At 62.1% G+C, this 55,500-nt stretch carries 54 protein-coding genes (1 of these 54 only partly in view); 26 read left to right on the top strand and 28 right to left on the bottom strand.

Going from position 1 to position 55,500, the window contains the following annotated elements:
• The 3 genes from ACK4FZ_RS10330 to ACK4FZ_RS10320 form a co-directional block, all read left to right on the top strand.
• Positions 1-585, top strand: partial view of an ABC transporter permease subunit gene (locus tag ACK4FZ_RS10330; RefSeq protein WP_409820544.1) — the 3' portion only. It extends 81 nt beyond the left edge of the window; 585 of the gene's 666 nt are visible here — the last part of the coding sequence; its start codon lies off the left edge, out of view; the stop codon is at positions 583-585.
• Positions 586-587: 2 nt separating this feature from the next.
• On the top strand, positions 588-1,322 hold the full coding sequence (locus ACK4FZ_RS10325) for an amino acid ABC transporter ATP-binding protein (RefSeq protein WP_409820843.1): 735 nt from the start codon (positions 588-590) through the stop codon (positions 1,320-1,322).
• A gap of 328 nt (positions 1,323-1,650) precedes the next feature.
• A complete protein-coding gene (locus tag ACK4FZ_RS10320; RefSeq protein ID WP_409820542.1) occupies positions 1,651-2,862 on the top strand; it encodes an EAL and HDOD domain-containing protein in 1,212 nt (403 codons plus the stop codon).
• Positions 2,863-2,936: 74 nt separating this feature from the next.
• Here the strand turns inward: ACK4FZ_RS10320 and ACK4FZ_RS10315 are convergent, their stop codons facing one another.
• Both ACK4FZ_RS10315 and ACK4FZ_RS10310 read right to left on the bottom strand, forming a co-directional pair.
• Entirely contained in the window at positions 2,937-4,073 is a 1,137-nt protein-coding gene (locus tag ACK4FZ_RS10315; protein WP_409820540.1) for a PilT/PilU family type 4a pilus ATPase, read from the bottom strand.
• Between the two features lie 12 nt (positions 4,074-4,085).
• Entirely contained in the window at positions 4,086-5,123 is a 1,038-nt protein-coding gene (locus ACK4FZ_RS10310) for a type IV pilus twitching motility protein PilT (protein WP_409820537.1), read from the bottom strand.
• A gap of 118 nt (positions 5,124-5,241) precedes the next feature.
• Between ACK4FZ_RS10310 and ACK4FZ_RS10305 the strand changes: the two genes are divergently transcribed.
• From ACK4FZ_RS10305 to aroG, 6 genes are all read left to right on the top strand, one after another.
• Entirely contained in the window at positions 5,242-5,934 is a 693-nt protein-coding gene (locus ACK4FZ_RS10305; RefSeq protein ID WP_409820533.1) for a YggS family pyridoxal phosphate-dependent enzyme, read from the top strand.
• 51 nt (positions 5,935-5,985) lie between these two features.
• Positions 5,986-6,786, top strand: a complete 801-nt coding sequence (gene proC, locus ACK4FZ_RS10300; RefSeq protein WP_409820530.1) for a pyrroline-5-carboxylate reductase — start codon at positions 5,986-5,988, stop codon at positions 6,784-6,786.
• Position 6,787: 1 nt separating this feature from the next.
• Positions 6,788-7,369, top strand: a complete 582-nt coding sequence (locus tag ACK4FZ_RS10295) for a YggT family protein (protein ID WP_409820527.1) — start codon at positions 6,788-6,790, stop codon at positions 7,367-7,369.
• Between the two features lie 68 nt (positions 7,370-7,437).
• On the top strand, positions 7,438-7,743 hold the full coding sequence (locus tag ACK4FZ_RS10290) for a c-type cytochrome (protein WP_409820841.1): 306 nt from the start codon (positions 7,438-7,440) through the stop codon (positions 7,741-7,743).
• Positions 7,744-7,956: 213 nt separating this feature from the next.
• The gene (gene dksA / locus ACK4FZ_RS10285; protein ID WP_409820524.1) at positions 7,957-8,367 is read left to right on the top strand and encodes an RNA polymerase-binding protein DksA; all 411 of its coding nucleotides are present in this window, start codon (positions 7,957-7,959) and stop codon (positions 8,365-8,367) included.
• 133 nt (positions 8,368-8,500) lie between these two features.
• Positions 8,501-9,574, top strand: a complete 1,074-nt coding sequence (gene aroG, locus ACK4FZ_RS10280) for a 3-deoxy-7-phosphoheptulonate synthase AroG (protein ID WP_409820521.1) — start codon at positions 8,501-8,503, stop codon at positions 9,572-9,574.
• A 90-nt stretch (positions 9,575-9,664) separates the two neighbouring features.
• On the opposite strand, the gene ACK4FZ_RS10275 is transcribed toward aroG, so the two are convergent.
• The 9 genes from ACK4FZ_RS10275 to tkt form a co-directional block, all read right to left on the bottom strand.
• Entirely contained in the window at positions 9,665-10,459 is a 795-nt protein-coding gene (locus tag ACK4FZ_RS10275; RefSeq protein ID WP_409820518.1) for a TIGR00266 family protein, read from the bottom strand.
• 72 nt (positions 10,460-10,531) lie between these two features.
• Positions 10,532-10,681, bottom strand: a complete 150-nt coding sequence (locus tag ACK4FZ_RS10270; protein ID WP_409820516.1) for a hypothetical protein — start codon at positions 10,679-10,681, stop codon at positions 10,532-10,534.
• 87 nt (positions 10,682-10,768) lie between these two features.
• A complete protein-coding gene (gene fba / locus ACK4FZ_RS10265) occupies positions 10,769-11,833 on the bottom strand; it encodes a class II fructose-bisphosphate aldolase (protein ID WP_409820513.1) in 1,065 nt (354 codons plus the stop codon).
• A gap of 77 nt (positions 11,834-11,910) precedes the next feature.
• Positions 11,911-12,543, bottom strand: a complete 633-nt coding sequence (locus ACK4FZ_RS10260) for a LysE family translocator (protein WP_409820510.1) — start codon at positions 12,541-12,543, stop codon at positions 11,911-11,913.
• A 101-nt stretch (positions 12,544-12,644) separates the two neighbouring features.
• Positions 12,645-13,250, bottom strand: a complete 606-nt coding sequence (locus tag ACK4FZ_RS10255) for a hypothetical protein (RefSeq protein WP_409820508.1) — start codon at positions 13,248-13,250, stop codon at positions 12,645-12,647.
• 233 nt (positions 13,251-13,483) lie between these two features.
• A complete protein-coding gene (locus ACK4FZ_RS10250) occupies positions 13,484-14,365 on the bottom strand; it encodes a hypothetical protein (RefSeq protein ID WP_409820505.1) in 882 nt (293 codons plus the stop codon).
• Positions 14,366-14,496: 131 nt separating this feature from the next.
• Positions 14,497-15,669 (bottom strand): phosphoglycerate kinase, encoded by a 1,173-nt coding sequence (locus ACK4FZ_RS10245; RefSeq protein ID WP_409820503.1) that lies wholly within the window; start codon positions 15,667-15,669, stop codon positions 14,497-14,499.
• Between the two features lie 228 nt (positions 15,670-15,897).
• Positions 15,898-16,911: a type I glyceraldehyde-3-phosphate dehydrogenase gene (gap, locus tag ACK4FZ_RS10240; RefSeq protein ID WP_409820501.1), complete on the bottom strand. Its 1,014-nt coding sequence runs from the start codon at positions 16,909-16,911 to the stop codon at positions 15,898-15,900.
• A 214-nt stretch (positions 16,912-17,125) separates the two neighbouring features.
• Complete coding sequence (gene tkt / locus ACK4FZ_RS10235; RefSeq protein ID WP_409820499.1) at positions 17,126-19,117, bottom strand: transketolase; 1,992 nt, start codon at positions 19,115-19,117, stop codon at positions 17,126-17,128.
• 201 nt (positions 19,118-19,318) lie between these two features.
• Between tkt and ACK4FZ_RS10230 the strand changes: the two genes are divergently transcribed.
• Positions 19,319-20,053, top strand: a complete 735-nt coding sequence (locus ACK4FZ_RS10230) for a BPSS1780 family membrane protein (RefSeq protein WP_409820839.1) — start codon at positions 19,319-19,321, stop codon at positions 20,051-20,053.
• Between the two features lie 82 nt (positions 20,054-20,135).
• Here the strand turns inward: ACK4FZ_RS10230 and ACK4FZ_RS10225 are convergent, their stop codons facing one another.
• Positions 20,136-20,597 carry a GNAT family N-acetyltransferase gene (locus tag ACK4FZ_RS10225; protein ID WP_409820497.1) on the bottom strand — a complete coding sequence of 154 codons (462 nt, stop codon included), beginning with the start codon at positions 20,595-20,597 and terminating at the stop codon, positions 20,136-20,138.
• 83 nt (positions 20,598-20,680) lie between these two features.
• Here ACK4FZ_RS10225 and parC point away from each other — a divergent pair, with 83 nt between their 5' ends.
• The 3 genes from parC to ACK4FZ_RS10210 are packed head-to-tail and all read left to right on the top strand — an operon-like array spanning position 20,681 to position 25,888.
• On the top strand, positions 20,681-23,026 hold the full coding sequence (gene parC, locus ACK4FZ_RS10220; RefSeq protein WP_409820494.1) for a DNA topoisomerase IV subunit A: 2,346 nt from the start codon (positions 20,681-20,683) through the stop codon (positions 23,024-23,026).
• Positions 23,027-23,030: 4 nt separating this feature from the next.
• The gene (locus tag ACK4FZ_RS10215; RefSeq protein ID WP_409820492.1) at positions 23,031-24,560 is read left to right on the top strand and encodes an ATP-binding protein; all 1,530 of its coding nucleotides are present in this window, start codon (positions 23,031-23,033) and stop codon (positions 24,558-24,560) included.
• Complete coding sequence (locus tag ACK4FZ_RS10210; RefSeq protein WP_409820490.1) at positions 24,557-25,888, top strand: sigma-54-dependent transcriptional regulator; 1,332 nt, start codon at positions 24,557-24,559, stop codon at positions 25,886-25,888. The genes ACK4FZ_RS10215 and ACK4FZ_RS10210 overlap by 4 nt, the downstream gene beginning before the upstream one ends.
• A 66-nt stretch (positions 25,889-25,954) precedes the next feature.
• Here the strand turns inward: ACK4FZ_RS10210 and ACK4FZ_RS10205 are convergent, their stop codons facing one another.
• Both ACK4FZ_RS10205 and ACK4FZ_RS10200 read right to left on the bottom strand, forming a co-directional pair.
• Positions 25,955-27,991 (bottom strand): methyl-accepting chemotaxis protein, encoded by a 2,037-nt coding sequence (locus ACK4FZ_RS10205; protein ID WP_409820488.1) that lies wholly within the window; start codon positions 27,989-27,991, stop codon positions 25,955-25,957.
• A 202-nt stretch (positions 27,992-28,193) separates the two neighbouring features.
• The gene (locus ACK4FZ_RS10200; protein ID WP_409820485.1) at positions 28,194-29,048 is read right to left on the bottom strand and encodes a LysR family transcriptional regulator; all 855 of its coding nucleotides are present in this window, start codon (positions 29,046-29,048) and stop codon (positions 28,194-28,196) included.
• 99 nt (positions 29,049-29,147) lie between these two features.
• Here ACK4FZ_RS10200 and ACK4FZ_RS10195 point away from each other — a divergent pair, with 99 nt between their 5' ends.
• Positions 29,148-30,062 (top strand): DMT family transporter, encoded by a 915-nt coding sequence (locus ACK4FZ_RS10195; RefSeq protein WP_409820483.1) that lies wholly within the window; start codon positions 29,148-29,150, stop codon positions 30,060-30,062.
• Positions 30,063-30,083: 21 nt separating this feature from the next.
• Entirely contained in the window at positions 30,084-30,287 is a 204-nt protein-coding gene (locus ACK4FZ_RS10190; RefSeq protein ID WP_409820481.1) for a 2-hydroxymuconate tautomerase family protein, read from the top strand.
• 103 nt (positions 30,288-30,390) lie between these two features.
• On the opposite strand, the gene ACK4FZ_RS10185 is transcribed toward ACK4FZ_RS10190, so the two are convergent.
• The 4 genes from ACK4FZ_RS10185 to ACK4FZ_RS10170 form a co-directional block, all read right to left on the bottom strand.
• Positions 30,391-30,651: a hypothetical protein gene (locus ACK4FZ_RS10185; RefSeq protein WP_017507822.1), complete on the bottom strand. Its 261-nt coding sequence runs from the start codon at positions 30,649-30,651 to the stop codon at positions 30,391-30,393.
• 163 nt (positions 30,652-30,814) lie between these two features.
• Positions 30,815-32,197, bottom strand: coding sequence for an argininosuccinate lyase (gene argH, locus ACK4FZ_RS10180; protein ID WP_144370734.1), 1,383 nt, complete (start codon positions 32,195-32,197; stop codon positions 30,815-30,817).
• Between the two features lie 115 nt (positions 32,198-32,312).
• Positions 32,313-32,864, bottom strand: coding sequence for a YaeQ family protein (locus tag ACK4FZ_RS10175; protein ID WP_409820478.1), 552 nt, complete (start codon positions 32,862-32,864; stop codon positions 32,313-32,315).
• Between the two features lie 52 nt (positions 32,865-32,916).
• Complete coding sequence (locus ACK4FZ_RS10170) at positions 32,917-33,537, bottom strand: FMN-binding negative transcriptional regulator (protein ID WP_409820476.1); 621 nt, start codon at positions 33,535-33,537, stop codon at positions 32,917-32,919.
• Between the two features lie 226 nt (positions 33,538-33,763).
• Here ACK4FZ_RS10170 and ACK4FZ_RS10165 point away from each other — a divergent pair, with 226 nt between their 5' ends.
• The gene (locus ACK4FZ_RS10165; RefSeq protein ID WP_409820474.1) at positions 33,764-34,546 is read left to right on the top strand and encodes a substrate-binding periplasmic protein; all 783 of its coding nucleotides are present in this window, start codon (positions 33,764-33,766) and stop codon (positions 34,544-34,546) included.
• Between the two features lie 54 nt (positions 34,547-34,600).
• Positions 34,601-35,926, top strand: coding sequence for a PLP-dependent aminotransferase family protein (locus ACK4FZ_RS10160; protein WP_409820472.1), 1,326 nt, complete (start codon positions 34,601-34,603; stop codon positions 35,924-35,926).
• Positions 35,927-35,951: 25 nt separating this feature from the next.
• Here ACK4FZ_RS10160 and ccoG read toward each other — a convergent pair whose 3' ends face one another.
• The 5 genes from ccoG to ACK4FZ_RS10135 form a co-directional block, all read right to left on the bottom strand.
• On the bottom strand, positions 35,952-37,307 hold the full coding sequence (gene ccoG / locus ACK4FZ_RS10155; RefSeq protein ID WP_409820469.1) for a cytochrome c oxidase accessory protein CcoG: 1,356 nt from the start codon (positions 37,305-37,307) through the stop codon (positions 35,952-35,954).
• Positions 37,308-37,425: 118 nt separating this feature from the next.
• Complete coding sequence (locus ACK4FZ_RS10150) at positions 37,426-39,261, bottom strand: diguanylate cyclase (RefSeq protein WP_409820466.1); 1,836 nt, start codon at positions 39,259-39,261, stop codon at positions 37,426-37,428.
• A gap of 162 nt (positions 39,262-39,423) precedes the next feature.
• Entirely contained in the window at positions 39,424-40,056 is a 633-nt protein-coding gene (locus tag ACK4FZ_RS10145) for a LysE family translocator (RefSeq protein ID WP_409820464.1), read from the bottom strand.
• Between the two features lie 53 nt (positions 40,057-40,109).
• Positions 40,110-40,607: an N-acetyltransferase family protein gene (locus tag ACK4FZ_RS10140; protein WP_409820461.1), complete on the bottom strand. Its 498-nt coding sequence runs from the start codon at positions 40,605-40,607 to the stop codon at positions 40,110-40,112.
• 484 nt (positions 40,608-41,091) lie between these two features.
• Complete coding sequence (locus ACK4FZ_RS10135; protein WP_409820458.1) at positions 41,092-42,699, bottom strand: response regulator; 1,608 nt, start codon at positions 42,697-42,699, stop codon at positions 41,092-41,094.
• 216 nt (positions 42,700-42,915) lie between these two features.
• Here ACK4FZ_RS10135 and ACK4FZ_RS10130 point away from each other — a divergent pair, with 216 nt between their 5' ends.
• Complete coding sequence (locus ACK4FZ_RS10130; RefSeq protein WP_409820456.1) at positions 42,916-43,194, top strand: hypothetical protein; 279 nt, start codon at positions 42,916-42,918, stop codon at positions 43,192-43,194.
• A 43-nt stretch (positions 43,195-43,237) separates the two neighbouring features.
• Here ACK4FZ_RS10130 and ACK4FZ_RS10125 read toward each other — a convergent pair whose 3' ends face one another.
• Entirely contained in the window at positions 43,238-43,594 is a 357-nt protein-coding gene (locus ACK4FZ_RS10125) for a hypothetical protein (RefSeq protein ID WP_409820454.1), read from the bottom strand.
• Between the two features lie 283 nt (positions 43,595-43,877).
• Complete coding sequence (locus ACK4FZ_RS10120; RefSeq protein ID WP_409820452.1) at positions 43,878-44,564, bottom strand: hypothetical protein; 687 nt, start codon at positions 44,562-44,564, stop codon at positions 43,878-43,880.
• A 210-nt stretch (positions 44,565-44,774) separates the two neighbouring features.
• Here ACK4FZ_RS10120 and ACK4FZ_RS10115 point away from each other — a divergent pair, with 210 nt between their 5' ends.
• Both ACK4FZ_RS10115 and ACK4FZ_RS10110 read left to right on the top strand, forming a co-directional pair.
• Positions 44,775-45,506 carry a response regulator gene (locus tag ACK4FZ_RS10115; protein WP_409820450.1) on the top strand — a complete coding sequence of 244 codons (732 nt, stop codon included), beginning with the start codon at positions 44,775-44,777 and terminating at the stop codon, positions 45,504-45,506.
• Positions 45,503-46,837 (top strand): ATP-binding protein, encoded by a 1,335-nt coding sequence (locus ACK4FZ_RS10110; protein ID WP_409820448.1) that lies wholly within the window; start codon positions 45,503-45,505, stop codon positions 46,835-46,837. Before ACK4FZ_RS10115 ends, ACK4FZ_RS10110 begins: the two co-directional genes overlap by 4 nt.
• Here the strand turns inward: ACK4FZ_RS10110 and ACK4FZ_RS10105 are convergent.
• Both ACK4FZ_RS10105 and yihA read right to left on the bottom strand, forming a co-directional pair.
• Entirely contained in the window at positions 46,813-47,676 is an 864-nt protein-coding gene (locus tag ACK4FZ_RS10105) for a methylated-DNA--[protein]-cysteine S-methyltransferase (RefSeq protein WP_409820446.1), read from the bottom strand. The genes ACK4FZ_RS10110 and ACK4FZ_RS10105 overlap by 25 nt on opposite strands.
• A gap of 187 nt (positions 47,677-47,863) precedes the next feature.
• On the bottom strand, positions 47,864-48,505 hold the full coding sequence (yihA, locus tag ACK4FZ_RS10100; RefSeq protein WP_144370749.1) for a ribosome biogenesis GTP-binding protein YihA/YsxC: 642 nt from the start codon (positions 48,503-48,505) through the stop codon (positions 47,864-47,866).
• A 91-nt stretch (positions 48,506-48,596) separates the two neighbouring features.
• Between yihA and ACK4FZ_RS10095 the strand changes: the two genes are divergently transcribed.
• From ACK4FZ_RS10095 to ACK4FZ_RS10075, 5 genes are all read left to right on the top strand, one after another.
• Positions 48,597-49,217 (top strand): c-type cytochrome, encoded by a 621-nt coding sequence (locus tag ACK4FZ_RS10095; RefSeq protein ID WP_409820444.1) that lies wholly within the window; start codon positions 48,597-48,599, stop codon positions 49,215-49,217.
• A 71-nt stretch (positions 49,218-49,288) separates the two neighbouring features.
• Positions 49,289-51,310 carry a cytochrome c biogenesis protein ResB gene (locus ACK4FZ_RS10090; protein WP_409820443.1) on the top strand — a complete coding sequence of 674 codons (2,022 nt, stop codon included), beginning with the start codon at positions 49,289-49,291 and terminating at the stop codon, positions 51,308-51,310.
• Positions 51,307-52,443 (top strand): c-type cytochrome biogenesis protein CcsB, encoded by a 1,137-nt coding sequence (gene ccsB / locus ACK4FZ_RS10085; RefSeq protein ID WP_409820441.1) that lies wholly within the window; start codon positions 51,307-51,309, stop codon positions 52,441-52,443. Before ACK4FZ_RS10090 ends, ccsB begins: the two co-directional genes overlap by 4 nt.
• Positions 52,444-52,540: 97 nt before the next feature.
• Complete coding sequence (locus ACK4FZ_RS10080) at positions 52,541-52,963, top strand: hypothetical protein (RefSeq protein ID WP_409820439.1); 423 nt, start codon at positions 52,541-52,543, stop codon at positions 52,961-52,963.
• A gap of 126 nt (positions 52,964-53,089) precedes the next feature.
• Positions 53,090-53,308, top strand: coding sequence for a YdcH family protein (locus ACK4FZ_RS10075; protein WP_409820437.1), 219 nt, complete (start codon positions 53,090-53,092; stop codon positions 53,306-53,308).
• Between the two features lie 51 nt (positions 53,309-53,359).
• Here the strand turns inward: ACK4FZ_RS10075 and ACK4FZ_RS10070 are convergent, their stop codons facing one another.
• Positions 53,360-54,511 carry a GGDEF domain-containing protein gene (locus tag ACK4FZ_RS10070; RefSeq protein WP_409820434.1) on the bottom strand — a complete coding sequence of 384 codons (1,152 nt, stop codon included), beginning with the start codon at positions 54,509-54,511 and terminating at the stop codon, positions 53,360-53,362.
• A gap of 146 nt (positions 54,512-54,657) precedes the next feature.
• Between ACK4FZ_RS10070 and ACK4FZ_RS10065 the strand changes: the two genes are divergently transcribed.
• A complete protein-coding gene (locus tag ACK4FZ_RS10065; protein WP_409820432.1) occupies positions 54,658-55,362 on the top strand; it encodes a pseudouridine synthase in 705 nt (234 codons plus the stop codon).
• Positions 55,363-55,500: the final 138 nt, after the last annotated feature.

Genomic DNA, 55,500 nt, shown 5'->3' with positions numbered 1-55,500 from the left:
GTAGTAGGGGGTGTGGCGCTAGGTACCGTGCTGGCGCTGATGCGTCTGTCCAGCAACCCGTTGCTGTCCGGTTTTGCCAAGGCCTACGTCAACTACTTCCGTTCCATTCCGTTGCTGCTGGTCGTCACCTGGTTCTACCTGGCGGTGCCAATGCTGCTGAACTGGATTACCGGCAGTTTTGTCTCGGTGGGGGCATTCACCTCCTGCCTGGTGGCCTTCATGATGTTCGAGGCGGCTTACTATTGCGAGATCGTGCGTGCCGGTATCCAGTCCATCTCCAAGGGCCAGGAAAACGCCGCCTACGCACTGGGCATGAACTACGGCCAGGCCATGCGTCTGATCATCCTGCCACAGGCTTTCCGCAAGATGATGCCGCTGCTGCTGCAGCAGTCCATCATCCTGTTCCAGGATACCTCGCTGGTGTATGCCGTAGGCCTGATGGACTTCCTCAATACCGCCCGCTCCAAGGGTGATATCGTTGGTCTGCCGCACGAGTTCCTGGTGTTTGCCGGTGCGGTGTACTTTGTAATCAGTTTTGGCGCTTCCACCCTGGTGAAGCGTTTGCAAAAGAGGTTGGCAGTATGAGCATGATTTCCATCAAGAACGTCAGTAAATGGTACGGCGACTTCCAGGTGCTTACCGACTGCACGACCGACGTGAAAAAAGGCGAAGTGGTGGTGGTGTGCGGCCCGTCCGGTTCCGGCAAATCCACGCTTATCAAAACCGTCAACGCGCTGGAACCGTTCCAGAAGGGCGAGATCATCGTGGACGGCACCTCGGTTGGCGACGCCAAGACCGACTTGCCCAAACTGCGTAGCCGCGTGGGCATGGTGTTCCAGCACTTCGAGCTGTTCCCGCACCTGTCCATTACCGAAAACCTGACCATCGCGCAGGAGCGCGTGCTGGGCCGCAGCAAGGACGAGGCGCTGCAGAAAGGCCTGCATTATCTGGACCGCGTTGGCCTGAAGGAGCATGCCCATAAATTCCCGGGGCAATTGTCCGGTGGCCAGCAGCAGCGTGTGGCCATTGCCCGTGCGCTGTCGATGGACCCGATCGCCATGCTGTTCGACGAACCGACCTCGGCGCTGGACCCGGAAATGGTGAACGAAGTACTGGACGTGATGGTAGAGCTGGCTCAGGAAGGTATGACCATGATGTGCGTGACCCATGAGATGGGTTTTGCGCGCAAGGTGGCCAACCGTGTCATCTTCATGGACCGCGGCAGTATTGTGGAAGACTGCAGCAAGGAAGAGTTCTTCGGCAATATCGAGGCCCGTTCCGAACGTGCCCGTCAGTTCCTGTCCAAAATCCTGCAGCACTAACCCAACCGTGCTGGCGGTCATTCTGTGGCTGCCAGCATCGTGTTTCATGTGAAACTGTGGGTTCTGCCCTGCTCGCCCCTTCCTTGTCGAAGGGGCTTTTTGCGTTTTGTGCTCGCTGCCACGTTGCCTGCTCTGCCTGTGGTTAATGGCAGATTGGCATTAGCGAGACGCAGGCTGGTCGCGGCGCCGTGGCATATTTATTGAATGCCAACGCCCACCGTAAGACCTGCTGTTTTATCGAGATTTTGCTGTAACAAAGTCCTTACACGGGGTTCTGTTCGCCCGCTGCTTGGGCTACCATCCTTGCGTTCATCCCAGAATTCCAGCCATGTATTCCACGATTTATCTCGGGCGGCAGCCCATCGTCGACGCTCAGCAACAGCGTGTTGCTTACGAGTTGCTGTTTCGCTCGGGCCCGGAAAACCGTGCGTTGTTCCAGGACGATGTCAATGCGACGGCATCGGTGATTCGACACGCCTTTATTGACTTGGGTTTGTCGCGGGTGCTGGAAGGCTGCCCTGGCTTTATCAATGTTAGCGAGAAGCTGCTGTTCAGCCCGGTGTTGGACTTGCTACCGCCGGACATCATCATTCTGGAAATCCTCGAAACTGTCAGCCTGACCCCGTCTGTATACGAGCGTTGCATGCAGCTCAAAGCGCGTGGCTTCCAGCTGGCGCTGGACGATGTATGCGACATCAGCCCGGAAATGGCCCCCCTGCTACCGTTGGTGGATTATCTGAAGTTCGATCTGCAGCAAATCGACGCGGCACAGCTGCCGCCATTGCTGGCCAGGCTGCAAGGTTTCAAGGGCGAGTTGCTGGCTGAAAAGGTCGATACCTTCGAGCAGTTCGAGGCCTGTCGCAAGCTGGGGGTCCGCCTGTTTCAGGGTTATTTCTTTGCCCGCCCTACGGTGATGAGTCATAACCGCGCCCATCCGCATCGGGCCCTGCTGTTGCGCCTGCTAGGGTTGGTGATGAAAGACGCCGATGTGACCGAGCTGGAAACCGTGTTCAAGGCCGCACCAGACATGGTGGTGGGCCTGCTCAAGCTGGTCAATGCCGCCGAAGCCTATCGCAAGCCGGTAGGTTCTATCCGAGAGGCCATCATTACTCTGGGCTCGTCTCGTCTCAAGCGCTGGGCGCTGATTATCTTGTTTGCCGCTGACTGCCGCCCGTCACAAGGGCCCAGCCCATTGCTGGAGATGGCAGTGGTGCGTGGCCGGATGATGGAACTGTTGGCCGAAGATCTCGATATCGATGCCGACGAAGCCTTCATGACCGGTGTGCTGTCGCTGGCCGATAGCCTGCTGGCCACACCAATGGCCGAGCTGGTCGCCGGCCTGGCGCTAAGCCAGCAAGTGCAGCAGGCCCTGCTGGCTCATGACGGTACGCTGGGCGAACTGCTGTCGCAGGTCAAGCTGGGGGAGTGCCAGGAGCAAAGCTCGCCATTGCCGGATATGGATGCCGAGCGGTTCAACCAGCTGCAGTTGGCCGCGCTAGCCTGGGTACGCGAGACCTGGAGCCACGATTTCCTGAGCTAGGGTTGGCCGCAGAGTAGGATAGGCAAAAGCCGGCAATTGCCGGCTTTTGCATGCAACGGGTACCCGGATGAGGTCTAGACGATATCAAGGTGATCCAGCCCGTCCAGCGGATTGTGTTGCTTGGCTTTCTCGCTGTACAGCTTGATCTGCAGGCGCAGGTCGTTGATGGAGTCGGCGTTGCGCAGCGCATCTTCGTAGCTGACACGGCCAGACTCGAACAGCTCGAACAGTGCCTGGTCGAAGGTCTGCATGCCCGTCTCTTTGGAGCGACCCATGACTTCCTTGATGCCGCTGATCTCACCCTTGAAGATCATGTCGGAGATCAGCGGGCTGTTGAGCAGGATTTCCACCGCCGCAGTGCGCCCTTTGCTGCCTTTCAGCGGTACCAGCCGCTGCGAGATGATGGCGCGCATGTTCAGCGACAAGTCCATCAAGACCTGCTGGTGGCGTTCTTCCGGGAAGAAGTTGAGGATGCGGTCCAGCGCCTGGTTGGCGTTGTTGGCGTGCAGTGTGGCCAGGCACAGGTGGCCGGTTTCGGCGAACTGCAGGCCGTACATCATCGACTCGCGGTCGCGGATCTCGCCCATCAGGATCACGTCCGGTGCCTGGCGCAGCGTGTTTTTCAGCGCGATCTCCCAGCTTTCGGTATCCACGCCGATCTCGCGCTGGGTAATGATGCTCTTCTTGTGGTTGTGTACGTACTCGATCGGGTCTTCGATGGTGATGATGTGGTCGGCCGTGGTGCTGTTACGCCAGTCCACCAGCGCCGCCAGCGAGGTGGATTTACCGGAGCCGGTACCGCCGACGAAGATCACCAGGCCGCGTTTGATCAGCGCGATATCTTTCAGCACGTCGGGCAGGCCCAGCCCGTCCAGGGTGGGGATCTCGGTATTGATCTTGCGCAGTACCATGCCGGCGCTGCCCTGCTGCACGTAAGCGCTGACGCGGAAGCGGCCAATGCCGGGCGGGCTGATGGCAAAGTTGGCCTCACGGGTGGCTTCGAACTCTTCGGTCTGGCGGTCGTTCATGACCGAGCGCACCAGCTCCTTGGTGTGTTGGGCGCTCAGCGGCTGCGGCGCAACCGGGGTGATCTTGCCGTCGATCTTCATCGCCGGCGGAAAGTCGGCGCTGATGAAGATATCGGACGCGTTCTTGCTGATGGCGTGCTTCAGCAAGTCGTGGATGAATCTCGATGCCTGGTCTTTTTCCATTGCCTACTCCGCTCAGAATGCGTCCTTGTTGCTGGCCTTGGTGCGCGCCTCCTGCACCGATACATGGCCGTGGCGCACCAGCTCTTGCAGGCACTGGTCCAGCGTCTGCATGCCGTGTTGCTGGCCGGTCTGGATCATGGAATTGATCTGCGCGATCTTGTTTTCGCGGATCAGGTTGCGGATGGCCGGGGTGCCGATCATGATCTCGTGCGCCGCAATACGGCCGTTCTCGTCCTTGGTCTTCAGCAGGCTTTGCGAAATCACAGCGCGCAGGCTTTCCGACAGCATGGAGCGCACCATTTCCTTTTCGCCGGCGGGGAATACGTCGACGATACGGTCGATGGTCTTGGCCGCGCTGCTGGTGTGCAGGGTGCCGAATACCAGGTGGCCGGTTTCTGCCGCCGACAGTGCCAGGCGGATGGTTTCCAGGTCTCGCATCTCGCCGACCAGGATCACGTCCGGATCTTCACGCAGCGCACTGCGCAGTGCCGCCGAAAAGCTGCGCGTCTGCGAGCCCAGCTCACGCTGGTTCACCAGCGATTTCTTGCTTTCGTGCACAAACTCGATCGGGTCTTCTACGGTCAGGATGTGCGAGTAGTGGTTGGTATTGATGTAGTCGATCATCGCCGCAAGCGTGGTGGATTTACCCGAGCCAGTGGGGCCGGTCACCAGCACGATGCCGCGTGGGTAGTCAGAAATATCCTTGAAGATGCGCGGTGCACCCAGATCTTCCAGCGACAGCACGCGCGACGGAATGACACGAAACACCGCGCCGATACCACGGTTCTGTACAAACACGTTCACCCGGAAGCGTGCCACACCCGGCACCTCGAACGAGAAGTCGGCCTCGAAGGTGTCTTCGAAGATCTTGCGCTGGTAGTCGTTCATGATGTCATACACCATGTCGTGCACATCATGATGCGCCAGCGGCGGCAGGTTGATGCGGCGGATATCGCCGTGCACGCGTATCATCGGCGGCAAACCGGCCGACAGGTGTAAGTCAGAAGCTTTGTTCTTGACCGTAAAGGCCAGAAGGTCAGATATTTCCATATATTTCTCCGGGTGGTGTGCCGCGTCCGTGTGCTATGCCGGGCGGATTGTACTCTCACCCATTGCTGCTGCCCACGGCGTCAGGCCGCAGGGTGGCGATGCCGGATACACGCAAATCATGTCCCAACTGACTCTAGCCCTGCACCGGGTACAGATGCAACTGGCCGAGGCCGCTCACGCCGCCGGCCGCGATGCCGCTACCGTCCAGCTTCTGGCGGTGAGCAAGACCTTTCCGGCCGAGGTCGTGCGCGAGGTGTACGCTGCCGGCCAGCGCGCCTTCGGTGAAAACTACGTGCAGGAGCTGCAAGCCAAGGCGGCCGAGCTGGCCGACCTGGCGATTGAATGGCACTTCATCGGGCCGCTGCAATCCAACAAGACCCGCATCGTGGCAGAAACCGCACACTGGGTGCACGCCATCGACCGGCTGAAGATTGCCGAGCGGCTGTCGGCGCAGCGCCCCGCCCATTTGCCGCCGTTGCAGGTGTGCGTGCAGGTGAATGTGTCGGGCGAAGACAGCAAGAGCGGTTGCAGCCCGGCCGATGCGCCGGCCCTGTTGCAGGCGGTGGCGGCCCTGCCCGGCTTGCAGCTGCGCGGCCTGATGTGCATTCCCGAGCCGACGCAGGACGCGGCCACGCTGGCCGCCCGCTTTGGTGTCTTGCGCCAGCTGCAACAGCAGATGGCGGCGCAGGGGCTGGTATTGGATACCCTGTCGATGGGCATGTCGGCCGATATGGCGCAGGCCATTGCCGCCGGCAGCACCCTGGTGCGGGTGGGTACGGCCATCTTCGGTGCCCGCCACTATCCGGCTTGAGCTAACATCGTTCTGCAGCGTGTGCTGTATACAATCTACAAAGAGAGAAGCATGAACATTACCTTCATCGGTGGCGGCAATATGGCCACGGCCATCATCGGCGGGTTGGCCGGCGACGAGCACCACATCCAGGTGGTGGAGCCGGGGGCGGAAAAGCGCCAGCAACTGGTCGCCGACTTCAATGTGACGGCGCTGGCGGCCCTGCCGGCGGCATTCACGGCTGACGACATTATTGTGCTGGCGGTCAAGCCGCAGGTATTGCGCGAGGTATGTCAGAGTCTGGCGCCGGTACTGGGGGGCGCGCTGGTAATCTCCATCGCCGCCGGCATCGGCATAGCGGCCATGACGCGCTGGCTGGGCAGCGACCGTATCATCCGCGTGATGCCGAATACCCCGGCCATGGTCGGCAAGGGTGTCTCCGGTCTGTACGCGGCGGCCAACGTGGCGGCAAGCGACCGCGAGCACGCTACCGCCATCATGGCCGCTGTGGGGGCCACCACCTGGTTGGCCGCAGAAAGCGGTATCGACGACATTACCAGCGTTTCCGGCAGTGGCCCGGCCTACGTGTTCTACTTCATCGAGAGCATGATCGAGGGTGCGGTGAAAGCCGGCTTCGGCGAGGAAGAAGCCCGCCGTCTGGTGCTGGCAACCTTTGACGGCGCCGTAGAACTGGCCCGCCAGAGCCCGCTGCCGGTGGCTACCTTGCGCCAGAACGTGATGAGCAAGGGCGGCACCACCGAGCGTGCCATCTTCCGTTTTGAAGCCGACGGCGTGAAGCCGGCTATTGTGGCCGGCATGCAAGACTGCCGCGACCGCTCGGTGGAACTGGGTGTAGAACTTTCCAAGGACTGACATGCTGCTCGAGACCCTGCAATTTCTGCTGCAAACCGTTGGCGGGCTGTTGTCGCTGGTGTTGCTGATGCGCTTTTACCTGCAATTGGCCAGGGCACCGCACAAGCATCCGCTCACGCAGTTCGTGATGGCTGTCACCAACTTTGCCGTGCTGCGCCTGCGTCGCGTGGTGCCGGCCTGGCACGGTTACGATAGCGCGTCGCTGCTGGCGGCTTTCTTGGTGACCTTGCTGGTGACCTCGTTGTCGGTAGCCATCAGCGTGATGCCCTACGACTTTGCCCACCCGCAGACCTGGCTGGGTCTGGTGCTGCTGTCGCTGCTGGAGCTGTTCCGCCAGTCGTTGAACCTGCTGTCCGGCGCCATCATCGTACAGGCCATCCTCAGCTGGGTGAGCCCCTACAACGCCATTAGCCCGATCCTGGATGCGCTCACCCGCCCCTACCTGAAGCCGTTTCGTGCGGCCAACGTGGGCGGCGTGGACCTGTCGCCGTTGATTGTGCTGCTGATCATCCAGGTGCTGCAGATGCTGCCGCTGCGGGCGCTGGAACAGCTGTTCTTGATGCAACTCAAGATGGCGGTGTGAAAGAGCCAGTATTTAACTATCCTGTTGGCCGCCGCTTGTGCGGCGTCATTTCCCTGGAGAAACCCGCAATGAAGAAAATGCTGTTTGCCGCCCTGGCCTGTGGTGTGCTCGCCACGCCCGCGTTTGCTAATCTGCAGCTGGCACAGAAAAACAACTGTACCGCCTGTCACGCTGTAGACAAGAAGCTGGTCGGCCCATCTTACAAAGAAGTTGCCAAGAAGTACGCTGGTGACAAAGGCGCTGAAGCCAAACTGATCGCCAAGGTAAAAGCCGGTGGCGCAGGCGTGTGGGGTCCGGTGCCGATGCCGCCAAATCCGCAGGTCAGCGATGCCGATCTGAAGACGCTGGTAAAGTGGGTGCTGTCGCAGAAGTAAGCGATCCGCATCTACAGGCGGCCTGCGGGCCGCTTTTTTGTTTTTACATCGAATCCCGGGCAAACTCCGCTGTTGCAGCTTGTGATCTGTGTCGATGCGCACTATATACAAACATAAATCCTGCTTTGTTCCTGTACGGCTGTTGCACTTTCCTTATGCCGTCGGTAATCTCTCTCGCCTGTCTGCCACACTACCTTGTTGGAACACATCACCATGGCCAAGCTGACTGAACAAGACATCATCAACTGGTCCGGCGACGATTACATGAACGCCGACCACCTTGAGTTCTTCAAGGAGCGCTTGTTGCAGATGCAGCAGGAGCTGCTGAGCAACGCCAACGCTACTGCCAGCCACCTGCAGGAGCAGGAAGCCACCCCCGATCCTGCCGACCGCGCTACGCTGGAAGAAGAGTACGCACTGGAGCTGCGTACCCGCGACCGCGAGCGCAAGTTGCTGCAAAAGATCCAGTCCACTCTGCGTCTGATCGAAGAAGGCAGTTACGGTTACTGTGAAGATACCGGCGAGCCGATCGGCCTGAAACGCCTGCTGGCGCGTCCGACTGCGTCGCTGTCGGTAGAGGCACAGGAACGCCGCGAGCGCATGAAACGCCAGTACGCTGACTGAGTACCCGCCACCAAGGCGAGCACGAGGCACCCTGCGGGGTGCCTTTTGTTTTGCACGCAAGGCTTGGCAGCGCGCAGTGACTCGGGTTAATGTTGCTGTGCAAACAAACAGATAAAGCCCCAAGGACAAAGCAATGCATCGCCAGACCGACGACGTCAGAATCCGTGGCATCAAGGAACTGCTTCCCCCGATCGCCCACCTGTACGAGCTGCCGATCAATGAACCGGCCGCCGAACTCATTTACCACACCCGCCGTGACATCGGCCGCCTGCTGCGTGCCGAAGACGACCGCCTGCTGGTGGTAATCGGCCCCTGTTCCATTCACGACCCTGCTGCCGCCGAAGAATACGCCCGCCGCCTGTTGCCGTTGCGTGAAAAGTACGCCGGCGAACTGCTGGTAGTGATGCGCGTGTACTTCGAAAAGCCGCGCACCACCGTAGGCTGGAAGGGTCTGATCAACGACCCGCACCTGAACGAGACCTTCGACATCAACACTGGTCTGCGTTTGGGCCGTCGCCTGCTGCTGAACCTGAACAGCATGGGCATGCCGGCTGCCACCGAATTCCTGGACATGATCACGCCGCAATACCTGGCCGACCTGATCAGCTGGGGTGCCATCGGCGCGCGTACTACCGAATCGCAGGTGCACCGCGAGCTGGCGTCCGGCCTGTCCTGCCCGGTGGGCTTCAAGAACGGTACCGACGGCAACCTGAAGATCGCGGTTGATGCCATCCGTTCGGCCAGCGTGTCGCACCATTTCCTGTCGGTGACCAAAACCGGCCATTCCGCCATCGTGGAAACCGGTGGTAACCCGGACTGCCACGTGATCCTGCGTGGTGGCAAGGAACCCAACTACGAAGCCCGTTTCGTACAGGCCGCTGCCGCCGAGCTGGCCGCCGTTGGCCTGGCGCAAAAGCTGATGGTGGATTTCAGCCACGCCAATAGCCGCAAGGATTACCGTCGCCAGATGGAAGTGTGTGAGGATGTGGCGCAGCAACTGGCCGCCGGCGACACCCACATTTTTGGCGTGATGGTGGAAAGCCACCTGGTGGAAGGCCGTCAGGACCTGAAACCGGGCTGCGAGCTGACCTACGGCCAGAGCATTACCGACGCCTGCATCGGCTGGGACGATACCGAGAAGCTGCTGGCCACGCTGGCCGATGCGGTGAGCGCCCGTCGTCTGAAGCAAGGCAGTGCTGGCAAGTAAGCTGGCCCGACTGCATGCAAAACCCCCGCCGGATAGCGGGGGTTTTTGTTTGCCTGCGGCCAACGCAGGCCGCAGGGCGATTGCAAGGCTTTAGCGTTTGCCATCCAGGATATTGCCGATACCCCCCAGCAATGATCCCTGCTCGCTGCTGCTACCACCTGTGCGCGGACTGGCGGCTGTGATGCGGTCTGCCAGCCGCGACAGCGGTAGCGACTGCAGCCATACCTTGCCTGGCCCGGTCAGGCGGGCAAAGAACACGCCCTCGCCGCCAAATAGCGCGCTCTTGAGCTTGCCGACGTATTCGATATCAAAATCCACGCTCGGTTGGAACGCCACCACGCAGCCGGTATCGACGCGCAGCACTTCGCCCGGGTGCAACTGGCGGCAGGTCAGCGTACCACCGGCGTGCAGGAAGACATAGCCGTCGCCTTCCAGCTTTTGCATGATGAAGCCTTCGCCGCCAAACAGGCCGGTGCCGATCTTCTTCTGCAACGCCAGCCCCAGGCTCACGCCCTTGGCGCCGGCGAGAAAGCTGTCTTTTTGCGCGTGCAGCACGCCGCCCAGCTCCTTCAGGTGCACCGGCACGATCTTGCCGGGGTAGCTGGCCGCAAAGGCTACCTTGCGTTTGCTATTGCCCTGGTTCTGGTACACGGTAGTAAACAGCGATTCACCGGTCACCAGCCGTTTGCCGGCGCCCAGCAGTTTGCCGAACAAGCCGCTTTCGCTGGCAGAGCCGTCACCGAACACGGTATCCATGCTGATACCGTCTTCCATGTAGTACAGCGCACCTGCCTCGCCTACGGCGGCTTCACCCGGGTCCAGCTCCACCTCGACGTACTGCATGTCGTCGCCAAACACTTCGTAATCGATTACATCCATGCTCATCGCGCTACTCCTTGGCTTGAAGGGATGGCCCATGCTAACTGCTTGTTTGGCAGCCGGCAAAGGCGATACTGCTTAGGACTGGCGGTCGGTCTGTTCGGTTTCCTCCTTGGCGGGGCGCAGCAGCATGATCCATAGATGCAGCACGATGCCGGCCAGCGGTACCAGCCCCAGGATGATGACGAAAACCCACTCCAGCGGGCTGAACAGGTCGCTCAGAGCCATGGTTGCTCCTTGTGGTGTCGGATACGAAAAAGGCCGCCCGCAGGCAGCCCGGTGCAGTAGGCATCCGCTAGCGGCTGCCGTGCAGGTTTACTTCACGATCTGGGCCAGCTGGCCTTGCAGATACAGGTTGGCCATCTTGTCCAAGCTGATCGGCTTGATCTTGCTGGCCATGCCGGCAGCGCCGAAGGCTTCGTAGCGCGCAATCACGATGTCGCGCATGGCCACGGTGCTGGCGGCCAAGTATTTGCGCGGGTCAAACTCTTTCGGGTGCTGTGCCATGAAGCGGCGGATGGCACCGGTAGAGGCCAGACGCAGGTCGGTGTCGATGTTCACCTTGCGTACGCCGTGTTTGATGCCTTCCACAATCTCTTCCACCGGCACACCGTAGGTTTCACCCAGGTCGCCGCCGAATTCGTTGATGATGGCCAGCCACTCTTGCGGCACGCTGGACGAACCGTGCATCACCAGGTGGGTGTTGGGGATACGAGCGTGGATTTCCTTGATGCGGTCGATGCGCAGCACGTCACCAGTGGGCTTCTTGGTGAACTTGTACGCGCCGTGGCTGGTGCCGATGGCGATGGCCAGCGCGTCCACGCCGGTGTCTTTCACGAACTGGGCGGCTTCTTCCGGGTCGGTCAGCAGCTGGCTGTGGTCCAGCACGCCTTCGGCGCCCACGCCGTCCTCTTCGCCGGCCATGCCGGTTTCCAGGCTACCCAGGCAGCCGATTTCGCCTTCTACCGATACGCCGCAGGCGTGGGCAAAGTTCACCACGGTGCGGGTGACGTCCACGTTGTAGGCGTAGTCGGCCGGTGTCTTGCCGTCGGATTTCAGCGAGCCGTCCATCATCACCGAGCTGAAGCCCAGCTGGATGGAGCGCTGGCACACATCCGGGCTGGTGCCGTGGTCTTGGTGCATTACCACCGGGATATGCGGAAACTCTTCTACCGCCGCCAGGATCAGGTGACGCAGGAACGGCGCGCCAGCGTATTTGCGGGCACCGGCCGATGCTTGCACGATCACCGGGGCGTCAACCTTGTCAGCGGCTTCCATGATGGCGCGCATCTGCTCCAGGTTGTTCACGTTGAAGGCCGGTAGGCCGTAGCTGAATTCTGCTGCGTGGTCCAGCAGTTGACGCATCGAAACGAGTGCCATGGTTGATATCTCCAGTATTGTGGGATGGCCTGCTTGTGGCAGGCCATAAAAAATCGTGCCCCGGCCAGGCCGGGGGGTTACGCGCGGCTGACCGTGCTTAATGCCGCCCCTGCCGCCATGAACGAACCGCCGGCAAAGCGGTTCATCAGGCGCAGCCGACGCGGGCTGGTCAGCCAGTGTTTCAGGCGCGCCCCGCCGAAGGCGTAAACCAGCTGCCAGCTCACTTCGATCACGAAGAAAGTGGCAGACAGCGCCACCAGTTGCGGCAACTGCGGTACGTCGGCGCGCATGAACTGCGGAAACAACGCGGTAAAAAACACAAAAGCCTTCGGGTTACTCATCGCCACCAGAAAGCCGGTACGAAAACGCTGGCCGCGGCTGCTCTCTCCAGCCACCACGGCGTCGTCGTTACTGCCCTGCTCTGCCACCGGCGCGCGCCAGGCCTGGTAGCCCAGCCACACCAGGTACGCCGCACCGGCATACTTGACGATGGAGAACAGCAGCTCGGAGGTGGCCAGTACGGCGCCCAGCCCGGCGACGGAGCCGGCCATGATCAGCGCCAGCGCCACCAGCAGCCCGGCCAGCGTGGGTAGCGCCCCCGCCAGGCCAAAGCGGATGCCGTGGCTCATCGCCAGCAGCATATTGGGGCCCGGCGTAGCGGACACGAAAAACACCGTTACCACGAACAACAGCCAAGTTTGCATTGCCATGTGGGGGCTCCTCCAAGTCACGCTATTGTACTGGCCACCCTGAATAAATAACAGCCGCCTGCAGTAGCCTGCAGGCGGCTGTTCGGTCTGGATTCATGGACTTACATAATCAGCACACCTTGTCCCAGCAGTTTTATCTGCACCTTGCGCACAAAACTCGCCCGGTTGTTGCTGGCGTCCATGGCCGAGAAGGTGAGCTCGTATTCGGCTAGGGGGGTGCGCTGCAGGGTGATGACGTCGCCGTCACGTACCGGTGTCGGGCTGGCCTGTACTACCTGGCCTGGCAACACGCGGCGGGTCATGGTGATGCGCTCCAGCTGAACCTGTGGGTTGGGGTCGAGGTTGTCTTTTACTTCCACGCGCACGCGCAATGTGGCACGGTCACGCCAACGCAGCTGCGGGTCGTTGTCTGACAGGTAGATGTGCAAGCTGGGTGGTGTCTTGTCTACGACATTGACGGCTACCTTGTTGCCGTTGACCCAAGCGTAGCCGCGACTGAAGTACGGTTTGGCTTGCGGAGCGGTAAAGCTGAAGGTGGCTTGCTGGCCGGGGCGCAAACAATCACGAACGTCTTTTTCCATGCTGGCGTACCAGCTAACGCCGTAGTACGGCGTATCTTCCAGGCCCTCTGCTTCGAAAACCCACTGGTTGCTACTGCTGCCTGAGAGCGACAGCCACTCCTCAGGCCATGGAGGTGGTGCAGTCACCAGAACCGGTTTAAGTAGAGTGGATTCGTCCGCGTCATCATTAAGACTGAAACTGCAGATATCTTCTGCATTGATATTTTTCACAGTGTACTGATACTGTGCGTATAGCTTTCCACTTGCCATGCTGTGTTTGGCCTGTTCACTCACTTCAAATAGCGAACCAGCTACTGCTAGTTGCACCAAGAAAAACAATAGAATCCCTATGATTTTCATGCTTATTTATCCTTGATAATTTATTTTGCAATGAAGTGCATGCGGTCAGTTGTTGGCCACGGTCTGAATAGATTGCATTTCCCTGCCAGTTGATCTATCGCAATGGTAGATGACCAATTGGCATCAAATGCTTCACCTATACTGTGTTTGGAAGTTTTTCCAACTAAGCCATTTAACCCATGATGTGTATATTCAGCTAAGACAGCCTTTTTTATGGCACTACATCCCGGATTCGTGTTTTTTCTTAATGCTTTGAACTTGGTTTTTATTTCATAGAAATGATCTTGATAGGCTGGTGGTCGCCATGCCGAATTTACTGTCAATATCCCTTTTGCGGCGGCAACCTCTTTGCGTAGGCAGGCCAGTTTGGTCTTCATACTATCCGTGAGTTTTTCTTCGATGACAGGATTTTCACCTCTTTCAAACTGCTGTGCGATGGGGTCAGTTATCGGGGTGAGTGGTGCAACCGGGCAGGTACGACTGCAACTGCGCTTATCCGGTGACAGCGTCCAGGAGGTGTCGGGGCAGGTATAATCGGCAGGGCAAAAGATGCTGACGACGGGTACTGCGATTGTGCCATTCTGACACTTCACTGCAGGCTGCAACCAAATAGTATTCATAAAGGCATTGATACAGCGTCCTTGGCTAGCATCCCATGCAGCACCATAACCAGAATTATCCCGGTATTGTGCACAGGCCTCTGGCTGGTTGTCTGCTCCAGGGAATGATGTGCCATTGATGATGTACCAGTCTGAGATGGCTCTGCCGGGTTTTTCTATGGAAGGAATCGTTTCTCCCTGTGCCAGGCCGGCGATCAGTAAAATGCATAGCCATAAAAATCGCATGTCGCACTCCAAAGAATTTCTGGATGCGATATGAATGCGCCTGATGATCGGGTTCAAGCAATAGCCTAATTATTGCCATTCTATCGACATTTTTTTCGATAGGGCTTGTAAACTACATAGGCATTTTTTGGCAATAAAAAACGGGACAGCTTGGCTGTCCCGTTGTGCATTTAGCTTGCGCTACGCTATCAGGCGCGTTCGCCCAGGATGGCGACCGCCGGCAGGGTTTTGCCTTCCAGGAATTCCAGGAACGCGCCGCCGCCGGTGGAGATGTAGCTGATCTTGTCGGTCAGCTCGTACTTGGCGATGGCGGCCAGGGTGTCGCCGCCGCCGGCGATGGAAAAGCCTTCGGCGTCAGCGATGGCTTGGCCCAATACGCGGGTGCCTTCGGCAAACTGGGCAAACTCGAACACGCCTACCGGGCCGTTCCACACCACGGTGCCGGCCTTGGCCACGATGGCGGCCAGTGCCTGGGCGGAGTCCGGGCCGATGTCCAGGATCATGTCGTCGGCACCGACGTCAGCGACCGCTTTCAGGGTAGCGGTGGCGCTTTCGGCAAATTCGGTAGCGCATACCACGTCGCTCGGCAGCGGCACGTCGCCGCCACGGGCGCGGATTTTGGCGATCACGCGTTTGGCGTCGTCTACCAGGTCGGCTTCGGCCAGCGATTTGCCGATGGCGTGGCCTTCCGCCAGCAGGAAGGTGTTGGCGATGCCGCCGCCCACGATCAGCTGGTCTACCTTGTCGGCCAGGCTTTCCAGAATAGTGAGCTTGGTGGAGACCTTGGAGCCGGCCACGATGGCCACCAGCGGGCGGGCCGGGGCCAGCAGCGCTTTGCCCAGCGCGTCCAGCTCGGCAGCCAGCAGGATGCCGGCGCAGGCTACCGGCGCGTATTGTGCCACGGCGTGGGTAGAGGCTTCGGCGCGGTGGGCGGTACCGAACGCGTCGTTGACGAACACGTCGCACAGGCTGGCGTAAGCCTGGCCCAGCTCGGCGTTGTTCTTTTTCTCGCCCTTGTTCAGGCGTACGTTTTCCAGCATCACCACATCACCTGCGGCCAGGCTGAGGCCGGCTTGCCAAGTGTCGGTGACGGTCACGGTTTTGCCCAGCAGTTCGGACAGGCGGGCAGCTACCGGCGCCAGGCTGTCTTCCGGCTTCGGCTCGCCTTCGGTGGGGCGGCCCAGATGGGTCATCAGGATCACGCTGGCACCGGCTTCCAGGCAGTGCAGGATGGACGGCAGGCTGGCGCGGATGCGGGTGTCGTCACCGATGACGCCATTTTTTACCGGCACGTTCATGTCCACGCGGATCAGCACGCGTTTACCGGACAGCGCGAGGTCGGTCAGTTTCTTGAATTGCATGGTTGTGGCCTTTTGGAAAACAAGTAATGAAACAGGCTGCTTGCTTGTGTGCAGGGCCGCCCGGTCGCCGTGTGGCGCCAGGCTGTGTTGTGTTGCCAGGCCCGGTGGAGCGGGCCTGCACGCCGTGGGCATTGCCGCCATTATGCCACTCGCCTGTGCTGCGGTGGCCAGTGGCGCTGCCCGGCAAGCAGCGTGCGGCCAACCTTGCTGGTGGGCCGCGGGGCTTGCTTACTTGGCGGCGAACATCGCGCGAGCGGTTTTCAGCATCTGCTGGCAGAAGCCCCACTCGTTGTCGTACCAGGCCAGCACTTTCACCATATTGCCGCCGGTGACCTTGGTGAGGGTGGCGTCGAAGAAGGAGCCTTCGGTGGTGTGGTTGAAGTCGCTGGAAACCAGCGGCAGGGTGTTGTAACCCAGGGTGCCCTTCATGCTGCCTTCGGACGCCTTTTTGACGATCTCGTTGACTTCGTCCTTGGTGGTGTCGCGGCTAGCGGTGAAGGTGAGGTCCACCAGCGAAACGTTGATGGTCGGCACGCGTACCGCAAAGCCGTCCAGCTTGCCTTTCAGTTCCGGCAGCACCAGGCCCACCGCTTTGGCAGCGCCGGTCTTGGTGGGGATCATGTTGTCGGTGGCGGAGCGGGCGCGGCGCAGGTCTTTGTGACGCACGTCGGTCAGCACCTGGTCGTTGGTGAAGGCGTGGATGGTGGTCATCAGGCCTTTCTTGATGCCGATGGCGTCGTGCAGGGCCTTGGCTACCGGGGCCAGACAGTTGGTGGTGCAGGACGCGTTGGATACGACGGTCATGTCGGCAGTCAGGATGTCGTGGTTCACGCCGTACACGATGGTGGCGTCTACGTCGTCACCGCCCGGAGCGGAAATCAGCACTTTCTTGGCGCCGGCGTTCAGGTGCAGCTGGCACTTTTCCTTGGTGGTGAACGAGCCGGTGCATTCCAGTACCAGGTCTACGTTCAGCGCCGCCCACGGCAGTTCGGCCGGGTTGCGGGTGCTGAAGAACGGGATGCGGTCGCCGTTAACGATCAGGGCTTCTTCATCGTGGCTGACATCGGCAGCAAAACGGCCGTGCACGGTATCGAACTTGGTCAGGTGCGCGTTGGTGGCCAGGTCGCCGGAGGCGTTGACGGCAACGATCTCGAAATCGCCACGCAGGTTGTATTCGTAGATGGAACGCAAAGCCTGACGGCCGATACGGCCGTAACCGTTGATTGCGATGCGGATGGACATGGTTTTCTCTCCCAGAAATAAAAGCCCGTGAACCGGTGCAGGCCCTGCTGCGGCCAACGCTGGCATGGTCGGGCTGTGGAACCCGACCCGGCTTGGCACCCTGCCGTACTTTTGTACTGTTCTGGGTGTTGGGGCGCGCGGTCGCTTGGGGGGCTGTCCGTGTCCGGGGCACGAATAAAAAGCCGCCCCTCGTTGTCACGGGGGCGGCTTGTTGTTATGCGCGGATCACGCTCTTGGTCTTGGCAACCACGTTATCCACGGTAAAACCAAACTCCTTGAACAGCACGCCGGCCGGGGCGGATTCGCCGAAGTGGTCGATGCCGACCACGTCGCCTTCCAGGCCCACGTACTTGCGCCAGCCGTCGGTGACGCCGGCTTCGATCGCCACGCGCGGCAGGCCTGCCGGCAGCACGCTGGCGATGTAGGCCTTGTCCTGCTTGTCGAAGGCGTTGGTGCACGGCATGGACACCACGCGTACGGCGATGCCTTCGGCGGCCAGTGCTTCCTGCGCTTTCAGCGCCAGTTCCACTTCGGAACCGGTGGCCAGCAGCACGGCCTTGGCGTCGGCAGCGTCACGCAGCACGTAGCCGCCCTTCTTGATGCCGTCGATCTGCGCGGCGTCACGGGTGACGAACGGCAGGTTCTGGCGGCTGAAGATCAGGCAGGACGGGTGATCCTTGGCGGACAGCGCCTCGGCCCAGGCCACCAGCGACTCGACGGTGTCGCACGGGCGCCAAACGGCCATGTTCGGGATCAGGCGCAGGGTGGCGATTTGCTCTACCGGCTGGTGGGTCGGGCCGTCTTCGCCCAGACCGATGGAGTCGTGGGTGAATACGAAGATCGGGTTGATCTTCATCAGCGCGGCCATGCGCAGCGCGTTGCGGGCGTATTCGCTGAACATCAGGAAGGTGGCGCCAAACGGCTTCACGCCGCCGTGCAGGGCCAGGCCGTTCATGATGGCGGCCATGCCGAATTCGCGCACGCCGTAGTGCACGTAGTTGCCGCCGGTTTCACGTGAAACGGCCACATTGCCCGGCCAGTTGGTGAGGTTGGACGGCGTCAGGTCGGCCGAGCCGCCCACCAGCTCCGGCAGCACTTCGGCCAGCGCGGCGATGGCGTTTTGCGAGGCCTTGCGGGTGGCGATGGTTTCGCCTTTTTCGTTGACGGCAGCGATCTTGGCGGCAACGTGGGCGTCCCAGCCTGCCGGCAGTTCGCCAGCCATGCGGCGGGTGTATTCGGCAGCCAGCTCCGGGTAGGCCGCGGCGTAGCCAGCGAACAGTTTGTCCCAGGCGGCTTCGGCTGCGGCGCCTTTGGCTTTGGCGTCCCAGGCGTCGTAGATCGGCTGCGGAATCACGAACGGCTCGTAGCCCCATTGCAGGTGGGCGCGGGCGGCGGCGATTTCGGCGGCACCCAGCGGCGCGCCGTGGACATCGTGGCCGCCTTGCTTGTTGGGCGCGCCTTTACCGATAACGGTCTTGCAGCAGATCAGCGTCGGGCGGGTGGTTTCTTTCTTGGCGGTGTCGATGGCGATTTGCAACTCTTCGGCGTCGTGGCCGTCTACGTTGCGGATCACCTGCCAGCCGTAGGCTTCAAAGCGGGCCGGGGTGTCGTCGGTGAACCAGCCTTCCACGTCGCCGTCGATGGAGATGCCGTTATCGTCGTAGAACGCGATCAGCTTAGACAGGCCCCAGGTGCCGGCCAGGCTGCAGGCTTCGTGGCTGATGCCTTCCATCAGGCAGCCATCGCCCAGGAACACGTAGGTGTGATGGTCAACCACCGGGAAACCGTCGCGGTTGAATTCGGCGGCCAGGATCTTTTCGGCCAGTGCCATGCCTACCGCGTTGGTGATGCCCTGGCCCAGCGGGCCGGTAGTGGTTTCCACGCCCGGTGCGTAGCCGTACTCCGGGTGACCCGGGGTCTTGCTGTGCAGCTGGCGGAAGTTTTTCAGGTCTTCGATCGAAAGGTCGTAGCCGGTGAGGTGCAGCAGGCTGTACAACAGCATGGAGCCGTGACCGTTGGACAATACGAAGCGGTCGCGGTTGGACCAGTCCGGATTGGCGGGGTTATGCTGCAGATGATCGCGCCACAGGACTTCGGCGATGTCTGCCATGCCCATCGGGGCGCCGGGGTGACCGGATTTAGCCTTCTCCACGGCATCCATGGACAGGAAACGCACGGCGTTGGCGAGCTCGGTTCGGGTGACCATTCGGGGAAAACCTCAACTTGTAGGGAACCGGAACAACGGCTGGGCCAGCGCTTTTGCCGACGGCCTAACCGTTGCGAAATCATGAAATTATCGCCGATTTTGCGGCACCGCGGCAACCGCACCGCAAAGCCAGGCCTTTGTTTTTACGCGTAATAAAACTACGCTCGTGCTAGTACCTTGATACCGGAGAGTTTTATCGTGATGCAGACCCCACCCGCCCATGCCCTGCCCCCGCGCAAGGTGCCGGCGTCGCACGGCTGGCAATGGCTGCGCCAGGCGTTTTTTCTGGTGCGTGAACAACCGCTGACCTGGGTACTGTTTGCCGTGTGCTACCTGCTGCTGCAATCGCTGCTGGGCAGCCTGGGCAGTATCGGCCCCCTGCTTAACCTGTTGACGGTACCCGTTTTTGCCGGTGGCTTCGTGTTGGCGGCGGCGCGTGCCGACCGTGGCGAGACCTTGCGGCCGCAAGACGTATTCGACGCCTGCCGCAGCCACGTACGGCAATTGCTGGGTCTGGGGCTGGCTTACTGCGGCTTGCTGGTGGCGGCGATGTTGCTGATGGCCATGGCGCTGCTGGCGCTGGCTGGCGGCAATCTGGAAGGTGACGCGTTGACTGCCATGCCACTGGGTAAGCAGATCGTCGGGTTGGCCCTGTTGGGTGGCGGTGTCTTCATGACATCGCTGCTGTACTGGTTTGCTCCGGCGGCAGTGGTGCTGGGCAGTTTCGACCCACTGCGCGCGATGCGGCGCAGCCTGGCGGGTGGTTGGATCAATCTTTCTGCTGTGTTGTTGTGCGGTGTGATACTGGCGATACTGCTGTTTTTGGCCATGCTGCCGTTTGGACTTGGGCTGTTGTTATGGCTGCCAGTCATGTTCGTGTCGGTCTACGTGGCGTGGCAGGACGTGTTTGGCAGTGGCTTGCCGCAGCGCGGCTGATGGTGTGCGGCCAACATGACAAGGCCCGCCGCGATTGCGGCGGGCCTTGTGCTTTTTCACGCGGGCCGGCATGGCCCCGGGCTCAGGCGTCGCGGCGCATGTCCACGTGCAGGATGCCGCCGTCGTCGTAAGGCTCGGACACGGTGCGGAAGCCGAACTGCTGGTAAAAGCCCAGCTTGTCCTGCTGCGCCGACAGCATGATGGCGCGGCCCGGAAACAAGCGCTCGCTGTGTGCCACGGCCTGCTGCATCAGCGGTTTGGCCAGGCCGCTGCCGCGGGCGTGCGGCGGAATCACCACGCGGCCGATGGCGACGGCATCCGGGTACTTCACGCCGGGGGCGATCAGGCGGGCGTAGGCCAGCAGACGCTCGTGCGCGTCGCGGCCGGACAGGTGCCAGCAGTCGGTGTCGATGCCGTCGATATCGCCATAGAGGGACTGCTGTTCCACCACGAACACCTGGTCGCGCAGTTGCAGTACCTGGTACAACGCTAGCGGGGTAAAGTCATGAAAACCGTGGCATTGCCACCGTACGGGGTTGGGCATAGTACAATCCTTGCTTATATGTCACTTTCTCGTGATCCGAACATAACACGCTGCGCGCTCTGCGCAACGTTTGCTACCCCACTATGAGCCAGAACGAATTGTTTGCTGACCACGGCAATGCCGCCCAGCCCCCCGCTCCGCCTGCGGCCAACCCGGTTGCGCTGGACGACGGCAGCCTGGCGCTGGACCTGTACGCCGAGCGCGCCTACCTCGAATACGCGATGAGCGTGGTAAAGGGCCGCGCCCTGCCGGAAGTGGCCGACGGCCAGAAGCCGGTACAGCGCCGCATCCTGTACGCCATGCGCGACATGGGCCTGACCCACGGCGCCAAGCCGGTGAAATCCGCCCGCGTGGTAGGTGAAATCCTGGGTAAATACCACCCGCACGGCGACAGCTCGGCCTACGAGGCGCTGGTACGCATGGCGCAGGACTTCACGCTGCGCTACCCGCTGATCGACGGCCAGGGCAACTTCGGTAGCCGCGACGGCGACGGTGCCGCCGCCATGCGTTACACCGAAGCGCGCCTGACGCCGATTGCCGAACTGCTGCTGGCCGAAATCGACATGGGCACCGTGGACTTCGTGCCCAACTACGACGGCGCCTTCGACGAGCCGGCGCTGCTGCCGGCGCGCCTGCCGATGGTGCTGCTCAACGGCGCCTCCGGCATTGCCGTCGGCATGGCCACCGAGATTCCGCCGCATAACCTGTCCGAGGTGGCGGCTGCGTCGCTGGCGCTGCTAGCCAACCCCAATCTGACCACCGCCGAGCTGATGCAGCACGTGCCGGGCCCGGACTTCCCCGGCGGCGGCCAGATCATCACCCCGTACGAAGACATCCTGGCCGCCTACGAGGTTGGCCGCGGTAGCGTGCGCGTGCGCGCCAAGTGGGAAGTGGAAAAGCTGGCCCGTGGCCAGTGGCGCGTTATCGTGTCCGAGTTGCCGCCCGGCTCCAGCGCGCAGAAAGTGCTGGCCGAGATCGAAGAAGCCACCAACCCCAAGGTGAAATCCGGCAAGAAGGCGCTGACGCAAGACCAGCAAAACCTGAAGAGCCTGATGCTGTCGCTGCTGGACCGCGTGCGCGACGAGTCCGACGGCGAGCACCCGGTACGGCTGGTGTTCGAACCCAAGTCCAGCCGCCAGGACCCGGACGAGTTCATGAACATCCTGCTGGCGCAAACCAGCCTGGAAGGCAACGCCTCGCTCAACCTGGTGATGATCGGCATGGACGGCCGCCCGGCGCAGAAAGGCCTGAAAGCCATCCTGGCCGAGTGGCTGCAATTCCGCCAGCACACCATCACCCGCCGCCTCAACCATCGCCTGGGCCAGGTGGACAAGCGCATCCATATCCTGGAAGGGCGCATGATCGCCTTCATCCATATCGATGAAGTCATCCGCGTCATCCGCGAGTCCGACGAGCCCAAGCCGGAGCTGATCAAGGCCTTTGGCCTGTCCGAAGCGCAAGCCGAAGACATCCTGGAAATCCGCCTGCGACAGCTGGCGCGGCTGGAAGGCTTCAAGCTGGAAAAAGAGCTGGGCGAATTGCGCAAGGAACGCGACAACCTGCGCCACCTGCTGTCCAGCGAAGCCGCGCTGCGCGGCAAGATGGCCGAAGAAATCCGCGAGGACGCCACCAAGTACGGCGACGCCCGTCGCAGCGAGATCAAGGTGGCCGAACGCGCGGTGCTGACGCAAACCGTGGCCGACGAGCCGGTCACCATCATCCTGTCGCAAAAAGGCTGGGTGCGCGCCCGCGTGGGCCACAACGTCGATCTGTCGGCGCTGGCGTTCAAGGACGGCGACGCGCTGCATACGGTGGTGGAAACCCGCACTGTGTGGCCGCTGATCGTGCTCGATAGCCGTGGCCGCGCCTACACCATCGACCCGGCTGACGTGCCGACCGGCCGTGGTGACGGCGTGCCGGTGGCCAGCCTGGTCGAGCTGCAAGATGGCGCCAAGCCGGCGCAGATGCTGTCCGGCAAGGAAGACACCCGCTTTGTGGTGGCCGGCAGCGGCGGTTACGGCTTTATCGCCAAGATTGGCGACATGGCCGGCCGCGTCAAAGCCGGCAAGGCCTTCCTGACGCTGGACGACGGCGAGACCGTGCTGGCACCGGTACCGGCTGCGGCCAACCTGGACGGCGTGCGCCTGGTCGCCGCCAGCGACGGCGGCCGCCTGCTGGCGTTCCCGGCCAGCGAGCTGAAAGAGCTAGCCAAGGGCCGTGGCCTGATGCTGATGGCGCTGGACGACGGCGAGGCGCTGACCGCGGTCGGCCTGGTGCACGGCGAAAAAGCGCTGCTAGCCACGGTGTCGGTACGCGGCAAGGTGGGCGACGAAAAGCTGGCACTGGCTGAGTTTGACGGCAAGCGCGGCCGCAAGGGCAAGCTGATGCCGAAGAAGTGGACGGTTGGCCGCATCGGCAACCCGGACTAAGCCGATGAGCAGCCCTGCCCTGCAGCCCGCGCTGCTCACCTCCGGGCGGGCGCTGCGTTACTACAACCTGTTCCGCGTGGCCAGCATCGCCGCCCTGCTGATGATGACGCAGTGGGCGATGCCGTTTCTGGAAGGCCGCAATGCCTGGCTGTCGGGCTGGCTGGGCATGTACGCCGGGCTGGCGGTATTCGGCCTGCTGCTGGGCCGCACCCGGTTGCCGTTGAGCTGGAGCATCACCCTCAGCCTGGCCGGCGACATCGCGCTGCTGGTGCTGTACATGCACGAGTACGGCGGCGTGCAGAGCGGTTTCGGCATGCTGCTGCTGCCGTTCCTGGCGGTAGCCGGCATGCTGGTGCCGGGGCGGCTGGCGCTGTTCCACGCCGCCATGGCCACGCTGGCGGTATTTGCCAGCGTGCTGGCCGACATGCTGCACGGCATCAGCCTGCCACGCGAACTGTTCCAGGCTGCGCTGCTGGCCATCGCCTGTTTTGTCACCAGCAGTACCACCTGGTTGCTGGCGCGCAAGGCCCGCGAATCGGAAAGGTTGGCCGCAACCCGTGGCGACGAGCTGGCCAGCCTGAACCGCGTCAACGCGCTGGTACTGCAAGCGCTGCGCGAAGCGGTGGTGGTGGTGGATGGTCACGGCGTGGTGCGCCATTTCAACAGCCGCGCCGAACGCTTGCTGGGCCGCGTGCAGCGCGATACCACGGTGCCAGAGCTGATGCCGCTGATCGTGCGCTGGCAGCGCGCCGGTTGCCCGCCGTACGCTCAAGCGGTCAAAAGCAATGTGCGTGGCCAGCAGTTGATTGGTCGCATGGTGCCGCTAGAAGAAAATGGCACCCAGTTACTGGTACTGTTTCTGCAGAATGTTGCCGAGCACGCTGCCGAGGCGCAACGCATGAAGCTGACAGCGCTGGGCCGTCTGACCGCCAATATCGCCCACGAAATCCGCAACCCGTTGGCCGCCATCAGCCACGCCAGCGAACTGCTGGCTGAAGACGCCTCTGATCCGGCCAGCCGCCGCCTTGCCGGTATGGTGCAAGACAACACCCGCCGCATTAACCGGCTGGTAGAAGAGGTCTTGCAGCTCAACCGCCGCGACCGGGTACGCCCGGAAAGCATCGAGTTGGGGCGCTTTGTGCCCGAGCTGCTGGAAAGTTTTGCGCTGGCCAACCCCGATACGGCAGGCCGCATTCTGACCCACTACCAGGCCGTGGTGCGCACCCGTTTCGATCCCGGCCATCTACAGCAAATCCTCACTAACCTGCTCAGCAACGGCTGGCGTTACGGCAGCGGACGCACTGGCGCGGTCCGCATCGAGATTACCCACGACGTCATCCATGTCGTCGACGACGGCCCTGGCATCGCCCCCGACGTACAAAGCCAGTTGTTCGAACCCTTTTTCACCACGGAAAGCAGCGGCACCGGCCTGGGGCTGTACATCGCCCGCGAGCTGGCCGAAGCCAATGGCGCACGGCTGGACTACCTGCCACCCGGCGGCTGCTTTCGCCTGATTCTGCCCAAAGAGACATGAGCCGCGTACTGATTGTTGACGACGAACCCGATATTCGCGAACTGCTGCAACTGACCTTGTTGAAGATGGGGCTGGACGTAGATACCGCCGCCTCGGTAAAAGAGGCCTGCAGTCGCTTGGCCAGTAGCCGCCCCGACCTGGTGCTCACCGACATGCGGCTGCCCGATGGTGAAGGCCTGCAGGTGGTGGAGCACATTGCCAGTCAGCAGCTGGACATTCCGGTGGCGGTGATCACGGCGTTTGGCAGTACCGAAAACGCGGTGGCGGCCATGAAGGCCGGCGCTTTCGATTACCTGGCCAAGCCGCTCAGCCTGGCGGCGCTACGGGCGCTGGTGAAGTCGGCCATCCAGCTGCCGGATAGTGCGGCCAACCCGGCGCTGACCAACGAACGCCTGCTGGGCGAGGCACCGGCCATCCAGGAAGTGCGCAAGCTGATTGCCAAGCTGGCGCGCAGCCAGGCCGCCGTGCACATCAGCGGCGAATCGGGTACCGGCAAAGAGCAAGCGGCGCGGCTGATCCACGAGCAAGGCCCGCGCGCCGGTAAGCCGTTCGTGGCGGTGAACTGCGGGGCCATTCCGGAAACGCTGGTGGAAAGCGAGTTTTTCGGCAGCAAGAAAGGCGCCTACACCGGCGCCGACGCCGACCGCGACGGTTACTTCCAGCAGGCGCACGGCGGCACGCTGTTTCTGGATGAAGTTGCCGACCTGCCGCTGGCCATGCAGGTGAAACTGCTGCGCGTGATCCAGGAAAAAACCGTACGTCGGCTGGGGGCAACCCAGGAAGAACACATCGACGTGCGCATCATCTCGGCCACCCACAAGGACCTGGCACAAGCCGTGCAGGATGGTTTGTTCCGTCAGGACCTGTTCTACCGCCTGAACGTCATCAGCCTGGCGATGCCGGCGCTGCGCGAGTTGCGCGAGGACATCCCGCGGCTGGTGGGCGCCCTGCTCGACCGCTTCACCGGTAGCGACAGCGAACGGCCGCGGCTGACGCCGGAAGCCGTAAAGGCCCTGCTGGCCTACCATTACCCCGGCAACTTCCGTGAGCTGGAAAACATCCTGGAACGCGCGGTGGCCTTATGCAGCGACAGCCGTATCGAGCCGGATGACCTGCAGTTGAGCGGCCCCGCTGCCAGTGTGGCCGGCGAGGTGCCGCCGGTAGCCAGCGGCAGCGAAACACTGCAGGACTACCTGGACCGCGTGGAGCGCGTGGCCATCGAGGCGGCACTACAGCAATGCGACGGCAACCGTACCCAGGCCGCCAAGCTGCTGGGCGTCAGCTTCCGCTCGTTGCGTTACCGGCTGGAGCGGCTGGGGATGAAGTAAGCCCCGGTGCCGCACAAGAAAAAACCCGGCCGTGAAGACCGGGTTTTTTCTTGTGCCGTAGGCGGCTCAGATCTTGAAGCGCGATACCGACTGCCGCAGCTGCTGCGCCATGGCGGTCATTTCGCAGGCGGCCAGCGAGGCGTCGTGCGCCTTGTGGTGGTTCTGGTCGGCCTGCTGCGCCACCCGCTCCACGTTGTGGGCGATGTCCATGCTGGCGGTGCTCTGTTCGCGCAGCGCCTCGGCAATGCCCACCACCGATTCTTCCACCTTGCGGGCGCCGTCGCGGATGCTTTGCAGGCTGGCGCCGGCTTCGCTGGCCGACTTCACGCCGGCTTCTACCTGCAGCACGCCGCTGTTCATGCTTTCTACCGCCTCGCGCGATTCGGCCTGGATGCGCTGTACCGTGTCGCTGATTTCCACCGTCGATTGCGTGGTGCGCTCGGCCAGCTTGCGTACCTCGTCGGCCACCACGGCAAAGCCACGGCCCATTTCGCCGGCGCGGGCGGCCTCGATGGCGGCGTTCAGTGCCAGCAGGTTGGTCTGGTCGGCAATGTCGCGGATCACGGTCACCACGCGGCTGATCTGCTCCGAACGCTCGCCCAGCTGGGTAACGGTGGCGGCGGTACTACCGCTGGCGTCGGCGATCTCGCGCATGGTCTGCACGGTGCGGCCAACGATGGTCTCGCCGGTTTTGGACACCTGGTCGGACTGGATGGCCAGCTCGCGCGCGTCACTGGCGTACTGGCTGACCTGGCTAATGCTCTGCGTCATCTCCTCGACGCAGGCCGCCATGGCGGCCACGGCGCGGCTTTGCTCTTGCGAGCTGCCGGATACGTCTTCCGACAGCGCGGCCAAACCCTGGGCGTTGCGCGCCAGGCCATCGACGCTCTGGTTGACCTCGCTGATCAGCTGGCGCAGTTCCTGGCACATCTGGTTGCTGGCCTGCAGCACCTCGCCGATTTCGTCGTGGCGATCCACGGCAATGCTGACGGTGAGGTCGCCGGCGGCCACGCGGCGGGTGGTGGCTACCAGGCGCGACAGCGGCTGGCTGACCCAGCGCTGCATGGCCACAAATACCAGCGCAATCAGTAGCGCGATCACCAGCAGCGTACCCAGCAGCATCTTCACCTGCATTTCGCGCGGTTCGCGCACCAGCTCGTCCTGGTAGGCGCTGGTGGCGACCAGCCAGCCCCAACGCGGGTAAGACACGAAGGTCGCCAGCTTCACGCGCGGCGTGGTTTTATCCGGGTCCAGCCAGTTGTAGCGGATCAGGCCCTGCTGTTGCGACAGCATGGTCTTGACGAAGGTCTGGCCGTCGGCGTCCACGCTGTCCAGCATGTTCTTGCCTTCCTTGCTGGGGTGGATCAGTAGCTCGCCCGGACGTGCCTTGGCGTCCAGCACGTAGACGTAGCCGCTGTCGCCGATTTTCAGCGACAGGATCTTCTGACGCAGCGCTTTCAGGCCGTCGGTGTAGTCGATACCGGCAAACACCACCGCCACCACCTGGCCGGCGGCGTCCTGCAGCGGCAGGTAGTGGGTCATGTAATCGCGGCCGAACAGGCGTGCCGGGCCGGTATAGGCCTGGCCTGCCTTCAGCTGCGCGTAGGCCGGGTGGTCGTGGTCCAGCTGGGTGCCCACGGCGCGGGTGCCGTCCTCTTTTTTCAGCGACGAGGTGACGCGGACAAAGTCGTCACCGCTGCGCACGAACAAGGTGGCGACGCCACGGGTGGCCTGGGTGAAGCGGTCCACCTGGCTTTCGTTGCCGTTCAGCAGCACGTCGCCGCTGTATAGCGCCGGGGCGCTGTGACCGCTGATGGTGACCGGGTTGGCCGCATCGGCGCGCAAGGTGCCCGGCAGGTTGGCCGCCAGTTGTGCGGCACTATTGCGGGCACTGCCTTCCAGCACGCTGGCGTAGGCGTCGATGGTATCGACTACCTGCTGGTTGGTTTGCTGCATGGTGTTGACGGCGCGCTGTTCGATGCGCTCCGACAGCCAGCCGGCAACGATCAGGCCGGCCAGGCCGAGAATGACGAACAGGGCAATACTGAGGATCAGGCTGAGTTTCTGCGCCAGCGACAGGCCGGAGAAGGAGAGCTTGGACATAGTGGATAGTGAGTTGGTGGGTGGTGGTTATCACGGAATTCTGCTGCACTGTGTTTTTCTTGTGGGTGCAATTTATAGAATCACATAGGAATATCATATGTCCTTATGACGTCCCCACCATTGATAATCATCAACAAATGCACGCTAGGTGGCTGATTCTTAAAGATATTTATTTTTATATACTGTGTTCGCTATTGGCATGTTATTGCCGCAATGTGGCCAGTGCGGATGCAAATGCGTCAATTGCCGGCATGCGAACGCCTTTACGCCGTATGAATACCGTCGCTGCTGCGGCCAGATGGGGCGGCAACGGGTGGCGGGCAACGTGGCTGGCTGCCGGAGTTTGTGCCAGCAGTGCCTCCGGTACCAGCGCAATGCCCATGCCGCTGGCGGCGCAGCTGATCATGGCGTGGTAGGAGTCCAGCTCGACCAACCGTGACACCACGCAGCCGCTTTCTTGCAGCCAGCGTTCCAGCCGCTGGCGGTAGGCGCAGCCGTGATCAAAAGCCAGTAAAGTCTGCGGGCCGTGTTCCGGTCCGACTTGTGCACCCAGTGCGCTGATCAGCAGCAGGGTTTCGTGGCAAAACGGCTGGCTCTCCAGCCGCGGGTCACTGACTGGGCCGCAAACCAGCGCGCAATCAAGCTCGCCGGCCAGCACCGCCGTCACCAGGCTGGCGGTGGGGCCGGTGCGCAGCTCCAGCTGTACTTGCGGGTAGCGCTGGTGAAACTGCGCCAGCAGCGGCGGCAGGCGGACAGCGGCGGTGTTTTCCATCGCGCCCAGCCGCAAGCTGCCGCGCGGGGTGTCGCTGGCGACGGCGCTGCGCGCTTCGTCGGCCAGCGCCAGCAGCCGCTCGCTGTAGCCGGCCAGCACCTGCGCCGCTGCCGTGGGCCGTACGCCGCGGCCGTCGCGCTCGAACAGCGCCACGCCCAGGCTGTCTTCCAGTTGCTTGATACGGGTGGTGATGTTGGATTGCACGCGGTGCAGGCGGCGGGCGGCGGCGGTAATGCCGCCTTCCTGCAATACCGCCTGAAAGATCGCCAGGTCGCTCAACTCCATATCAATCTCCAATTAAAATGCTTGCCATCATATTAATTCATTTTTCAGGATGAAAAACGGCGCGCATAGTGACACCTTGTTACCTTATCGAGAACGGTCATGTCCGAGCGCACCCGCCACCACGGTTACCTGTACCTGTTTGCCTGCCTGCTGCTGTGGAGCGGCTTCATGCTGATGGCCCGTCTGGGCGGCAAAACGCCGCTGACCGCCTACGACCTGCTGGCGCTACGGCTGGGCACCGCCAGCGTGGTGTTGCTGTGCCTGCCGCGCCCGCCACTGGCGGCGTGGCGCGATGCCCGCTTGTGGCTGCTGGCGCTGATCGGCTGCATCGGCTTCTGCCTGCTGTGCTACAGCGCGGTACGCTGGGTGCCGGCGGCGCACCTGGCCTTGCTGGTGGCCGGTATCCAGCCGTTCTTGATGGCGCTGCTGCTGTTGCTGCTGGGCCAGGGTTGGCCGCAGCGGGCGAGCCTGCCAGGTTACGCGGTGATGGCGCTGGGGCTGGCCCTGCTGGGCTGGCCGCTGTTTGCCGGCCAGGCACTGCCGGGGCAATGGCTGGGCGATGGCATGTTGCTCACTGCAGGGGTGCTGTGGGCGCTGTACGCGCTGTTGGCCAAGCGCTGGGGCTACGCGCCATGGCTGCTAACCAGCTTTGTGACGCTGGCGTCCACCCTGCTCTATTTGCCGGTGTATCTGCTGTGCTTGCCCAAAGGCCTGGCGGCGACGCCGTGGCCGATGATCGTCAGCCAGGCGCTGTTTCACGGCATCAGCCCGGCCATTGTGGCCATGCTGTGTTATCTGCGCGCTGTCGATTTGCTGGGCCCGTCGCGGGTGGCGGCGCTGATGGCGCTGATCCCGGTGCTGACCGGCATTGCGGCCGTACCATTGCTGCACGAGCCGTTGACGGCCACACTGGCGTCGGCCTTGTTGTGTGTGTCGCTGGGCGCCTGGTGGGTGTCGCGCCCGGTACCTGCTTCGCTCCAGGCCCGCCCGGTGGCGGCCTGCGGCCAACCCTGAACCTTGAACCCTGGAGTCATCATGCCCTACGTCAATATCAAGATTACCCGTGAAGGCGCGACCGCCGAGCAGAAGGCCGAGCTGATTGCCGGCGTGACGCTGCTGCTGCAGACGGTGCTGAACAAGAACCCGGCCACCACCGTGGTGGTGATCGACGAGGTGGACACCGATAACTGGGGCATCGGTGGCGAGAGCGTCACCGTACGCCGTGCGCGCGGCAGCTAGCGCCGTGACCTTGCCGCGTGGCCGCTTGCGTTGGTGCAAGGTTGGCCGCAGCAAAACCAAGCCCCGCACTTGGCGGGGCTTGGTGGTGACAGGCGGGCGGTGATCAGGCGGCGCCGGCGTCTTTCACGCATTTCTTCACGAAGCTGTTCTTGGCGGCGCCGGCCAGTTTCTTCTCGGCGGCCTTGGCATCGCAGCTGGCTTGCGCGCCGGCGGCTTTGCTGTCTTTTTCGCACTTCTTCACGAAGCTGTTCTTGGCGGCACCGGCCAGTTTCTTCTCGGTGGCTTTGGCTTCGCAGCTGGCGTCAGCAGCAAAGGTGGCGGTGGAAACACAGGCCAGCAGGGCCAGGGCAAGCAGTTTGCGCATGGTAGTCGTCCTTTGGGTTGGCAATAAGGCGTCATCAGTATTGCCCTGCCGGATGGCGGCTGGCAAGGTTGGCCGCAGGGCAAACGGTAACAGTGTGTCATGCGTGGATGACAATATAAAAACCCCCGGTAAATACCGGGGGTTTTCTATGGAAATTGCTTGCTTAACCAGCTAGACGGGCGCGGTGGCGGGCAATCTGGAAGCGGACCTGGTTCGGCGCGGTGCCGCCCACGTGGTCGCGTTGCGCCAGGCTGCCTTCCGGGGTCAGCACGCTGTACACGTCCTGCTCGATCAGGGTGCTGAACTGGCGCAGCGTGTCCAGGCTGAGGTCGGCAATGTCCACACCCTGTTGCTCGGCGTGGCGTACGGTCAGTGCTACCACTTCGTGGCTGTCGCGGAACGGCATGCCTTTTTTCACCAGGTAGTCGGCCAGGTCGGTGGCGGTGGCAAAACCCTGCAGCACGGCGGCGCGCATGGCGGCCGGCTTCACGGTGATGCCGCGCATCATGTCGGCGTAAATGCGCAGGGTGTCGATCAGCGTGTCGGCGGTGTCGAACAGCGGCTCTTTGTCTTCCTGGTTGTCCTTGTTGTAGGCCAGCGGCTGCGCCTTCATCAGGGTAACCAGGGCGATCAGGTGGCCAACAACACGGCCGGATTTGCCGCGTACCAGCTCCGGCACGTCCGGGTTTTTCTTCTGCGGCATGATGGAGCTGCCGGTGCAGAAGCGGTCGGCGATGTCGATGAAGCCGACGCGCGGGCTCATCCACAAGATCAGCTCTTCGGACAGGCGGCTCAAGTGCACCATCACCAGGCTGGCGGCGGCGGTGAATTCGATGGCGAAGTCACGGTCGGACACGGCGTCCAGCGAGTTGTGACACACGTCGTCAAAGCCCAGCAGCTGCGCGGTGTAGTGGCGGTCGATGGGGAAGGTGGTGCCGGCCAGCGCGGCGGCGCCCAGCGGCAGGCGGTTAACGCGCTTGCGGCAGTCGGTCATGCGCTCGGCGTCGCGGCCCAGCATTTCCACGTAGGCCAGCATGTGGTGGCCGAAGGTGACCGGCTGTGCCACCTGCAGGTGGGTGAAGCCCGGCATCACGGTGTCGGCGTGCTGCTCGGCCAGGTCCAGCAGGCTGGTTTGCAGCTCGGCAATCAGCGTCACGATGGCGTCGATCTGCGCGCGCAGCCACAGGCGGATGTCGGTGGCTACCTGGTCGTTACGGCTGCGGCCGGTGTGCAGGCGCTTGCCGGCGTCGCCGATCTTGTCGGTGAGGCGGCGCTCGACGTTCATGTGCACGTCTTCCAGGTCCACGCTCCAGTCGAAGTTGCCGGCGCGGATGTCGGCGATGATCTGCGCCATGCCGTCACGGATGGCGGCCAGGTCGGCGTCGGACAGCACGCCGGACTTGTTCAGCATGGCGGCGTGCGCCAGCGAGCCTTCGATGTCGAACTCGGCCAAACGGTTATCGAAAGTGACCGAAGCGGTGTATTTCTTGACCAGTTCGGAGACCGGCTCGGTGAAGCGGCCGGACCAGGCGTGCGCGTCTTGCATGGTGAAAATGTCCCAAGTCTGTAAATGTATGGCGATTCTGGGTAAGGATTATAAGCCAGCCGCTACCGATAAGGCGCCACCGTGGCCGAATTTTTAACCGGCATGCATGCCGTGCTTAGCGCTCGCCGCTGCCGTACAGCCGCTGCGGGCTGACCGACACATTGCCCATTTCCGACGACAGCCACAGCACGCCGTCCTGGATGGTGGCGCTCAGCTGCATGCTGCGCTGGCACAGCGTGGCCAGCTCGGCCAGGGTGTCCGGCGCCACCGACAGCACGTTCAGGTGGTCGAAGCGGCCAACCTTGCCGGCCATGTCCTGCCACCAGATATCGGCGGCGCGGCCGCCGTAGCTGTACAGCCACACCTGGCCGGCGCGGCCGCAGGCTTTGCGCAGGCGCTTTTCATCCGGCTCGCCCAGCTCGATCCACTGCTCGATTTCCTCGCTGAAATTCTTTTGCCACAGGTCCGGTTCGTCGTCATCGCTGATGCCGCGGGTAAAGGCCATGTACTCGCCGGCGTGCAGGGCGAAGACGGCGATGCGCAGCATCATGCGTTCGATGGTTTCCGACGGGTGCTGGGCGATGGTCAGGCTGTGGCTGTCGTAGTAGCCACGGTCCATATCGGCGATGGCGAGGTCGGCTTTGTAAATGGTGGCTTTCAGTGCCATGCAGGGCTTTCGGTAAGGCGTAAAGCCCTGCAGTGTAACGGTTTTTGCCGGCCTATGCCTGTGCGCTGGCGGCCGCGGCCTGCATGGCGACGGCCAATTGGCGGTCGGCGTCGCTGCCGGTTTGCAGCGCGGCGATGACGCCGTCGCGGTCGGCCGGGTGGCGGTTCTGGCTTAGCTTGTCCTTGCCCTCCCAACGCAGCACCGGCAGCCGGAAGCCCACGATAGCGCGCTGCATGCCGGTGAGGGCCTGCGGCGGCAACAGGCCGGGGTGCCAGCCGCCCTCGCCTTCAAACGGTTGCGTCAGCGTGGCCAGCAGCGCGGTCAGTGCGTCACCCGCTACCGTGTCGGCCACGCCGCAGTGGGCGTGGGCCACGCGGTAGTTCCAGGTGGGTACGCCGCCTGCGCTGTGGTACCAGCGTGGCGACACGTAACCGTGCTCGCCCTGGAACACGGCCACGCTGGGGTAATGCTGCAGCGCCTGCGCGTGGCCGTTGGCCGCCGCCAGGTGGCCCAGCAGGCAGCCCGGCTGTGCCGGGTCGGCCAGCAGCACCAGGTGGCTGAGCCAGGGGCCATCCGGCGTGGGCGTGATCAGGGTGGCAAACGGGAAACGGGCGGCCAATGCCTGGCAGTTGGCGCTATCACTGTGAAAAGCAGGGGGCTGGTAGAGCGGCATGGCGTTTCCTGGTTACGGCTGCGTGCTGGCAGCAGCTTGTATGCCAACCTGGCTTGGTTGCCTGTTCGGCATGGAAACAGAAATAGCATTAACAGGTACCGAGCAACAGGGCCACTTGCTATCGCGATAGCGGTGCCATTCGCCGTGGTACTGTTTCGATAAATATCTTGGTGTCCCCGGCGCTGCCACCTAGTCTGAAGTCAGGGATAAACGGCAGGAGCATGCCATGTGGCGCAAATGGGCTGGGCTGGCAGCATTCCTCGTATCTACTGCGGCATTCGCTGCGGAAAAACCGCTGACGGTGCGCTTTTCCAATCAGGAGTACGCGCCCTACATGGGCGAAAAGCTGCCGTTCGGCGGCATCCTCAGCCGGGTGGTGAGCGAGGTGTTCCGCCGTGGCAAGGTGACCGTCAAGTACGGCTGGTACCCGAACAACCGCACCATCCAGATGGCCCGCAACGGCGATGTGGACGGCAGCCTGGGCTGGACGCCCAATGAAGACCGCCTGCGCGACCTGCTGTTCAGCGAAGAAGTGCTGCCGTTCCGCATGGTGCTGTTCCAGCGCCTGGGCGAGAACTACAACTGGAAAACGCTGGACGACCTGGCTCCCTACCGCTTTGGCATTACGGCCGGCAATTTCTACTCCGATACCTTCACCCGCCTGCAGGAAAGCGGCACCCTGAAAGTGGACGTCGCCACCGACGACGTCAGCAACCTGCGCAAGTTGGCCGCCGGCCGTATCGACCTGTTTCCGATGGAGGGCGAGGCCGGCCAGCTCACCACCCGGCTGCACCTGCCGCCGTCTATGGCCGCCCGCATCGTGCCGCAGCCGCGCGAATACTGGAGCACCCCGCTGTGCGTGGTGATCTGGCGCAAGCACCCGCAGGGCGCCGAGCTGATCCGCCGTTTCAACCGCGAACTGAAGAAAATGAAAGATACCGGCGAGCTAGAGCTGCTGATCAACCAGACCCGCCACGCCATCTTTGCCCAGATCGACAGGTCACGCTGAAGTTTGCCCGCCCCGACGGCATAATGCCTGTTTTGATCCGGCAGGCAGGACAGCGTGAGCAAATACGGCGATCTGGCGCAAGGCATCATCGACAGCATTCATCGCGGTGATTATCGCCGTGGCGACACCCTGCCCTCGCTGCGCCAGCTGGTGCAGCAATACGGTGTGGGCCTCAATACCGCGCGGCGTACCTATTACGAGCTGGAACGGCTGGGTTATGTCGAGGCCCGGCCGCGCAGCGGCTACGTGGTGGCCGCCGCCGCCGACGGTCTGGGCGAAGCCGGCGGCGCCGCGCTGGGGGCGCCATTCATCCAGCCAGCCCTGTACGACACCCGCCCGCTGAACCATGCCTTCATTGCCGCCATGCGCTACTACGCGCAGGCGCTGGCCGAGCCGGCACTGGCCGGCCTGCCGGCGCTGCGGCGCCAGATCGTGCAACAGGCTTACAGCGAAGGCTGGGAAGTGCACGCCGACGAAGTGCTGGTCACCTGTGGTGGTATGGAGGCGCTGTCGCTGGCCATCGCGGCGGTGACGCACGGCGTGGCGCGCCCGCAGGTAGCGGTACTGCTGCCGGCGTTCCCCGGTTTGCTGGGGGGGTTGGCGGAACAAGGCGTAGCGATGCTGCCGCTGGTGTTGGCCGCCGATGGCAGTATCGACACCCGCAGCTTGCAGCAGGCGCTGGTACGTGGCGAGGTGCAGGCGCTGGCGCTGATGAGTGCCTACGGCCACCCGCACGGGCGCAGCCTGCCACCGGCAACGCGGCGCCAGTTGCTGGCGCTGGCGCAGCAGTACGATATCGCCGTGATCGAAGACGATGCCTACCGTTGGCTGGGGTTTGACGAGCAGACGCCGCTGCCGCTGAAGGCCGACGACCGCGACGGCCGCGTGCTGCTGTGCGGTACGTTTTCCAAGTCGCTGGCGCCTGGCTACCGCGTGGGCTGGCTGCTGCCCGGCCGCTATGGCGAGCGGGCACGGCGGCTGAAGCTGGCGCAGACGCTGGCCTCGCCTTTGCCCAACCAATTAGCGCTGGCCGAGATGCTGGCCGGCGGCCGGCATCAGGCCGGTCTGCGCCGCCTGCGCCAGCAACTGGCGCAGCGGGTGGGCGAGCTGGAAGCGCGGTTGCGGCCAACCTTGCCGGCCGGGGTGCAGTTGCAGCCGGCCGAAGGCGGCTATTTTGTCTGGCTTAGCGGCATTCCGGCCGATTGCGTGCAGTTGGCCGCCGACGCGCAGCGGCTGGATATCCAGTTGGCGCCCGGTACCGTGTGCCAGCCGGACGAGGCCGGGCGCCACGCCCTGCGGCTGAACGCCAGCTATTTCGATGTCAGCCAGCAGCCGGCGCTGGACTGGCTGGCGCGGGCGATGCGCCGCCCGGCGGACTGACGCCCGCCAGGCGGCGTGGTGGGGCTCAGGGCATCAGGATGCGCGTGGCTTCGCGGACCTGGTCATCCGGCTGGTGGCTGTCCTGCAGCGCAATCTCGATCGGGTGGCTGCCCTTGGCCAGCACTTCCGGGTCGGCCAGCACACTGATGATGAAGCTCTGGTCGCCGTCACCCGGTACCGTCAGCGCCCCCTGCTGGCGCACGCCCACCACGCCTTGTCCTGCCACGTGCAGCGTGTAGCTGCGCGCGTCGCGCCGGGTATTGAACACGCGCAGCGTGTAGGTGTTTTCGATGTAGCCGTCGTGCGTCTCGCGTGCCATCACCGCCCGGTCACGCAGGATGTCCATGCGGAACGGTTCGCGTTGCCATAACCCTATCGCCATAACCATGAATACGGTAGCAATCAGGCTGCTGTACACCACGGCGCGCGGGCGTTGCCACATGGGTGGTGCGAGCTGGCCCTGCTCTTGGGCGTTTTGGGTAGTGAGGCGGATCAGGCCGCGTGGTGCCGCCAGCTTGTCCATCACCTCGTCGCAGGCGTCGATGCAGACACCGCAGCCAATGCACTCGTACTGCAGGCCGTGGCGGATGTCGATACCGACCGGGCACACCTGCACGCACAGGCCGCAATCCACACAGTCGCCTTGTGGTTGCGCCCCCTGTTTGCGGCGGGCACCGCGCGGCTCGCCGCGCTGGGTGTCGTAGGACACTACCAGCGTGTCGCGATCGAACATCACGCCCTGGAAGCGGGCGTACGGGCACATGTGTTTGCACACCTGTTCGCGCAGATGGCCGGCCAGCAGCCAGGTAAAGCCGCCGTAGCCCAGTGCGAAGCTGGCCTCCCAGAAACCGATCTGGCCGGCTAGCAGGTTGGCCGCCAGCTCGCGCATCGGGCTGAAGTAGCCCACCAGCGTCAGGCCGGTCCACAGCGAAAACAGCAGCATGCTGGTTTGGCTGGCGCCTTTACGCAGCAGCTTGTCCGCACCCCACGGCCCGGCGTCGCGTTTGCGGCGGGCGTTGGGCGGGCCTTCGAACAGGCGCTCGATCCACACCATGATTTCGGTGTACACCGTTTGCGGACAGGAAAACCCGCACCATAGCCGGCCGGCCAGCATGGTCCACAGGAACAGGCCCAGTGCGCTGGCGATCAGTGCACCGGCCAGGTAGATCAGGTCTTGCGGTAACAAGGTCAGGCCGAACAGGTACAGCCGCATATTGCCGAAATCGAAGCGCACGGCCTGTTGCCCCTGCCATTGCAGCCACGGGGTCAGGAAGTACAGCAGCTGGGTGACGATGACGAAGCCGGTACGCCAGTGGCTGAAACGACCGCGGGTGAGTTTGGGATAAACCTTGCTGGAGACGAAGTGGATGGGGATGGCCATGTGCTTGCCCTTGCTGAAACGATGCCGCAGCTTAGGCAGCAGCAGGGGGCACAGACAGGCACAGATGGGGCCGATCGGCAGGGCACAGCGCCCTGCCATGGCGCGGGTTTGACCAGGATCAGCCGGCGCGCACCTGGTTGCGGCCTTCCTGCTTGGCCAGATACAGCGCAGCATCGGCGCGCGCCATCATCGGGGTGGCGGTGGCATCGCCGGGGTACAGCTCGCTGATGCCGATACTGACGGTAAAGCGTACGCTCTCGCCGCCTTGCGGATTGTCCAGTTGCAGCTCGGCCACGGCGTGGCGCACGCGCTCCATGATCTGGGTGGCGGTGTAGCGGTCGGTATCGGGTAGCAGGATGGCAAACTCTTCGCCGCCCAGGCGGCCGCAAACATCTTCGATACGCACGCTGCTCTGGCAGCAGTTGGCGAAGGTACGGAGCACTTCGTCGCCAAAGGCGTGACCGTAGCGGTCGTTCAACAGCTTGAAGTGGTCCAGGTCGAGCATAGCCAACGACAGCGGGCGTTCCCAACGTTGGCCGCGGGCGATCTCTTCGGTACAGCGCTGCATGAACTGGCGGCGGTTGTACAGGCCGGTCAGCTCGTCGGTATTGGCTAGCCGTATTAGGTCGGCCTGCAGCTTTTTGGCGTCGCTGACGTCGTGTTTGATCGCTACCATGCGTAACAAGCGCCCTTCTGCGGTCATGACCGGGGCGACCGAAATGGTTTCGAAATACAGTTTGCCTTCACGGTTGTGGCTGGATAATTCGCCACGCCAGGTTTCACCGCTCATCACGGTGGTATGCAACTCGTGCTTGAACTGCGGGTGTTCACCCAGCAGCAGTTCGTCCAGTTTGCGTACGCCACAGATTTCCTCGCTGCGGTAGCCGGTCATCTGCACGAAGGCAGGGTTTACGTATTCGATATGCCCCTTGCCGTTGGCAATGATGATGGCTTCGGCGGCATGGTCGATGGCCACGCTGCGGGTAGCCAGCGCGTCGGTCAGCTCGGCGTTGCGCAGGTAGCGCCACACGCCCAGCGCCAGTAGCACCGTGCACAGCAGCCAGCCGCAAGCCATCAGCCAGGCTTTACTGGTCCATGGCGCCAGCAGGGTTTCCTTGTCGATGCCGACGCTTACTATCAGCGGCAGGCGGTCTACCTTGCGAACCGAATGCAGCCGCGTACGGCCATCCAGCGCCGAGGTGTATTCGTAGCTGGCTTCGTTTTCGCCGCGCTGCAACATATTGCGGGCGTTCTGGTCGTCTATGGGGGCCACCGGCATCGATGCCAGCTGCGGCTGCCGTGCCAACAGTTGCAGCCGGGTATCGGCAAAGGCCATTACATCGTAGTGGCCACCGATCAGCGTACGGTCTATCAGTTGCTGGAAGTGGCTGGCACGGATGACCGTGCCCAGCAAGCCGATGACGCGTCCATCCACGCCACGCACACGCTGGGTAGCCATTACCACCAAGTCGCCACTGGCACCGCGAAAGCGTTCGCTGATAAAGCGGTCTTCTTTGCTGGACGACTGCATCGCCTTGCAATAACTGCGCTCGCGTGCATCAAAACCGGGTGACACCTTGAATGACAGCACCAGTTGGCAGCTGCTGTCCACCAGCACCATGTCGTAGGCTTGCGGCACGCCGCGCATGGCGCGTACCAGGCGGCTTTCCAGTGCGGTGCGATCGGCATTAGCCTGGCCGGTGAGGAAGTCCTGTTCTTCCAGCTGTTCGGCCACCATGTTTTGCAGCAGCTCTACTTCGCGAAAGTCTTGCCGCATCCATTCTGCGAACAGCAGGCTTTCCATGCGTGCCTGCGCGTGGCCTTGTTCGAGCGTGGTCTGGTATGAAGTCCACAGCTCTAGGACAGCGCTGATCAGCAGTAACAGACTGATCAGACTGCCGTAGACAACGGCTTTCAGGCGACTGGGAGAAGGTAATTTGGCGGCTCGGGGCATGATCCACAAGACAGTTTGGGTGCAAGCCGCCATTCTGGCATGAAGCCTATGCTTTTGCAGATATCGATGGTTGCCCTAAGTGCGGCTTTGTTGTCTGCCAGCACCGTAGCCGGCAGGCTGCTGCCAGCACTGGTAAATTACATTTATTGCCACGTGGCATATTCAGCCTGTCAGGATCAGTTTCAGCCCCAGCAGGATGAAGATGCTGCCAGCGATGCGATCCAGCAGCCTGCCGCGCTGCGGCGAAGTATTGAGCCAGCTGCCTGCCTGGCCGGCAAAGTAACCCAGCATGCCGAACACAATGGCAGCCTGCACGGTAAACAGCAGGCCAAGCTGGGCGGTCTGCCAGGACACGCTGCCGTGACTGCTGACGACAAACTGCGGCAAAAAGGCCAAAAAGAACAGTACCACTTTAGGGTTGATGGCGTTGGCCAGCAGGCCTTTGCCAAACAGTTGCCACAGATCAGGCTGTGTGGCCTCCGTGCCGGTTGTTTCCAGCTGGCAGCCTTGGCTGTGCCATGCCTGCCAGCCCAGCCATATCAGATACAAGCCGCCTGCCGTTTTCAATGTGGCAAATGCCAGTGGCGATGCCGCCAGTGCGGCGCTGATGCCCAGTGTGGCGAGCAGGGTGTGGCTGAGGCAACCCAGCGCACAGCCCAAGCCAAACACCATGCCTTCGCGTCGGCCACGCGCTATGCCCAGGCTCAACACCATCAGGTTATCCGGCCCTGGCGATACAGTGATCAGCACTGCCGCCGCAGTAAAGCCCAAGGCCTGTTCCAGACCTAACAGCATGCATCTCTCCTGGTGATCGCCAGCTTACGGCAAGGTTGGCCGCGACCACCGCCTTACAGCTTGCGGCCGAGGATGATCAGATCGCGTGCTACGCCGTCCAGCGACGCTACGTCAGGCAGGTGTGCCCAACTGTTGAAGCCGAAGCGTTCAAACAGCTTCAGGCTGGGTGCATTGTGGCCAAAGATGAAGCCCAGCAGCGTCTGTACGCCAAAGCGGGGGGCCGTGTCGATCACGTACTGCAGCAAGTAGCGACCCAGGCCCTGGCCACGCACCGATTCCGCCAGATAAATGCTGACTTCGGCGGTGGCATTGTAGGCCGGGCGACCATAAAAGTCGGACAGGCTTACCCAGGCTACTACCTCGCCATTGTGCTCGGCCACCCATAGTGGACGGCGTGCCGGCTGGTGAGCGTGAAACCAGGGCAGGCGGCTGTCCACGCTGACCGGCTCCAAGTCTGCGGTCACCATGCGCCCGGCGATGGTGCTGTTATAGATGTCGACAATGCGGGGCAGGTCGTCCAGCGTGGCCAGACGGATGGTGGCTTGCAGCATAAGGGCTCCATAAAAAGTGCTGCCTACATTGTGGCGGCATTGCCATTTCTTGGGAATCGACAGCGATATCCGGCTTATTGAACAGTGTTTTCGATAGATTCAGAGCTGGGAGGGCTGGGCCGATATGAGTAAGACCGGGTGGCAGGTGTTATTTTTTTAATGAATTACATGTTTTTACTACGTAATTTATTTTATATGGCGTGTCGGAAGCGTATCTGGCTGCCGCGTGATATCGGCAAGTGCTGACGTGCCGTTCATAGTGAGACGGACGTTGGTGTCGGCACTGTGTTGTGGATAAAACTATCCACAGCCTAAGCTGCAATGGTGGCCGACAATTATTGTGTGACGCCATGTGGTGTCACACAATATTCAGTGTGTTGATTTTGTTGAATATTCTTGTGGGTGTCGCGAATGCGCCCGCTGCTAGCCGCGTGATAAACAAGGGTTGGCCGCGTTGCAGTACTGGCAGCGGGGGAGGCGGGGTTTAATCGGGCAAAACTTCGTCTTGCTGGCCGGCATTGCGCAGCCGGTGCAGCGTGGCTTGCAGACCGTGTACCCGTTCGTGATCAGGAGGCAGCCATTGCAGCAGCTCTTGTGCCAGGCCGATGCTGTTGGCGTCCGCCAGTTGCAATAGCAGCGCGCAGGCGTTCATGCCCAGACGTTCGTTGAGGGTGGCCTTGGCTGTGTCGTATAGCAGCTTGGCAGCATCAGCTTTGCGCTTGTCCTTGGCGAGCGACACGGCTTCATCGTTAATGCTTTGCAGATAGCCATATGCATCGTGTACGGCGCGGATCAGACCGATGCTCTTTTTTGCCAGTGCTGATAACTGCTCTACATCCTGATGGGTACGCACCAGGCGCAGCGATAGCTGTTTGACCCAGTCGTTGCCGTGGTAGCCGTCCAGGTCGTCCGGCAGACGGGCGACTGCTTCGAGAAAGCGTACACCGCTGCGCCAGCTCAGCTGTGGTTGCAATAGCAAGGCGGCGGCTTGTTTCAACGACTCTTGTGCCTCCATCCAGGACTTGCGCCCCAGCAGCGTCATGGCGCGGCAGACGTGTAACAAGAAGACATGGTGTTCGCCCTTCAGCATACCGTTCAGTTCATTGGCGACCTGATCCATTTTCTCGGCATTGCCGGCTTCGCTGTGGGCTTGTAGCAGGTCGATCAGCACATCAGGGCCGAAAGCACTGTTATTGCGGCCGATACGTACCGCTTTTTCAAGGTAGATGGCAGCCTTGGCCGGGTCGCCGGCATTGAGCGCACTTTCACCTGTCAGGCACAGACGGCGGAAGTTGCGCGGTGAGAGTGCAACTGCCTTTTCCAGCACCGTGAGCGATTCGGCAAACTGCCCGCAGCGCGCCAGGTTGTGTGCCAAGGTATCGTAGGCATCGGTGTAATGGGGTGCGTCGTTGATGATTTCGTTGAGCAGGTCGGTGCTGGCTTCTACTTTGTCCTGCGCCTTGAAGATACGCGCCAGCCCCATCTTGGCCCACGGGATCACCCGCATTTCCAGAATCTCGCCATAGCAACGGCTGGCTTCGGTGTAGTGCTCCAGCGCCAGGTGGGTTTCCGCCAGCAAACGCAGTACGTCCAGCTTCAGGGTAGGGCTGGTGGCCTGGCTGACCAGGTCTTCCATCGTGCTGATGGCCAGATCCTCACGGCCATTTATCAAGTGTAAGTGTGCGGGCTTCAGGAAACGCTTGCGGGTGAACGCCGACTGCATGCGATCAAACAGTACCTGGCTAGAGAACGGTTTGAGGATGTAGTCGTCGGGGGCTACTTCGGCGGCGGCCACCACGCGTTCGTAGCTGCGTTCGCCGGTGATCATGATCCACACCGAGGTGAGCGGATAGCTGCCGGTGGTGCGCAATTGTTCCAGCATTTCCTGCCCGTTCATGCCCTCGCCCAGGTTGTAGTCACATAGCACCACGTCAAAACTGCGCTTTTGCAGGCGTAGCAAACCATCGGCAGCGTTGGCCGCGGTTTCTGATCGGGTAACGCCGACGTTGCTGAGCATGGCGCGCAGCGACTGGCGTACGGTGAGGGAGTCATCGATGATCAGGACGGTGGTGGTATCGCTAAAAACATTCACGCCGGTGGTCTCGTATCGTTGTTATCCGCGCTTGCTACAGTCAAACCATGTTGCCACAGTGGGCTTATGCCGTGCAGCTACCGCCAGAGCTTATAGCTATTTAATATAGCTCAAGCTTCTTGTAAATCAGATATCGATAAATAAGACTTCAATTGAAAGTGGCAAAACGGCCCGGCATGAGCTTAGATGAGAGTCCACCCTAGCCGGAGATGTGCCATGTTGTACGACATCGTGGAATCCAGACATTTTGTTACCCTTAGCCGTACCCCGTTTCCCCATTTGCTCATCGAGCAGGCGCTGCTGGAAATGGGCGGGGGTGGGCCGGAAGGCATGGGCTTTCGCAAGAAGGTGCTGGCGGCCGCGGGTTGGCCGCACGATGGGCTGGTACCGTTTGCCAAATATCCCGATCAGGCTGCAGAGGCTTTCAACCGTATTCGTCTGGCCTTGGGCGAGGGGCCGGACGCTGCAACGTTGCTGCAGCGGCTTGGCGCTTAGAACGCTAGTGCAGTCGGGCTGCGGAGCAACGGCCGGTTAAGGCCTAATTGTCGTCTGGATGCGGGGCGTTGAGGGTGTCTTGCTTTTTGCGCCAGCGCTGCCAAGCCTTGGGCGGCGCATCCTGGGCGGGCAGGCTCGCCTGCTGTCTGCGTTGTGGTGGCAGGCGTAAGGCGTCGTGCCGTTTGTGGAGGTGACGCAGCCTGCGCGCTTCTTCTTCGCTGATGTCGCCACGCAGCACCGCTTCCCGCAGCCGCAGATCGCGCAGTTTCTGTTTGTGCGTGTCTGGCTGCGCTTTCTGCTCTGGCGGCAGCAGCGGTGCGTCCGGTGGCGGTGCTGCTGCGGCACCCGCCGCCAGGGTGGCAAGCAAGATGGCGCTGATCATCGATAGCAAAGGCTTCATGGTTCGATTTTATCCCGCGTGTGGTCGCTTCGCTACGCCGTTTGCGTGGTGGCAACACGGCCAACACCTGCTGCAAGCAGCGGATAGGTGACAAAGCCTGTTTGCATGGCAAACAGGCTTTGTCTCGTAAACAGGAAGGCTGCGCATGCAAAAGCCGGGTTGACGAGGAACGGCGTTGATCAGTCTTGTGTCAGCAGCCTGTCCTTGTCAGCTGCCCGCCCCCGGTATGCTAGCGGGCGCCAGCGGTACCGGGTGGTTGCGTGGCGGCGACCATCGCCGGGCATCAGCGCCCTTTCATCTGACCGTGCCACGGTGCCAGATCATCCGGCCAGCTGGTGCGCGGCTGGGTACGATCCTGGTTCTCGATCAGGCTCTTGGTCAATGCTTGTAGCTGGCTGGTGTCCGGGCGCTTGCCTTGCTGGCGGGCGCTGTCGCGCAGCTTGTCACGTTCGGCCTTGATGGTGGTGAGCTCTTTGTCGGTTAGTGCGCCGGAAATCACCGCATCGCGGAAGGCTTTCATTTCAGCCGGGTTGCCATGTGCGTGCCAGCCCTTGCCGTCGTGCTTGCCACGCTGGCCTTTGTCGCCACAGTCATCGCCCTTACCCATTTTGCCGTGCATTTTGGCCAGGCCGTCCGGCAGCTTGTCGCGTTTCGGGCCTTTGTCGGCATTGTCGATCAGGGTCTTGGTCTTGTCGTTCAGCGCCTGCACCAGCTTGGCGGCCTGCTCGCGGTCGGCCTGGCTGAAGTCACCATCCTCGCGCAGCTTTTTGATGGCGGCCATCGTGCTCTCGCGCTCCTGTTTCAGCGTGGCCAGCTCGGCGTCGGTCAGCGCGCCGGACAACACGGCGGCGTGGAAAGCTTTATGGTCAGGGCGCGGCAGTTTGTCGCCACCACCAAAGGCGAATGCCGAAGCAGACAAGGCGGTGATCAGCGACAGTACCAGTACACTGGGGACGAAACGGTTTTTCATTGCAAACTCCTTGTGCCGTGTGGCCTTGGTTGATGCTGTCACTGTAAGCGGCGGGTGTTGCCAGAGTTTGTGCCGTGCCGGGTCGAGTGTTAACGGGTGTTAAGGTTGGCCGCAGGCTTAAAATCTGTTCACTGCCGGGCTGACGCCTGACGTGCTGCGCGGTAGGCTTGCCGCAGATTCGATTGAGGGGTGCAGGCCCCGGAGGACAACATGGATAACCGCAAGATTCTGGTGGTGGACGACGACGCGCGCCTGCGCGAACTGCTGCAGCGCTACCTCACCCAGCAAGGCTTTGCCGTCGAGGTGCTACCCGATGCCCGTGACCTGGACCGCAAACTGGCGCGCAACCGTCCCGACCTGCTGGTGCTGGACGTGATGATGCCGGGCGAAGACGGCCTGGCCGTGGTGCGGCGCTTGCGGGCGCAGGGCGAGCCGATTCCGGTGGTGATGCTCACCGCGCGGGGGGAGGACATCGACCGCATCCTTGGCCTGGAAATGGGCGCCGACGATTATCTGGCCAAGCCATTCAACCCGCGCGAGCTGCTGGCGCGCATCAACGCGGTGCTACGCCGCTACGAGCACACCCCGGCGGTGACGGCCAACCATGCCGAGGCCGAGGCGCTGCACTTCGGCCGTTGCACGCTGACGCCGTCGCGTCGCGAGCTGACGCGTGACGGCCAGGTGGTGCCGCTGACCACCGCCGAATACGCCGTGCTGCTGGCGCTGGCGACGCACCCGCGCCGGCCGCTGACCCGCGAGCAATTGATGGAGCTGGCGATGGGCAAGGGCGGCGGCGAGTCGCAGGACCGCAGCATCGACGTGCACGTGTCGCGGCTACGCAAGATGATCGAGGCGCCGGATGGCCCGCCGCGCTTTCTGCAAACGGTGTGGGGTTACGGTTACGTCTTCGTGCCCGACGGCGGCGACAAGGACGAACGATGAAACTGCCGGTGCTGCGCGGCACCCTGTTCATCCGTCTGGCGGCGCTGGTGGTGATGGCGGTGCTGGCCAGCCAGATATTCACCTTATGGCTGGGGGTAAAACAAAAGAACACGCTATTGGCCGAGCAACTGTACGCTCAGGTCATCGATACGCTGGCCGATTACGAAGGTGCGCTGGAAAGCCAGCCGCCAGCGCAGCGTGATCGCTTCCTGCTGGCGAACAACCATACCGGCTTGCCCCGCCTATTGCCGTTATCGCAAGCGCAGGCCGTGGATCGGCGTGTGCCGCCGATGGGGCGCCAGTTGGCGCAGCAGCTGGGCGAGGTGCTGGGCGAGCCCATTCACGTGCAGTTCCGGCGTGGCGACCGTCAAGAGCTATGGTTGCGGGTGCCGGTGCTGGACAGCCACTACTGGCTAGTGGTGCCGCTGGCTCGTTTCCTGCCACCTTCGTTGCGGCCAACCTTGCAGGCAGCGGGGCTGATCGCGCTGCTGTCGTTACTGGCGGCCTTTGCGCTGGCTTGGCGGACGACGCGGCCGCTGTCGCAACTGGTGGCCGCCACCCGCCAGCTGGAGGCCGGCCATACCCCGCCGCCGCTCACACCAAGCGGCCCGCGTGAGGTGCGGCTGCTGATCGAGCGCTTCAACGGCATGGCGCAGGCGCTGGACAAAGCCGCCAGCGAGCGCCGGCTGATGCTGGCCGGTTTGTCGCACGACCTGCGCACGCCGCTGACGCGGCTGAAGCTGGCGGTAGAGATGCTGGACCCGGGGCCGGACAGCGAAGGCATGTTGGCTGATATCGACGAGTTGTCGCACATTGTCAGCCAGTTCATCGATTTTGCCCGCAGTGAAGAGCCGCGCGCGCTGGAGCCGGTGGCGCTGGGCGAGCTGGTGGACAGCGTGCTGTCGCGTTTTGCCCGCAGCGGCATGGCCGTGGCGTGGCAGCGTAGTGACGTGGCATTGCCGGGCGACGCGCTGGGCCTGCAACGCTTGTTGTCCAATCTGCTGCAAAACGCGCGGCGCTATGGTCAGGCACCGTACACACTGACGCTGGCGCAAGACGGGGCCGAGGCGGTGCTATGCGTGCTGGACAGCGGTGACGGCATTCCTCCGGCACAGCAGGAGGCCGCGCTGGCACCATTCGAGCGGCTGGCGGCGCACCGTGGCACCGACGGTGGCAGCGGTCTGGGCCTGGCCATCGTGGCGCGCATAGTGCGTCAGCACCGCGGCCAACTGCGCTTTGTGTACCCGCCGGCGGGCGGCTTCGGGGTAGAAGTCCGTTTGCCACTGAAGACAGTGGCAAGCGCTGTTCAGGCCGGGTCGTCTGCGGTTTGAGCCACGCTGCGCGCCGCTTCCCAGCCCAGTAGCGCCAGTTTGCGCGTTTCGCCCCAGCGGTAGCCACCGCAGGCACCGCCGGCGCGGATGACGCGGTGGCAGGGAATCAGCCACGCCACCGGGTTGGCTCCCACGGCGTTGCCCACTGCCCGTGCCGCGCCCGGCTTGCCCAGGCGGGTGGCGAGCTGGCCGTAGCTGGCCAGGCTGCCGTAGGGCAGGCTCAGCAGCGCGCGCCAGACCTGGATCTGGAAATTGCTGCCTTGCAGGTGCAGGCTGAGTGGTTGCGCCGGGCTGAGTGGCTCGAACAGCTGCCGGCGCAGCGCCTGGTGGCCGTCGCCAGCGGCGTGCAGGCGGGCCTGCGGCCAACGTGTGTGTAGCCAGGCCAGCGCCGATGCCGCGTCGGGCACGAACTGCAGCGCGCACACGCCGCGTGGCGTGGTGGCCGCCAGCAGCGGGCCGAAGCGGCTGGGGCCCCAGCTCCAGTGGATGACAAGGCCGGCGCCGCCTTGGCGGTATTCGCCCGGCGTCATAGCCTCCAGCGTCACGAACAGGTCGTGCAGGCGGCTGCTGCCGGACAGCCCCAGCTCGTAGGACAGCGTTTGCAGCGCTTGCTCGCTGCCGAGCGCGCTCTTGGCGGCCTCTACTGTCAGTTGTTGCAGAAAGCGTTTGGGGCTGACGCCGGTCCACCGCGTGAACAGCCGTTGCAGGTGGTACTCGGACAGGTGCACTGCGGCGGCGACGTCGGCCAGCCTGGGCTGGTCGGCCGCGTGTTGCAGCAGGTAGCGGATGGCGTCGGCCATGCGCTGGTAGGTGCGGTCGTGTTCGTCAAAGGGCGACATGGTGCGCTCCGGCAGCAGGAATACGCCGCAGTGTAGGCGGCGTGCCGTTTGGCGGCGACCCGATTGTTGCCAAGTTGGCCGCAGGCAAGAAAAAACCCCGGTTCGCAAACCGGGGCCAATGCCTTGGCAGGCTCCCGCTCAGGGAGGTGAAGCGGGAAGGAGCGTGACTCCTGTTTGCTTTGACGCCTCAGTCCGGGAAAGTTTCATCGAAATCGTCAAATTGCTCGGCGTCCGGCAGCGGGCAGGCGGCAAACCAGTCTTCCACAATGCGCGATACCTCTTCGGTGCCGGTCTTTTTGGAGCTGGAGAACAGCTGCAGCGTGATATGCGGGTAGTCAGCCAGCTGTTTCTTGACCGAGGACAGAACCTTTTGTTGTTCCTGGCGCGACAATTTGTCGGCTTTGGATAGCAGAATGTGTACTGGCCGCCCGGTGACGGTGAAGAATTCGATCATCTTCCAGTCCAGCTCTTTCAGCGGGTGGCGCGAATCCATGATCAGCAGCAGGCCGACCAGGCTGCTGCGGGTCTGCAGGTACTGACCCAGCAGCGCCACCCAGTGGGTGCGCACCGCTTCCGGCACCTCGGCGTAGCCGTAACCGGGCAAGTCCACCAGGAAGCGCTCCTGGCCCAGGTCGAAGAAGTTGATGTGCTGGGTGCGACCCGGCGTCTTCGATACGAAGGCCAGACGGGTACGATTGCACAGGGTATTGATGGCGCTGGACTTGCCGGCGTTGGAGCGGCCAACAAAGGCCACTTCGCAGCGGGTAGGGGGCAAATCCTTGAGGTGGTTTACGGTTGTGAAAAACCGTGCATTCTGAAAGATCGACATAGTAGTAAGGGCAAAGTCAATTGATATAGAATAGCAGGTTTGAAATTGCCACCTTTACAGATATTTACGCTATCTCTCATTAGGAGCGACCATGAAACGTAACATGCTGTTGGCTATTGCTGCGGCCACCTTTGCAGCCAGTGCTATGGCCGCCACTCCGGCAGCGTCCATCAAGGGCGACCCGGTCAAAGGCAAAGCCATCGCTGACCAGGTGTGTGCTGCCTGTCACGGTGCAGACGGCAACAGCGTGGCTTCTGCCAACCCGACGCTGGCCGGTCAGCACGCCAAGTACCTCGAAAACCAGCTGAAGGCCTTTAAGTCCGGTGAGCGCAAGAACCCCATCATGATGGGCATGGCCGCACCGCTGACCCCGGCAGACATGGCAAACGTGGCCGCTTACTTCAGCAGCCAGAAGGTGAAGCCGCGCGAAGCCGCCGACAAGAGCCAGATGCCGCTGGGCAAGAAGATCTACACCGCCGGTAACCCGGCCTCCAAGGTACCGGCCTGTATGGCTTGCCACGGTCCGGCCGGTAAAGGTTTCCCCGATCAGTACCCGGCGCTGGGTAGCCAGCACGCTGCTTACATCACCAAGCAGCTGAACGATTTCAAAGCTGGTACCGATCGCAAGAACGCCATCATGCACGACATCGCCATGCGTATGACCGATGCCGAGATGAAAGCCGTGTCCGAGTACATTTCCGGCCTGCGTTAAGCGCAACTTTTCTGCGCCGCAACGATCCAAGGGGGGCTTTGCGCCCCCTTTGTCGCGCTTGATACCCCAAGATGAATAGTCAAAAGAAACCCGCCACATTCGGCTACCGCCTGTACGAGCTGCTCAGCTCGATGCGGTTTGCCATCGGTCTGCTGACCATCCTGTCCATCGCATCGGTCATCGGTACCGTGCTCAAGCAGAACGAGCCTTACCCCAACTACGCGTTCGAATTCGGCCCGTTCTGGTTCAAGGCCTTCGAGTATCTGGGCTTGTACGACGTGTACCATGCCGGCTGGTTTCTGTTGATTCTTGCTTTCCTGATGCTGTCCACCACGCTATGCATCGTGCGTAACGGCCCCGGCTTCCTGCGTGACATGAAAAGCTTCCGCGAGAAAGCTGGCGATGGCCCGCTGAAGGCCATGAAGCACAGCCGCCAGCTGGACGTGACGCTGGACGAGGCGCAGGCGGTGGCCTTGATCCAGCAGCAGGGCATGCGCTACAAGCGTAACCAGCGCGAAGATGGCAGCGTGTTGTTGGCGGCCAAAAAAGGCGCGGGCAGCAAGCTGGGCTACTTTTTTGCCCACATCGCGCTGGTGGTGATCTGTATCGGTGGCCTGCTGGACGGTAACTTGCCACTGAAGATAGGCGAACTCACCGGCCGCATCGTGCCGGAAACGCGTGAACTGCCGCAAGGCCAGATCCCCGAACAAAGCCGGCTGGATGCGGCCAACCTGTCGTTCCGTGGCAGCGTGACGGTGGTGGAAAATAAGAGCGCCGACGTTATCTTCATGAACAGCGGCAACGGCTACCTGGTGCAGGAGCTGCCATTCATCGTCACCCTGAAAAAATTCCACGTCGACTACTACAGCAATGGCATGCCCAAGCTGTTTGCCAGTGACATCGTGGTCACCGACAAAGCCAGCGGCAAGGAAACCGAAGCCACGGTGAAGGTGAACCACCCGCTGATCGTCAATGGCGTGGCTATCTACCAGGCCAGTTTTGGCGACGGTGGTTCGCCTCTGGAGCTGAAAGCATGGAACCTGGCACAGCCCCAGATGGCGCCCGGTGAGCTGAAAGGCGTGTCGCTGAATAGCCAGCCGCTGCGCGTCAATGGTCAGGATTACCAGCTGGAATTCGGCGATCTGCGCGTATTCAACGTGGAAAACATGGCCAAGACCGGCCAGGATAGCAAGACGCTGCAGCAACGTATGCACGACGTACGCGAGGTACGGCAGGACACCAAAGATCTGAAGAACGTCGGCCCGTCCATCACCTACAAACTGCGTGACAGTCACGGTCAGGCGCGCGAGTTCCATCACTACATGGCGCCTATCGAGCAAGAGGGCGCGTTGTATCAGATCGCCGGCGTGCGCAGCGAAGTGGCGCAGCCGTTCCAGTACCTGCGCATTCCGCTGGATGAAGACATGAAGATCGACAGCTTCATGCGCCTGCAGGCCGCGCTGAAAAACCCGGCGCTATACGACGAGATTGCCCGTCGTACCACCGCCAAGGCAATGAAGGGTGCCGCCATCAGCCCGGCAATGGAACAGCAGTTCAGCGACAGTGTGAAGTGGATCCTGGCGCGTTTTGCCGAGGGCGGTTTCGTGGCACTGGAGAAATTCTTGGACGACAAGGTGCCAGCCGACAAACGTCAGGCTATTGCGCAAACCTATATCAAGATCCTGCAAGGTGCCGTCATCGACGTGATGGCAGTCGCGCAGGAAAAAGCCGGCCTGAAGCCGTGGCCGCAGGACGAGAAGCACTACCGCTTCCTGCTGGACAGCCTGGTAACGGTCAGCGCCTTTAACGACTACGCGGCACCCCTGTATCTGGAACTGCAAGGCTTCGAGCAGGTGCAGTCGTCCGGCCTGCAAATGACGCGTTCGCCGGGCAAGAACCTGGTGTACCTGGGTTCGCTGATGCTGGTGATCGGCATCATTCTGATGTTCTACGTGCGCGAAGTGCGGCTGTGGCTGGTGTTGCGCCCCGGCAGCGTACGTGTGGCGATGAGCTCCAACCGTCACAACCGTGACCTGGACCAAGATTTCGATAAAATCGTGGGCACGCTGAGCCCGCGTGCAGGAGAGGCATGATGGAACTGCTAATGCAACAACCGTTCTACAAGCGGCTTAATCTGGGCGACTGGCTGTTTGCCCTGTTCATCCTGGTGGTCACCGGCTACACCTTCAGCCTGTATGGTGCCCGGATGGACATCTACGAAGACCTGATCCTGCTGGGTAGCGGTGCCGGCATCGTGGCGCTGGGCTGGTTCTGGGGTAGCTGGCGCTGGTTCTTCCCGCTGGCCGGTGCCATGTCGCTGCTGGCCATCGAGCTGTACGACCATAACCTGGCGCGTGCAAGCGAAAGCTTCGGGCTGAAGTACCTGCTGTCCAGCCAGTCGTCGTTCATGTGGATGTGCACCTTGTTCTTTCTGGCCACTGTTGTTTACTGGGCAGGCCTGTTGTCGCGCTCCGACATGCTGAACCGTATCGGTAGTGGCCTCACCTGGGCGGCGTCGGCATTCTCGCTGGCTGGCCTGTTTACTCGCTGGTACGAAAGCTACCTGATCGCGCCGGATGTTGGCCGCATACCGGTTTCCAACCTGTACGAAGTCTTCATCCTGTTCTGTCTGATCACCGCATTGATGTACTTGTACTACGAGGCCAAGTTTGCCGCGCGCCAGATGGGCGCCTTCGTACTGCTGATCATCTCGGCGGCGGTCGGCTTCATCCTGTGGTACACCTTCGACCGTCAGGCACACACCATTCAGCCGCTTATTCCCGCGTTGCAATCGTGGTGGATGAAAATACACGTACCAGCCAACTTTGTCGGTTACGGTGCCTTTGCGTTGTCGGCCATGCTGGGTATCGCCCAGCTATTGTCCAAACGTGGCATCCTCACCGACAAGCTGCCCAAGCTGGAAGTGCTGGACGAAGTGATGTACAAGGCCATTTCGGTTGGCTTCCTGTTCTTCACCATCGCCACTATTCTGGGGGCAATGTGGGCGGCGGATGCCTGGGGCGGCTACTGGAGCTGGGACCCGAAAGAAACCTGGGCACTGATTGTATGGCTGAACTACGCCGCCTGGCTGCATATGCGGCTGGTAAAAGGCTGGCGCGGCGAGCCGCTGGCCTGGTGGGCGGTGGTAGGCCTGCTGGTAACGACTTTTGCCTTTATCGGCGTCAACATGTTCCTGTCCGGCCTGCATTCTTACGGTTCGCTGTAAGTTGTGGCCACGCAAAAACCGGGCGCCGCCCGGTTTTTTTGTTTGGCTTGGCGCTAAGATGGTATATCGATAATTCGACTTGGCTACGATTAGCACCATGAACCCTTCCGATCCGCGGCAGGCGCACGACATCCGCCGCGATGCCTCCATTCAGAACCTGCTTGCGCGCATGCCGCCTGAAGTGGCGCAGACGTTTACCGAAGCCCAACTGGCCGCACTTCGCGTGGCGCTGGGTGCGCGCAGCTGGGGGCGGCATGCCGTAGATCTGCGCGGCACTTTTGCTGTTTGGCGCTGGCGTTACTACTTTGTTTTTCTGCTGGGGCGTAACCGCCGCGAGCTTTCCCGTCGCGAAAGGCAGCTTTCGCTCCTGCTGCAGGCTGCTTTTCTGGCCTTGGTCCTGTTGTGCTCCACCTTGCTGGGTTTGCTGGTGCTGTACTTGGTGAAGTCAGCATTGGGTATTGATCTGTTTCCGGGCTTGTCGCTGGGTATCTGGGACTGGTTCAAGGTCAATGTGTTTTGAGCGGCAGATACGCGCCGTCTGCTTAGGCTTTTGTGCCCTAGATCAAAGTTGCCACACGGCAACAGGCATAGCATGGTGTCGAAGCCAGCCGGTTCACGGCAGGGCACCCCACCAAGGAGACCATCCATGTTCCCGGAATTCCGCGATCTGATCAGCAAACTGAAAACCGAAGACGCCCACTTTACCCGTCTGTTCGACAAGCACAACGAACTGGACCAACAGATCAAGAACATCGAGAACCGCATCGAGTCCGGCTCGGCGGTCGAGATTGAAAATCTGAAAAAAGAAAAACTGAAGCTGAAGGACGAGCTGTACGTGATCCTGAAAGCCAAAGCAGCAGCATAAATAGCACTGCCTACAACAAACCCGACCCGCCATCATGGCGGGTTTTTGCGTTTAGCCGGCCCAGACCAGCTGGTTACGGCCGGCCGACTTGGCGCGGTACAGCCGGCTGTCTGCCAGCTCGAACAGGCGCTGCCAGTCGCTGGCCGCGGTGGGTACCAGGCTGGCAACGCCAATGCTGGCGCTCAGCGCACTATCAGGGTCGTTCGCATCCAGCAGAATGGTGTTGATTTGCTGGCACAGTTTACCTGCCACCTCACGGCCGCCATCATCGGCGGTGTCTGGCAGCAGCAGGCAGAATTCCTCACCGCCAAAGCGGCCAAAAATATCCGAAGCACGCACCTGTTCCGTTACCAGCTCGGCCAGGGTCTTCAGCGCGGTGTCGCCACGGCTATGACCGTAAGTGTCATTGATGCGTTTGAAGTGGTCCAGATCGATGACCAGTAGCGCCAGCGGGCGCCGTAGCCGCGCATGCTGGGCACAGGCTTTACGCGCCAGCTCTTCGAAGCTGCGGCGATTGAATACGCCAGTCAGTGCATCCAGCGTGGCTAGCTGATGTAGCCGCGCCAGTTCTTGCTCCTTGCTCATGGCCATGAAGCACAAGCCCAGTATCGGCGTCACCAGCAGCGCCGGCAGCAGCAGGGTAGCGGTGATGGTGTACACGAAATAGTCGGGGTTGCTGGCCGCCAGGTGCAGGGTGTACAGCAGCAGATAGCAGGCCAGCACGGCACACAGACCGCCAGCCAGCTTGTGGGGCATGCCGCGTTCTGTCTGGTGTAGTAGTACCCAGGCCAGGCTGGCACTGTAGAAGGCGCTTATTCCCAGTGCCAGTGATAGCTGAATGTTATAAGCATAAGCGGGAAGGCCGCCGATCAGCACCAGCAACCCTAACAGCAGCAAGGAGCCGCATTGCCTGCCTGCCTGCCACGGTACCGGCTGCTGTAGCAGCCGAGCGGTACTCCCCAGCAGCAGACAGCCCTTGATCACAATCAGGCTACAGGCCAGCCAGGCCGCTACGCGCGCCGGCAGATAAGCCGACCATAGCAGTATCAGGTACAGCATGGCTCCTGCCAGGTGGGCGCCTATCCAGCGGTCGTACACGCTGTTGCGGCTGAAGCGGTCGCGCAGTAGCCACACGGTTGCGCCGCAGACCAGATAGGTCAGCAGCAAGCATAGCTGTAGCGTTGCCGAGTGAACGGTTTCCATTTGGGTGCTAGTTTGTTTAAAAAACACTTACTAATTAGTGCAGTGAATAGTAACACGCGCCGTTAGATAATGGTGGCCGCCGCAGCATGCCATGTCATTGAATTGCAAGGAAACTCCACCATGATGGCAGGTGGTAGAATGGCAGGATGGAACTCTATCGTTTACTGCAACAACAAGGTTTCGGCAGCCGCAAGGAATGCCGCAAGCTGATCGAATACGGCCTGGTAGACCTGAACGGGGAAACCGAGTTCGACTGGCGGCGCGAGGTTACCCCGCAAGCGGTGCATAGCCTCTGTGTCGATGGCGAACCGTGGCCGCTGGTGTCGGACCCGTGCTACCTGATGCTACACAAGCCTGCCAACTACGAGACCTCGCACAAGCCCATCCACCACCCCAGCGTCTACACGCTGCTGCCGTGGCAGCTGCGCAATATCGGCGTCTCGGCGGTGGGCAGGCTGGACGTGGATACCACCGGATTGTTGCTGTTCACCACCGACGGCCAGTTCGTGCACGCGCTGACCTCGCCGAAGAAAGACGTACCCAAGCTGTACCGCGTCACCACCAAGCACCCGGTGACGGCCGAGCTGCTGGCGCGCTTGCGTGAGGGGGTGTTGCTGCACGACGAGCAGGAAACGTTGGCCGCAGACAGCGCCGAACAGGTGGCCGAATGCGTGCTGGACATGGCCATTACCCAAGGCAAATACCATCAGGTAAAACGCATGGTGGCGGCGGCCGGCAATCGCGTCGAGCAGCTGCACCGGCTGGCGATGGGCAGCGTCACCCTGGGCGAACTGGCAGAAGGGCAGTGGCGCGTGCTGCGCACCGACGAGTTGGCCGCGCTGGGGTTCTGATCATCGTTACGGCTGGCCATGAAAAAACCGCCCGGTTGGGTAATGCCAGTCAGTTAACGCTGACTGGCATTTTTCGTTGGATATTTGTGTGCCCTGTTCTTCACCACTCGCGGGCAATGTCGGTCTGGTCTGCGGGGT

This window comes from Vogesella sp. (assembly GCF_046297735.1).
In the GTDB taxonomy this organism is placed as follows: Bacteria; Pseudomonadota; Gammaproteobacteria; order Burkholderiales; family Chromobacteriaceae; genus Vogesella; species Vogesella urethralis.
The sequence above is the reverse complement of the archived record's forward strand: the minus strand, read 5'-3'. Positions and strand labels throughout refer to the sequence as shown.

Coding starts and splice junctions, on each gene's coding strand:
- ACK4FZ_RS10230 (WP_409820839.1), top strand. CDS start 19,319: ATGCAGACCCCACCCGCCCATGCCCTGCCCCCGCGCAAGGTGCCGGCG.
- gap (WP_409820501.1), bottom strand. CDS start 16,911: ATGTCCATCCGCATCGCAATCAACGGTTACGGCCGTATCGGCCGTCAG.
- ACK4FZ_RS10290 (WP_409820841.1), top strand. CDS start 7,438: ATGAAGAAAATGCTGTTTGCCGCCCTGGCCTGTGGTGTGCTCGCCACG.
- ACK4FZ_RS10215 (WP_409820492.1), top strand. CDS start 23,031: ATGAGCAGCCCTGCCCTGCAGCCCGCGCTGCTCACCTCCGGGCGGGCG.
- ACK4FZ_RS10095 (WP_409820444.1), top strand. CDS start 48,597: ATGAAACGTAACATGCTGTTGGCTATTGCTGCGGCCACCTTTGCAGCC.
- parC (WP_409820494.1), top strand. CDS start 20,681: ATGAGCCAGAACGAATTGTTTGCTGACCACGGCAATGCCGCCCAGCCC.
- ACK4FZ_RS10320 (WP_409820542.1), top strand. CDS start 1,651: ATGTATTCCACGATTTATCTCGGGCGGCAGCCCATCGTCGACGCTCAG.
- ACK4FZ_RS10210 (WP_409820490.1), top strand. CDS start 24,557: ATGAGCCGCGTACTGATTGTTGACGACGAACCCGATATTCGCGAACTG.
- ACK4FZ_RS10310 (WP_409820537.1), bottom strand. CDS start 5,123: ATGGAAATATCTGACCTTCTGGCCTTTACGGTCAAGAACAAAGCTTCT.
- ACK4FZ_RS10185 (WP_017507822.1), bottom strand. CDS start 30,651: ATGCGCAAACTGCTTGCCCTGGCCCTGCTGGCCTGTGTTTCCACCGCC.
- ACK4FZ_RS10245 (WP_409820503.1), bottom strand. CDS start 15,669: ATGCAATTCAAGAAACTGACCGACCTCGCGCTGTCCGGTAAACGCGTG.
- ACK4FZ_RS10295 (WP_409820527.1), top strand. CDS start 6,788: ATGCTGCTCGAGACCCTGCAATTTCTGCTGCAAACCGTTGGCGGGCTG.
- ACK4FZ_RS10275 (WP_409820518.1), bottom strand. CDS start 10,459: ATGAGCATGGATGTAATCGATTACGAAGTGTTTGGCGACGACATGCAG.
- ACK4FZ_RS10145 (WP_409820464.1), bottom strand. CDS start 40,056: ATGCTGTTAGGTCTGGAACAGGCCTTGGGCTTTACTGCGGCGGCAGTG.
- ACK4FZ_RS10090 (WP_409820443.1), top strand. CDS start 49,289: ATGAATAGTCAAAAGAAACCCGCCACATTCGGCTACCGCCTGTACGAG.
- ACK4FZ_RS10205 (WP_409820488.1), bottom strand. CDS start 27,991: ATGTCCAAGCTCTCCTTCTCCGGCCTGTCGCTGGCGCAGAAACTCAGC.
- ACK4FZ_RS10115 (WP_409820450.1), top strand. CDS start 44,775: ATGGATAACCGCAAGATTCTGGTGGTGGACGACGACGCGCGCCTGCGC.
- ACK4FZ_RS10125 (WP_409820454.1), bottom strand. CDS start 43,594: ATGAAGCCTTTGCTATCGATGATCAGCGCCATCTTGCTTGCCACCCTG.
- ACK4FZ_RS10075 (WP_409820437.1), top strand. CDS start 53,090: ATGTTCCCGGAATTCCGCGATCTGATCAGCAAACTGAAAACCGAAGAC.
- ACK4FZ_RS10200 (WP_409820485.1), bottom strand. CDS start 29,048: ATGGAGTTGAGCGACCTGGCGATCTTTCAGGCGGTATTGCAGGAAGGC.
- ACK4FZ_RS10065 (WP_409820432.1), top strand. CDS start 54,658: ATGGAACTCTATCGTTTACTGCAACAACAAGGTTTCGGCAGCCGCAAG.
- ACK4FZ_RS10165 (WP_409820474.1), top strand. CDS start 33,764: ATGTGGCGCAAATGGGCTGGGCTGGCAGCATTCCTCGTATCTACTGCG.
- tkt (WP_409820499.1), bottom strand. CDS start 19,117: ATGGTCACCCGAACCGAGCTCGCCAACGCCGTGCGTTTCCTGTCCATG.
- ACK4FZ_RS10130 (WP_409820456.1), top strand. CDS start 42,916: ATGTTGTACGACATCGTGGAATCCAGACATTTTGTTACCCTTAGCCGT.
- aroG (WP_409820521.1), top strand. CDS start 8,501: ATGCATCGCCAGACCGACGACGTCAGAATCCGTGGCATCAAGGAACTG.
- ACK4FZ_RS10150 (WP_409820466.1), bottom strand. CDS start 39,261: ATGCCCCGAGCCGCCAAATTACCTTCTCCCAGTCGCCTGAAAGCCGTT.
- argH (WP_144370734.1), bottom strand. CDS start 32,197: ATGCAAGACGCGCACGCCTGGTCCGGCCGCTTCACCGAGCCGGTCTCC.
- ACK4FZ_RS10260 (WP_409820510.1), bottom strand. CDS start 12,543: ATGGCAATGCAAACTTGGCTGTTGTTCGTGGTAACGGTGTTTTTCGTG.
- ACK4FZ_RS10140 (WP_409820461.1), bottom strand. CDS start 40,607: ATGCTGCAAGCCACCATCCGTCTGGCCACGCTGGACGACCTGCCCCGC.
- ACK4FZ_RS10315 (WP_409820540.1), bottom strand. CDS start 4,073: ATGGAAAAAGACCAGGCATCGAGATTCATCCACGACTTGCTGAAGCAC.
- ACK4FZ_RS10325 (WP_409820843.1), top strand. CDS start 588: ATGATTTCCATCAAGAACGTCAGTAAATGGTACGGCGACTTCCAGGTG.
- proC (WP_409820530.1), top strand. CDS start 5,986: ATGAACATTACCTTCATCGGTGGCGGCAATATGGCCACGGCCATCATC.
- dksA (WP_409820524.1), top strand. CDS start 7,957: ATGGCCAAGCTGACTGAACAAGACATCATCAACTGGTCCGGCGACGAT.
- ccsB (WP_409820441.1), top strand. CDS start 51,307: ATGATGGAACTGCTAATGCAACAACCGTTCTACAAGCGGCTTAATCTG.
- fba (WP_409820513.1), bottom strand. CDS start 11,833: ATGGCACTCGTTTCGATGCGTCAACTGCTGGACCACGCAGCAGAATTC.
- ACK4FZ_RS10190 (WP_409820481.1), top strand. CDS start 30,084: ATGCCCTACGTCAATATCAAGATTACCCGTGAAGGCGCGACCGCCGAG.
- ACK4FZ_RS10305 (WP_409820533.1), top strand. CDS start 5,242: ATGTCCCAACTGACTCTAGCCCTGCACCGGGTACAGATGCAACTGGCC.
- ACK4FZ_RS10070 (WP_409820434.1), bottom strand. CDS start 54,511: ATGGAAACCGTTCACTCGGCAACGCTACAGCTATGCTTGCTGCTGACC.
- ACK4FZ_RS10270 (WP_409820516.1), bottom strand. CDS start 10,681: ATGGCTCTGAGCGACCTGTTCAGCCCGCTGGAGTGGGTTTTCGTCATC.
- ACK4FZ_RS10175 (WP_409820478.1), bottom strand. CDS start 32,864: ATGGCACTGAAAGCCACCATTTACAAAGCCGACCTCGCCATCGCCGAT.
- ACK4FZ_RS10225 (WP_409820497.1), bottom strand. CDS start 20,597: ATGCCCAACCCCGTACGGTGGCAATGCCACGGTTTTCATGACTTTACC.
- ACK4FZ_RS10105 (WP_409820446.1), bottom strand. CDS start 47,676: ATGTCGCCCTTTGACGAACACGACCGCACCTACCAGCGCATGGCCGAC.
- ACK4FZ_RS10120 (WP_409820452.1), bottom strand. CDS start 44,564: ATGAAAAACCGTTTCGTCCCCAGTGTACTGGTACTGTCGCTGATCACC.
- ACK4FZ_RS10170 (WP_409820476.1), bottom strand. CDS start 33,537: ATGCCGCTCTACCAGCCCCCTGCTTTTCACAGTGATAGCGCCAACTGC.
- ccoG (WP_409820469.1), bottom strand. CDS start 37,307: ATGGCCATCCCCATCCACTTCGTCTCCAGCAAGGTTTATCCCAAACTC.
- ACK4FZ_RS10110 (WP_409820448.1), top strand. CDS start 45,503: ATGAAACTGCCGGTGCTGCGCGGCACCCTGTTCATCCGTCTGGCGGCG.
- yihA (WP_144370749.1), bottom strand. CDS start 48,505: ATGTCGATCTTTCAGAATGCACGGTTTTTCACAACCGTAAACCACCTC.
- ACK4FZ_RS10080 (WP_409820439.1), top strand. CDS start 52,541: ATGAACCCTTCCGATCCGCGGCAGGCGCACGACATCCGCCGCGATGCC.
- ACK4FZ_RS10195 (WP_409820483.1), top strand. CDS start 29,148: ATGTCCGAGCGCACCCGCCACCACGGTTACCTGTACCTGTTTGCCTGC.